This window comes from Nocardia sp. NPDC055321, assembly GCF_053645575.1.
In genome coordinates, this window is record NZ_JBSHMS010000035.1 from 1 (window position 1) to 57118 (window position 57118).

Here is a 57118-nt window from a genome sequence, read left to right on the forward strand (position 1 = left end):
CCCGGGCCGCTACCGCCGCGGTTCCCGCCCCGCCGCTTGATGATTGGCCGAGACGGCGAACGCTCCCGGGGCGTGGGCCGCCGGGAGCGTTCGGGGTCGGTGGGCTACCAGGTGGGGCAGAGGTTGTCCTGGGCCGCGGCTATGTAGAGGCGGGCCTGTTCGTCGGTGATGGTGATACGTCCGCGCGAGTCGCGCGAGACGTTGCTCTGCATCGCGGTGGCGAGTTCTTCGGCGGCGATGCCGTGCCCGAGGGCCGCGCAAACCTTGTAGCCGTCCTGCAGGACGGCGTCGGGCTTGGTCCGCACCCCGTCACTGAACGCGGGCAGTGCGGCGGCCACCGCGTCGAGGTAGGCCGCTTCGTCCGGTGCCGCGGCGGCAACACCGGAAACGGCCGCCGTCGCCAGCGCGGTGAAAACGGCGACGCCCGCCAGTCGGCGAATGATAGTCACGTATGAAATCCCTTCTTCCCCAACAACATACCGATGGCGAAGGCTGGACTGCCAATCGTTTTCAGCCGGGGGAATCGGTCAGGTCGCCTGTGCCAGGTGGGCGCCGAGGGCGCGGAGGTGGGTGGTGGCGCCGGACAGGGTGAACTCGACGCGTTTGGCGGCCAGGAAGTGGCGGTGCAGGGGGTGGTCGAGGTAGATGCCGGTGCTCGCGTGGACGTGGACGGCGGTGTGGGCCACGCGGTGGCCGGCCTCGGCCGCCCAGAAGGCGGCCACCGCGAGTTCGGGGGCGCAGGGGCGGGACTCGGACTCCAGCCAGGCGGCCCGCCAGAGGGGGAGGCGGACCGCGTCCACGTCGATGAGGGCGTCGGCCAGGCGCTGGCGGACCGCTTGGAACGCGCCGATGGGTTTGCCGAACTGGTGGCGGGTGAGGGCGTAGTCGGCGGTCGCGCGGAGGGCGCGGTCGAGGTTTCCCAGCTGGTACGCGCAGGCGGCCAGGGTCGCGTGCCGGTGCGCCCAGGCCACGGCGGTGTCGCCCGAGTGCCGGTCGCCGACGATCGCGTCGCCGGGTACCACGACGTCGTGGAATTCCAGGAGCGCGGCATCGGCGGCATCGACCACGCGCTGGCTCCGGACGACGAGACCCGGGGTGTGCCGGTCGAGCATCGCCAGTAGCGGACCGGCGGCGGTGTTCGCTTGCACCAGAAAGGAATCCGCGTGCGCGCCGGCGGTAACCACACTGCTCGATCCGGTGATGCGCCAGGTGCCCCGGTTCCGGACGGCGGTCAGCGCACCGAACTCGGTGGAGAGTACGGGAGCGATCGGGCCCTCGCCGCGCAGTACCGGGGCGGCCCAGCGCTCGAACTGTTCGGGCGTGCCGAACCGGGCGAGGGCGCCCACCCCGACCGCGATGGCGGCCGCGTACGGGATCGGCGCCACGGCGCGCCCGATCTCGACCAGGACCGCGCACTGTTCGAGGACGCCGAATCCGCTGCCGCCCAGCTCGTTCGGTACGGCGATATCGAGCAGCCCGGCCTTCGCGAACCGGGTCCAGAGCTCACGGTCGAAGCCGGTGCCATCGGCCCGGTCCGGAGCCGCCGCCCGGCCGGTGAGCAGTTCGCGGGTGAGCGCGGTGAGGTCATGCTGAGCCTCGGTAGGTGTGAAATCCATGGTTTCCTCGCGAATTCAGCGGGTGACGGGCAGGCCGAGAGCGGTTCTGGCGACGAGGTCGCGCTGCACCTCGTTGACGCCGCCACCGAAGGTGAGAATCAGCGACGACCGGTGGTAGCGCTCGATCCGGCCGCGCAGCAGCGCGCCGGGAGAATCGGCGCGGACGATCGACTCCGGACCGAGCACCTCCATGAGCAAGCGATACGCCTCGGTCGCGAACTCGGTGCCGAAAACCTTGGTGGCCGAAGCATCTTCGGGCCCGAGCTCGCCCGCCTCGATGGCCGCCGCCGTCCGCCAATTGCGCAACCGCAGATAGTCGGCGTGCGCGTACACCCGGGCCAGATGCGTCCGCACCCATTCGGCGTCGATCACCCGGGACCCGTCCGGTCGCCGCGTCCGCCGCGCCCACTCCAGCACCTGGCGCAACGATTCCGTCAGCGGCGCGGCCGAACTCAGCGCCACCCGTTCGTGATTGAGCTGATTGGTGATCAACCCCCAGCCCCGGTTCTCCCCGCCGACGAGATTCGCCGCGGGGACCCGCACGCCCGAGTAGTACGTGGCGCTGGTGCCCACCCCGGCCATGGTGTGCACCTTGGTCCAGGAGAAGCCCTCGGACTCGGTCGGCACGATGAACACCGACAACCCACCGTGCCTGCCCGCCGCCGGATCGGTCCGCGCGGCCAGCCACACGTGGTCGGCGTACTCGATGAGGCTGGTCCACATCTTCTCGCCGTCGATGACGAACTCGTCGCCCACGCGCACCGCCCGGGTGCGCAGCGCGGCGAGATCGGTTCCGGCCTCCGGCTCGGAATACCCGATGGAGAAGTGCAATTCACCCCGCGCGATACGCGGCAGAAATTCCGCCCGCTGCGCCTCGGTCCCGTACCGCATGATGGTCGGCCCCACCGTATTGATGGTCAGATACGGCACCGGCACCCCCGCCGCGGCCGCCTCGTCGGTGAAGATCATCTGCTCCACCATCGGCCGGCCCTGCCCGCCGAACTCGACGGGCCAGCCCAGCACCAGCCATCCGTCCCGGCCGAGCCGGCGTACCAGCTCCCGGTAGGCGACGCCGTCGCCGTGTTCGCCGCCGGGCCCGGTCAGTCCGGCGCGCAAGTCCGGTGTCATGAGATCGGCGAAATACTCACGCAGCCGCATACGCAGCCGATCCTGTTCCGCGGTGTAGCTGATGTGCATCGGCCGAAGGTAGATCCGCGCGACCCCGCCTCCCCGAATTCGGCAGGAAGCTGCCAACTTCCGCGAGCGCCGGATTTCGGGGACATGATGGGGGAATGCGGCAGCACGATCGGATCCCGCCCGGCATCATCAGTCTGCGCCCGGGCGCGGACGTCGGCAGCGATGTACGGCAGTTGCTCGGACGCGTCCGCACCGAGGCGGTGGTGGCCGTATCCAGTCCGCTGCACCGTCATTCCGGCTTGGGACACAGCGTGATTCGCGACCTGCTGGCCACCGGCAAGCAGGTCCGCCTGCTGTACTCGCCGGACTACCTGGATTCGGGCGACCGGCGCCCGCTGCTCGAGGACTCCTCGCTCGTCCCCGAGATCCGGGTCACGTCGGGCGATTTCCACAACACCTTCATCATCGACCGGCACGCCGCCGTGCTCTGGAGCGGAGTGGGCGCGCGGCAGCCGTACATGGTGCTGGTGCGCGACCCCGCGCTGATCGGCGCCATCCACCGATTCGCCACCATGACATGGGAATCGGCGGAACGAATCGCGCCCCGCCCGGCGGCGGCCCACATCGCGGGCGACGAGCGCGCCATGGCCATTCTCGGCACGCTCGACCGCGGCCTCACCGATGACGCCGCCGCCCGCGAACTGAACATCTCCCTGCGCACCTACCGCCGCGGCGTCGCCGACCTGATCTGCAGGCTGGGCGTGACGACCCGATTCCAGATCGGCGCCCGCGCGGCGCAGTGGGGACTGCTGCGCTCGCGATAGCCGCGCTACTTGTAGCAGGACCAGTTGTCGTCGACCTTGCGGGCCTGGAGGTCGGGGGACTGGTACTGCCAGATGCAGGCTATGCGCATGTCCACCTCGGACTGGCAGACCCAGGTCTTCTTGCCGGTCTCGAGGGTGACCACGGCGGCGCGGACGTTGTCGCTCGAGGGGAAGGTCTCGCGGCAGTAGCCGGGGAGATCCTTGATGCCGGTCATCGAGAGGCCGTCGGGCCGGTAGCAGACGCCGCTGTTCGGGTCGTCGCGAGAGAAGCGCAGTTGCAGGTCGTTTCGCTGGTACTGCCAGTTGCAGGCCAGGTCGAGCTGGATCTCGGACATGCACTGGGCGCCGTTCACGCCGGTGAAGCCGTAGGAGATGCAGTGCTGCGCCAGATCGACGCCGCCGACCCGGGTGGTGGCGGGGGCCTTGGCGGCGTGGGTCTCGTAGCGTTGCCCGCCGGCGAATCCGAGCACCAGGAAGACCACCGCGGCGGTGACCGACCCGATGACGATCCACGCCTTCTTGGGAACCTTCTTCAGCTGCGGGATCACATGGGTGGATATCGGTTCTATGAGGCTGGCGAGAAAGCTGAGCATCGGGCCCCCGGTCGAGTGATAGCCCCAGCCTACCAATGGAAACCGGCCGGTACCAGCGAGTTTCGGCCCCCGGCGCGATCCCCGATTTCCCAGGATTTCGCGGACGCCAGTACCCACACCACCGCGACAACGAAAAACGCATCCCCGCCGCGATCGCGACGGGGATGCGTTCGAATAGCCGAGAGCGTGAACTCAGAGCCAGGTGTCGAGCGTGGTGTTCGTCAGGAAGTGCTCGAGGTCCGCGCGCCACGGCGCGGGCACCGTCTTCTCCGGTTCGATGGCCGTGTACTGGCCCCGGTAGAACAGCAGCGGCCGCCCGGAATCGGTGGACTCGGACAGCGCCTGCACCCGGCCGATGACGATGTAGTGATCGCCGCCGTCCACGACCCGGTCCACGACGCACTCGATGGTGGCGAGCGCGTCGTCCAGCACCGGGAGTTCCAGTTCCGAAGTGCGCCAGCCGACCCCGGCGAACTTGTCGGGTTCGCGGGAGCCGAAACGCGCGCAGACCGGCTGCTGCTCCTCGGCCAGGATGTTCACGCAGAACTTCCCGTTGGCCTCGATCGCCGCCCAGGACTTGGACCCCTTGGTGGGGCAGAACAGGACCAGGGGCGGTTCCAGCGAGAGGGCGGCGAACGATTGGCAGGCGAAGCCGATCGGCGCGCCGTCCTCCCCGAAGGTGGTGATGACGGTGATACCGGTGCAGAACTGGCCCAGCACATTGCGGAACTGCCGCGGATCGATGGCCGGCTGTTCGTCGGTCGTGGTCATTGTCGCCCTCTTCGTTCGCGCTACTTGAATCCGACGGTGAAGTCGTGACCCCACAGGCTGACCGCCGTGGACTCCCGGGCGATCCAGGAATCGTCCTCGACTTCCAAACCCTCGCAGCCGAATTCGATGTCGAATCCGCCCGGGGTCTTCATATAGAACGACAGCATCTTGTCGTTGATATGGCGACCGAGGGTAGCCGACATCTTGACCTTCTTGCGGTTGGCCCGATCCAGGCAGAGGCCGACGTCGTCGGAGTTCTCCACCTCGACCATGAGATGCACGATGCCGGTCGGGTTCGGCAGCGGCAGGAACGCCAGCGCGTGATGGCGCGGGTTGCAGCCGTAGAACCGCAGCCACGCCGGATCACCGTCGGCGTCGCGGCCGACCATCTGCGGCGGCAGCCGCATCGAGTCACGCAGCCGGAAGCCCAGGACGTCCTGGTAGAACGCCTGCGCGGCGGCATCGTCGGTGCAGGTCAGCACCACGTGGCCCAGCCCCTGCTCGGCGGTCACGAACTTGTGGCCGTACGGGCTGACGAAGCGGCGGCCCAGGTACTGCATGCCGTAGAACGCCTCGAGGACGTTGCCCGCCGGGTCCGCGAACCGGATCATGCCCTCGACGCGGCGCTCGGCGAGCTCGTCCTTGGTGCCCTCGGTGAACTCGACGCCGTGCTTGGCGAGGGTCTCCCGAAGTCGTTGCAGCGCGGGCCCGTCGGTGACCTCCCAGCCCGAGACGAGCAGTCGGTCGCTCTCGTGGGGAACGATCACCAGGCGCGCCGGAAAATCGTCCATCCGCAGGTAGAGCGCGTCCGGGTCGGGCCCGGTGCCCTCCATCATGCCGAGCACTTTGAGCCCGTACTCACGCCAGGCCGCCATGTCGGTGGCCCCGATGCGCATGTATCCGAGAGCTCGAATACCCATGGTCACTTCTCCTTGACGCCGAGCAGGAAGTCGGTTGCCAGGCGGTTGAATTCGTCGAACTTCTCCAGCTGCGCCCAGTGCCCGCAGCCGCCGAACACGTGCAGCTGCACGCGCGGCACCATCTTCAGCGCGACCAGCGCGCCGTCGATCGGGTTGACCCTGTCCTCGCGGCCCCAGACCATGAGCACGGGCTGGCGCAGCTTGTACGCGTCACGCCAGATCATGCCCTTCTCGAAGTCCGCGCCCGCGAAGGACTTACCCATCGCGCGGGTGGCCTCGAGGGACTCGGGCAGCGACGCCGAGGCGAAGCGCTCGTCGATCAGCTCCGGGGTGATGAGCTTCTGGTCGAACACCATGATCCGCAGGAACGCCTCGAGGTTCTCGCGGGTCGGTTGGTAGTTGAACTTGCTCAGCAGCTTGACGCCCTCGGTGGGGTCCGGCGCGAACAGGTTGGTGGACAACCCGCCGGGGCCCATGAGCACGAGCTTGCCCGCGCGATCGGGGTAGTCCAGCGCGAACCGGGTGGCCGCGCCGCCGCCGAGCGAATTGCCCAGCAGGTGCACGCGTTCGGTGATCCCGAGCGTGTCCAGCAGGTCCTTCAGCGCGGACGAGCTGTGCACGAAGTACTGCGGGTGATCGACCGGCTTGTCCGACAGCCCGAACCCGGGCTGATCCACCGCGAGCACGTGGAACTCCCGCGCCAGCACCGGAATGTTCTTCGAGAAGTTGGACCACGACGACGCGCCGGGCCCGCCGCCGTGCAGCAGCACGATGGTGGGGCCGTTGCCGACGCCGGCCTCGTGGTAGTGCAGCTTCAGGTCTTCGCGGACCTGGGCGTACTTCGAGGTGGACTCGAAGGTGATCTCTTCGACAGTGGTCATGGACTACACCATCGTGTCGGTGATCGGGAGCCCGAACGCGTGGGTGCCGTACATGACGTAGGCGCGCTCGGCGTCGTTGGCGGCGTGCACGCGGCCGGCGTGCGCGTCGCGCCAGAAGCGCTGCAGCGGAGTGCCGTTGGCGAGCGCGGTGGCGCCCGAGGCCTCGAACAGCTTGTCGATGGAGGCCACGGCGCGGCCGGTGGCGCGCACCTGGTCACGGCGGGCGCGGGCGCGCACGTCGAACGGCACCTCTTCGCCGGCGACCAGCAGCGCGTACTCGTCGGCCACGTTGCCCGAGAGCTGACGCCAGGCGGCGTCGATGTCGCTGGCGGCCTCGGCGATGCGGACCTTGCCGAACGGATCGTCCTTGGCGGCCTCACCGGCGTAGGCGGCGCGCAGGCGCTTGCCCTGGTGCTCCACGTGCGCCTCGTACGCGCCGTAGGCCATACCGACGATCGGCGCGGAGATGGTGGTGGGATGGATGGTGCCCCACGGCATCTTGTACACCGGGTCGGTGTTCTGCTCCAGGCCCGGCGACTTCAGCTCGCCCATGGCGCGGAAGCTCAGGAAGCGGTGCTTGGGCACGAAGACGTTCTCCACCACGATGGTGTTGGAGCCGGTGCCGCGCAGGCCCACCACGTTCCACACGTCGTTGATGACGTATTCGGTGCGGGGGATGAGGAAGCTGCCGAAGTCGACCGGCTTGCCGTTCTTGATGACCGGACCGCCGACGACCACCCAGTCCGCGTGGCCCGAGCCCGACGACCAGGCCCAGGAACCGTTCACGGTGTAGCCGGTGCCGTCCTCGGTCACCAGGCCCGCACCCATGGGCGCGTAGGAGGAGGAGATGCGGACGTCGGTGTTCTCGCCCCACACCTCTTCCTGCGCGCGCTGGTCGAACAGGGCCAGGTGCCAGTTGTGCACGCCGATGATGCCGGCGACCCAGCCGGTGGAACCGCACGCGCTGGCGATCTTGCGAACGGTGTCGTAGAAGACGACGGGGTCCGCGGCGTAGCCGCCCCACTGACGCGGCTGCAGCAGCTTGAAGAAGCCGGCCTGCTGGAGATCCTTGATGGACTCCTCGGGAATCTGCCGCAGGTCCTCGGCTTGCTGGGCCCGCTCGCGGAGAGTGGGCAGCAGTGCCTCGACCCGCTCAACTACTTCTTGCGTCATCGCGCCAGTTGCTCCTGCCTGGGTAATCGGGCGGTTCTCGTTTGTCTCTGAGACTAGAACACGTTCTTATTTATGTCGAGAACAGAGGGCGTCGGCCGGACCGATCCGGGCGCGGCGTGCCTCACAAGGACTTTTGTCCGTTGTTTGGGTGGACAGCTGGCGTGAAGCGCCGCTGTTTTGTAACGTGTTCTAGTACTTCCAGAGGAGGATGACAATGTCGACAACCCCGCCGGGTCCCCGTGGGAAGGTTCGCGAAATCGACGTGGGTGCCATGCCCACCCGGTACGCCCGGGGCTGGCATTGCCTGGGTCTCGCGAAAACCTTCCGTGATGGCAAGCCGCACTCGGTCCAGGCCTTCGGGACCAAGCTGGTCGTATTCATGGACAGCAAGGGTGATCTGAAGATCCTCGACGGCTACTGCCGGCATTTGGGCGGCGATCTGTCCATGGGCGAGGTCAAGGGCGATTCCATCGCGTGCCCGTTCCACGATTGGCGCTGGGGCGGCGACGGCAAGTGCACCGGCATCCCGTACGCGCGGCGCGTTCCGCCGCTGGCGCGGACCCGGTCCTGGCACACGCTCGAGCGTAACGGGCAGCTGTTCGTGTGGCACGACCACGAGGGCAGCAAGCCCACCGACGAGGTCACCATCCCGTACATCGACGGGCCGTTCAAGGACGCCGACGGCAATCAGCTCGAGGAGCTGTCCGGCGAGTGGACGGACTGGACCTGGAACTCGTTGCTGATCGAAGGCGCCAACTGCCGCGAGATCATCGACAACGTCGTCGACATGGCGCACTTCTTCTACATCCACTACGCCTACCCGACGTATTTCAAGAACGTGTTGGAGGGCCATATCGCCACCCAGTACCTCGAGACCAAGGGGCGTCCGGACAAGGGTGCGGCGGCCGAGGCGGGCATCGACACGCTGCTCAAGTCCGAAGCCTCGTACTTCGGTCCGTCGTACATGGTCAACCCGCTGCTGAACATCTACAGCGGGTTCGAGGTCAAGACCGTTCTGATCAACTGCCACTACCCGGTCACGCAGAACTCGTTCGTGCTGCAGTGGGGCGTCGCGCTGCAGAAGCCCAAGGGCCTGCCCGACGATCAGGCCGAGGGCTTCGCGCGGAAGATGACCGACGGCGTCAGCGAGGGCTTCCTGCAGGACGTCGAGATCTGGAAGCACAAGTCCAAGATCGACAACCCGCTGCTCACCGAGGAAGACGGCCCGGTGTACCAGCTGCGCCGGTGGTACGACCAGTTCTACGTCGATATCGCCGACGTGGATCCGAAGTCGACGCAGCGCTTCGAGTTCGAGGTCGATACCACCAAGGCCAATGAAGCCTGGGCCATCGAGGTCGAGGAGAATATGGCCAAGAAGCGCGAAGCCAAGGAGGCCGCCGCGGCCGCCGAAGCCGCGGGCGCTGAGACCTCGCAGGAGGCGAACGTCTGATGACCACCTGGGCGAAGGCACCCGATTTCGCGGACCGTCCCGAGCGGCAAGCGCAGGTGCGCGCCCAGACGGTCATCGACAAAGCGCACTACATGGAGTCCGGGCTGACGCCGATCGCGTGTCAGTCCTGCGGGACCGAGGTCATGGTTCGCAAGCACAGCTCGAACCAGAAGACGGTGCAGTGGACGGTCAATCCGGCCGATCACTGCCCGGTCTTCCGCAAGATGGCCGAGGCCGGGCCGATCTTCGGTAGGCCGGACTCCTGCCCGAACCTCGAGAAGACCATCGACCACGCGGTCGCCGAAGGTCTGCTCGAAATAGACGACTAGTCCAGACGGAAGTCTGCGAAGTCGAATCCCGGGGCGACGACACAGCTCACCAAGGCATAGTCGTCGCCCATCGGGCGGGCGGATTGGGAAACCCCACCGGGAACCACCGCCTGGGGCCGTTGCCCCTGCTCGGCATCGGGTCCGAGGATGATCTCCTCACCCCCGATGTTCAGCAGTAGGGGACCGCCACGATGCCACATCCAGATCTCGTCCGAGCGCACCGTGTGCGGTGCGGACTGCTCTCCGGCCAGGAGCAGGAAGTAGATGGCCGTCGCGCTCGAGCGCGGGCCGGCATAGCCCTCGGGCTCGAATTCCACCGCACTGCGCCAGGTCTCGCGATACCACCCGCCTTCGGGGTGCGGCTGTAGATCCAGCTCGGCGGCGAGTTTCGGCCGATCATCGCTCATGGGGCCACCCTAGCCCGGCCGGCGCCGCGGCCGCGCGAGGTGACCGGGTCACCGGGGTTCGATGCTCCAGGTGATGCCGTGCGGCGCGAGGGAATTCAGGAATTCCTCGGCCTCGAAGGCCTCCGCCGGTGCGAGCGCGCCGGGCGCGATGCCGCCTTCCGCTAGCCGCACCGCCACCTCGACCGCCATGATCGCCGAATCGCGGTAGGAGTCCACGCCGTCGACCAGGCCGCGCACGCCCGCGCCGTCGGCGCCGTAGGCGTCCACGATCAGGTAGTACCGCAGATCCGCGTCCGGCGCCTCGGGCATGGAATCCAGTGCCGCGGCGGTGAATCCGCTCAGATGCGCGTTGATCGACGCCGCCACCGCGCCCGCCACGTAGGCCACGGCCGAATGCCGGGGGATGGTGAGCACCGAGGACTGCGGGAACTTCACCACCGGCGTCGGAGCGGTCTCCCCGGGGAAGGTCATCTCCGGATGCCTGGTCGCCGCGCCGACCCGGAGTGCGCCGTTCTCGTAGTGGTAGCCGCCGCCGATGAACCAATCCCGGTTCGCCAGTACGGTTTTCGCGCTGCCCTTGGAGCCGTTGCCGCCGCTGCGGCTGAGGTGGCTCAGGACCAGCTCGGCCGGTCCCTGCACCCGGCGGGCGACCAGGTGGCCCAGCAGATCGCCGGTCAGGTTGTTGTCGGTGATGCCCGAGAGCAGGGTGACCCCGGCGGCTTCGGCTGCCGCGCCGTGGTTTTCGAAGACCCGCTCCAGGAAGAGCTGTTCGCCCGAGGTGTCGGTGTAGTGCGCGCCCGCCTCGATGGCCGCGGCCACCACGGCCTCGCCGTGCTCGATGAAGGCGGACAGCGCGCTGATCACCACGTCGGCGCCGGCGAACGCGGCGACGAGGGCGGCGTGATCACTCAGCTCGGCGACGCGGACCTCGGCGTCCGGCAGGCCCGCGGCGGTGGCGGCGGTGCGCAGGCGATCGGCGTTGCGGCCGACCAGGATCGGGGTCAGGCCGAGTTCCCGGATCCGGTCGAGGAGGTAGCCGGCGGTGTGGCCGGTGGCGCCGTAGACGGCGATGGCGGCGGGGCGCGGGGCGGTGGAGTCTGCCGGAGCGGTCGAGGTGGTGGCTGCCGGGGCGGTGCTGGTCGATGTCATGTATCGAAGATTATTGAGACTTTATGAGCATATGAATGGCTGTTCGGCTCGATTTCATATCCGATTCGCTCATGGCATGAGTGTGGAAGTCATGTCGCCCGCGCGCTAGGGTGGGCCGGGTGGATATTCTCAGCGAGACCATCGCGGCGATTCGCACCGCGAACCCCACCTCCGGGATGTTCGTCCGGCACGCGCCGTGGGGCCGGAGTTATCCGCTGATGCCGGGCGCGGGATTCCATGTGGTGCTGCAGGGTTCGTGCTGGGTGCTGACCCCGGCGGGGGAGTCCATCGCGCTCGGGGCCGGGGACGTGCTGCTCATGCCGCGCGGCGCGGATCATCTGCTCGCCGACGATCCGGCTACGCCCATCACCGAGATCGCCAGGCCCGGTGAGCCGCGCGAGATCGTCGGGCCGGGTCCGCGCACCGCGCTGCTGTGCGGCGCGTACGAGCTGGGCGGCAAGCGCGGCCATCCCATGCTGGACGAGCTGCCGGAGTTCATTCACCTGCCCGCGCGGCCCGGCAGGCATCCGGCGCTGCGCGCGGCGGTCGATCTGCTCGCGGGTGAACTCGCCGAACCCCGGCCGGGATCGGACGCGGTGGTGCCGTCCCTGCTGGACGCGCTGTTGCTGTTCGCGCTGCGGGCGTGGTTCGACGAGCAGGCGGCGGTGCGGGCTCCGGGGTGGGCGGGCGCGTTCACCGATCCGGCGGTGACGACGGTGCTGCGGGCGATTCACGAGGCGCCCGAAAAGAACTGGACGGTACCCGAATTGAGCGAGCTGGCCGGGGTGTCGCGGGCGACCCTGGCGCGCCGCTTCACCGGCACGGTCGGGGAGCCGCCGCTGGCGTACGTCACGCGCTGGCGCATGCTCACCGCGGCGCGGCTGCTGCGGGAAACGGATACGCCATTGGCCGGAATTGCCCGAAAGGTCGGTTATCAATCGGAATTCGCGTTCGCGAAAGCCTTCAAACGGGAGTATTCTCTCGCGCCCGGGCACTATCGGCGCGCGATCGGCACCCCGGATGTCATTGCGGTGTAAGGCTTCTCGAATCAATGTGGCTGTGCGCCCGGAACGCGCTCTACCCTGGTCAAGATGACGGATTGGCGTAGGCGCACGGGGCCGATCGGGGTCCTCACCGGAGCGGGGATATCCACCGACTCCGGAATTCCGGATTTCCGTGGTCCGCGCGGGGTCTGGAAAGCCGATCCCATCGCCGAACTGCTCTCGACCTACCAGAACTACGTGGCCGATCCGGAACTGCGCGTGCGCTCCTGGCAGGCCCGCCGCGACAATCCCGCCTGGGCCGCCCGGCCCAATCCCGCGCACGAGGCACTGGTGCGGCTGGCCGCGGCGGGGCGCGAGGTCGGCATCATCACCCAGAACATCGATCGACTGCATCAGCGCGCAGGATCCGAATCGGTCGTCGAGATCCACGGCAACATGTTCGACGTGGTCTGCGTCGACTGCGCGTACACGGCCACCATGCGCGCGACCCTGGACCGCGTCGCCGCCGGGGAACCCGATCCGCCGTGCCCGGACTGCGGGGGAATCCTCAAGGCGGACATCATCATGTTCGGCCAGCAACTCGATCCCGAGGCCATTCGCGCCGCGGTCGAGATCGCCGAGGACAGCGCGATCTTCCTGGCCGTCGGCACCTCGCTGCAGGTCGAACCGGCGGCCTCCATGTGCGCCCTCGCCGTGGACAGCGGCGCGGATCTGATCATCGTCAACGCCGAGCCCACGCCCTACGACGTGTACGCCGCCGAAGTGCTGCGCGAACCCATCGGGGTGGCGCTGCCGCGCCTGGTCGAGGAAGTGCTCGCGGCCTGAGCCCGCGGGTCGCGTGTTCCGGAGAGTTCGCAGGGAGGTGACGTGCGGGGTGACGCCGGTCGGGGACCGGCGTAGGTAGATCGTCAGCGCGTGGAATCGAGGTCGTCGTGAATCTGTCGAGGCGTCAGCTCTTGCAAGTCGGTGGGGGAGTGGGATTCGCGGCGATGCTCGCCGCGTGCGAGGACGGGGACACCGGACCGGTCGTGATCTCGGGCCCGCCGCAGCCGGGCGGCACCCTGCGCGTCGGCGCGCTCGGGCGGCCGGGCGCGATCAGCCGGGACCCGCACGGCACGCAGGCCAACGAGAGCGACTACCTGATACTCAGCCTGCGCTACGACACCCTCACCGTGCCCGGCAGCGGCGTGCTGACCAAGCCGCGCCTGGCCACGGCGTGGCAGTCCTCGCCCGATCTGCGCACCTGGCGCTTCACCGTGGCGCCCGGTGCGAAGTTCCACGACGGCAGGCCGGTCACCGCCGAGGACGTGGTGTTCTCCCTACGCCGATTACGCGACCTGCCCGCCGGGCCCTCGCGGCTGCCCGGGGTGCGGTCCGAGAGCATCACCGCGGACGGGCCCGGCACCGTGGTGCTGGTCTCGGACTACCCCAATGCCGAACTGCCGCTGTCGACCCGGCTCGCCACCTTCGTGGTCCCCGCCGGCACCACCGACATCGAGAACGCGCCCGGCACCGGGCCTTTCGCCCTGGAATGGTTCCGGGGCGGCAACGCGCGCCTGGTGCGCAATCGCGAATGGTACGGCGGCGAGGTGTATCTCGACGCCATCGAGGTGAGCGTGTTCGAGAGCACGCAGGCCATGGCGACCGCGCTGCTCGCCGGGCAGATCGACCTGGCCTCCAACGCCGGTGCGGTGGCGGCGCGGACGGCACAGGGGCGCAGGGACATCCAGGTGCTGCGCCGGCCGGACGACACGGCCATGCCGATCGTCATGCGCGCGGCGCCGGGCAGTCCCTACGCCGATGCCCGGGTGCGCGAGGCGCTGCGGCTGGCCGTCGACCGCGAGGCGATGGTGGCGCAGACCCTGTCCGGGTACGGGGTGGTCGGCAACGACGTGCTCGGCACCGGTGATCCCGGGTACGCCCGCGCACTGCCGCAGCGCACCCGCGACCTCGACCGGGCCCGGACGCTGCTGGCCCAAGCCGGTTTCGACACCGGCCGGACGTACCGGCTGCACACCACCGAAGACATTGCCGGACTGGCGGAGTCGGCGACCCTGTTCGCCACCCAGGTGCGCGAGGCCGGCGTGCGGATCGAGGTGGTCAAACAGGAGTCCGGGGCGTTCTGGGACGACACCTGGCTGAAGGGCGACCTGTACACCACCTACTGGGGCACCAACGACTCGGTGCTGTTCCTGGCCGGTCGCATCATGCTGACCGACAGCAGCCGCAACGAGGCCGCCTGGCACGATCCCGAGTTCGACGCCGCCTACCAGCGCGCGGTGGGCGCGCCGGATCCGGCCGCCCGCGCGGCGGCCCTGACCGAAGTGCAACGCCTGCAACACGATCGCTCCGGCTACCTGCTCTGGGGCGTGGCCGACGGCATAGACCTGGCCCACACCCGCGTACAGGCCCTCCCCACGGTCCCCGGCTTCGGCCGCGTCCAACTCGAGCGCACATGGCTGGCCCGCTGACCCCCGGCCACCCCGCCGACTCGGCCCCGGCGGAGACCCGCACGTCCCCCGAACCCACCCCGAACGCCCCGAGCGGCACAGAGGATGTGGATTCGCACCCCGGCGGCCGCCCCCGGAAGTCGCTGCACGGCAGCTACTTCGACCACGGCGCCCGATCCACACCCCGCCGCCGGATCCCGATCGAGTCGCCCGAACCCCTTCGGGCGCCGCGCCCGGTACCCGGCGGCACGGTCTTCAGCGGCCGGTCCGAGCTCTGGCTCCGCGACGGAGCCTCCGTTCGGTTACGTCGCGCCGAGCGCGCGCCCGGCCCGGTCGCCCGCCGGCTGCGATGGCCGACGCGCGTCGGCGTCGCCCCGCCCGCACTCCCGCTCCCCGACCGGAACAGCCCCGCCCTCAGCCTGATTCGGCTGTGGGTCCGGCGCATCGCCCGCGGGCCACTATCCCTGCCTGCGCGCAGGACCCGGTGCGCAGAGCGACCACCAACGGACCGGACCGGGTCCGCCGCTCACTTCGCTACGAAGCGGACCGTGCAGGCCCCGGTGGGCGGCAGGTGGTGGCGGGGAGTTTCGCTGTGGCGCCAGGGTTCACGGGAGCGCGAGCGGGTCGTGTCCGACCCGGCTGCGGTCCGAGCGACCGGGTGGCTGAGAGCTTGGCGGGAGAGCGAAGCTGATCGACTCCAGCGGCAGCGCGGCGACTCGGACGAGCCATCTCGAACCGAGCGGGACACGGTAGCTGCCGACGTCACTGTTCGTGTTCGGGATGAATCGGGTGAGCAGCCGGGAGACATCGGTCCGGCCGAGGCCGCCGGGGTGGGTGGCGGTGCGGCGGATGCGACGCGAATGCCGGGCGATCGAGCTGGGGGACCGGTCGGCGAGGGCTCGGCCGGCGACAGCACTCCACCGGATGTGAGTCCGGAGCTCATGGTGGAACAGCCGGTTGCCGGCGATGGTTCGGTGGTCGCGCTCTCGCGGGCGGGGACAGACGATTCGCCCGACGCGGCGTTGTCGAGTTGCGCGTGGGACGGCAGACCGTCTCGGAGCGAGCTTTGGTCCAGCAGGGCGGAAGACGGGTGCGGCACAACGGGTGGCCGGGCGCGAAACAGCGGCGCCGAGAACGTGTTCGGGAGGCTTTCCGGGGTCTGGCTGCGGGGTGGTCGGGCTGGTGTCCGTGTCTTGTTCGGGCGGGCTCGAGGTGGATGTGGGCGGCCGCGGCGGCGGGGGTGGGCCGGGGTCGTGCGGGTGGTGGCGTACGGGGGATCGTTGGTGGCGCGGCGGGTGGCGTTGTTGCTGGGACTGCTCGCGGTGGTTTTCGTCGCGGTGGACTTGTTGCCGGGGGACGCGGCGCTCGCCACCGGGGAGCGGGGGGCCGGGGCGGGGGAGGTGGCCCGGCGGCGAGTGGAGTTGGGGCTGGATCGGCCTGTGGCGGAGCGGTTCTGGGAGTGGATGACCGGGCTGGGGCGGGGGGATCTGGGGGTCTCGGCTCGGGGAGTACCGGTGGTGGAGCTGGTGGGCGGGGCGTTTCCGAACACCCTGCTGCTCGGTGGGGTGGCGCTGGTGCTGACGGGGGCGGGGGCGATCGTGCTCGGGGGATGGGCGGCGGTGCGGGCCGGGGGCGCGGTGGACCGGATCGTGTCGGGGGCGGCGACGGTGGTGCTGGCGCTGCCGGAGTTCGTGGTGGCGGTGGTGCTGGTGCTGGTGTTCGCGCTGTGGACGGGATGGCTGCCCGCGGTGACGATCGCGGGGGCCGACGGGGCGCCCGCGTCCTGGGACATGCTGGTGCTGCCGGTGCTGGCGCTGACCATTCCGCAGATCGGCTGGAACGTGCGGATCGTGCGCGCGGCGCTCGCCGACGAAGCGCGCGAGCCGCACGTGGAAGCCGCTGTGCTGGACGGGCTCTCACCGCACCGGGTGCTGCTGCGGCACGTGCTTCCGGGCGCCCTGCCCGCCATCGTGACCGGGCTGGCCACCTCCACCGGCGTGCTGCTCGGCGGGGCAGTGGCGGTCGAGGTGGTCTTCAACTACCCGGGCATCGGATCGGTACTGGCCTCGGCCGTCGCCGACCGCGACGCCCCGCTCATCGCGGGCGTGACCGCGCTGGCAGGCGCGGCGATCACCCTGGTGCTGCTTTCTGCGGATCTGGTGCGGGACGCACTCTCGGGAGGCGGGCGATGAACAAACCGGAACGGGCGGGCGAGCCTGTCGTGCGGGCGCGGGGGTGGTCGGCCGCGTGGCGGAACCGAACGAGCCGCGGCGGCCCGCCGCGCGAGGTGGGTGGCGAGGTGGGTGGCGAGGTGGGTGGCGAGGTGGGTGGCGAGGTGGGTGGCGAGGTGGGTGGCGAGGTGGGTGGCGAGGTGGGTGGCGAGGTGGGTGGCGCGCCCGGGCCGGACCGGCCGAATGCGGGTCGGCTCGGGTGGCTGCTCGCCGTCCTCGGTCGAGATCGACTGTCCGGTACCGCTGTTCGGCTGGCCCCTGCCGTGCTGTTGATCATCGCAGCGCTGGTGGGCCCGGTGCTCGCGCCGCACGCCATCGACACCCCGGTGACCGGGCCGTACGCGGAGCCGGGTGGGGCGGCGCCGCTCGGCGGGGACGTGCTCGGGCGCGACGTGCTCAGCCGGTTGCTGGCGGGTGGGCGGGACCTGGTCGTCTCCTCGCTCATCGCGGCCGTCCTGGTGACAGGGGTCGCGGCGGTGCTGGGTGCGGTGGGCGCGCTGCGGCCGGGGGTGGGGCGGCTGGTCGACCGGGCCACGGACATGCTGATCCTGTTGCCGTCGGTGCTCGGGCTGCTGCTCATCGCCATGTCGTGGCGCGACGGCGGGCGGCTGGCGATCATCGCGGCGGCGGTGGTGCTCGGGTCGCCGTACGCGGTGCGGCTGGTCTCGGGCGCGGCCGCGCCCGTGGCGGCCTCGGGGTACGTGGAGGCGGCCGCGGCGGGCGGAGAACGGCTGTGGCACCTGGTACTTCGCGAGGTGCTGCCCAATCTGCGGGCGACTCTGCTCGCCCTGTTCGGGCTGCGCTTCGTCGCCGCGGTCTATCTGGTCGCGACCGCCGCCTTCCTGCAGATCGGCCCGCAACCGCCCGCTGCCGACTGGGCGCTGATGATCCGCGAGAACGGCCCCGGCATCCTGCTCAACCCCTGGGCGGTCGTGGCGCCCAGCGTCCTGATCGCCCTGCTCGCCCTGAGCGTGAACCTCGCCGCGGCCGCCCTCGCGCCGCAGGCCGGACGAAAGGCGGTGAGCCCGCAGTGAATTCCGGACCCGAGGATGCGGATCGTGCCGCGGCGGCGGAACGCGATGCGCGGCCGGTTGAACGTCCGAACCGCGACTCCGTCGCGGAACGCGATGCGCGGTCGGTCGAACGTCCGAACCTCGACGATGACGGCGATCGTGCCGACGTGGTGCGCGGGGACCCACCCGGCAGGGCTTCGGACGACGCGTCCGAGCCGGCCGCCGACCCGCCGGCCGAAATCCCCGACCCGATGGTGACTTCGGACCGCGGAAACGCGGCCGACGTCGCCGAACAGCAGGCCGGAAGCGAATTCCCGGCCCCCGTCGTCGCCGTACAGGGTTTGTCCATCGCGGCCGGCGACCGTTTTCTGGTGCGTGAGGCCGGTTTTCGCGTCGAGCCCGGCCGACTGCTGGCACTCACCGGCCCCTCCGGATCGGGGAAGACCACGCTGCTGCGGGCCCTGCTCGGCCTGCTTCCGCCCGAGACCGCCCGCCGCTCGGGCAGTGTGGCGGTGCTGGGCGCGGACGTCTTCGCGCTGACCCCGGACGACCTGCGCGAATTGCGCCGCACCCGCATCGCTTTCGTCGGCCAGGATCCGGGTTCGAGCCTCAACCCGCGCATGCGCGTGCGGACCCTCGTCCGCGAACTCGCGTCCGACCCCGCCGCGGTCGCCCCCCTCCTGCGCGAGGTCCGCCTCCCCGCCGACGCACGCTTCACCGCCCGCCGCCCCGGCGCTCTCTCCGGCGGCCAGCAGCGCCGGGTGGCCCTGGCTCGCGCCCTCGCCCGCCACCCCGACCTGCTCCTGCTGGACGAGCCCACCGCCGGCCTCCACCCGTCCCTGCGCGACGAGATCGGCGACCTCCTGGTCCACCTGGCCCGCGACCGCGCCCTGGCCGTCGTCTTCGCCTGCCACGACACCGATCTCGTGTCCCGCATAGCCGACGACGTCTACGACCTGACCCCGCCCCACCCATCGGGTGTCGGCGCACGCGCGGCGCATACCGGCCGAGCCCCGGACGCGTACGAGGCCCGCGCGCTCGCGAAGGCCACCGAATCAGCGGCGGCAGAAGCGGATTCGATGCCGATACCGGCCGTTTCCATCGCGACCGCGGACGGGGATTCGGCCACGGTGCCAGATGAGGACGGCGACCGGGTGTTCGCTCCCGCGGTCGACCCGTCCAGCTCCCGCGGCGGTGAGGCGGGGTCGCATACGGCTGCCCCGCCCGCGACCGATCCGCTCGGCTCCCGCAGTGACGCGGCGGGGCCGCATGGGGCGGTTCCGGCGGAGAGCTGCGCGGTCACCCCGGGCGCGGAATCGTCCGACTCGCAGTCGGATTCGCTGCTCGCCGTGCGGGGACTGCGCGTGTGGTCCGGTGGAGCGCAGGTGCTGCGGGACATCGACTTCGCGGTCGCGGCCGGCGCTGCGGCGGGGATCGTGGGGCCCTCGGGGGCCGGGAAGACGAGTCTGGTGCGGGCGATGGTGGGCCTGCAGCCCGCGGGGGGCGGGGTGATCGAACTGGCGGGCAGGCCGTTGCGGGCCGCGTCCGCACGGCGAAAGCGGGAGGAGCGCAGGCGGATTCAGCTGGTGCCGCAGAACCCCCTCGGCGCGCTGAACCCCAGCCGGACGGTCGCCGCGACGGTGGGCCGCCCGGTCCTGCTGCACCGCCGCCGCCCCCGGCGCGAGGTACCCGCCCGGGTGGCGGAACTACTCGATCAGGTCGGCCTCGGCGCGGAGTTCGGCGCCCGCTACCCGCACGAACTCTCCGGCGGCCAGCGCCAGCGCGTCTCGATCGCCCGCGCCCTGGCCGCGGACCCGGACATCCTCATCTGCGACGAGGTCACCTCGGCCCTGGACGCCCGGACCGCGACGGCGATCATGGACCTGCTCTCCACCCTCCGCGCCCGCCACACCCTGACCCTGATCCTGATAGCCCACGACCTCCCCCTGATAGCCGCCCACACCGACACGGTCCTGGTCCTGGACGCGGGCCGCCCGGTCGAGTCCGGCCCCACCCCAACGGTTTTCGCCAACCCGTCCCACGAGGTCACCCGCGCCCTACTCGGTGCGCCGACTCCGATCGCGAACCCCGGCTGAATCCCGGGGCGCCCCGACCACCCACGCGGGCCATCGACGGCAGGCGAACACCAACCGCCGCAACGCCGCCGATCCCTACGGTGAAACGGGTGGACGGCCGGGAAATCCGCTCGGGCAGAACCGGTTCCGATCGACAGCGCCGACGTGCCCGGGCCGTATCGCAGCCCTCAGCTGAACGGGGTGTTCGGGCGGGGCTGGAGGACGTCGTCCACGTAGATGTCCACCTTCTCGTTGTAGAAGCAGGCCAGGCCCGCCACCTTCTGGCTTTCGGGCAGGGGCGTGCGGTACAGCCAGACCAGGTCGCGGAACTCGTCCTCGCCCAGGCGGACGTGGCGGTACTCGGCGGTGCCCTTGTACGGGCACTGCGAGCTGGTCGGGGACGGGCGCAGCAGGTCCTGGCGGACGTCGGTCAGGGGGAGGTAGTAGCGGGGCGGCAGGCCGGTTTCGAACAGGATGCGGGCCGAGCGGGAATCGGCGAGCGTCTCGCCGTTCAGCTCCACGCGGATGTGGCGGGAACTGGCGAGGATGTCGACGCGGCTGTACGGATCGCGGGGGTGGACGTAGATCGGCTCGTCCTCCTCGAACCACTCGTCCATGGCCGGAAAATCCAGGCGCACCAGATCACCGAGTTCGGGGGAGTCCAGGTAGCGCACGGCCGCCGCGGGCGCGGTGCCGCTGTCGCCCGCGACATCGAACTCGGTGCCCGCGCCGAGTGTCGGATGCTCGCGCGTCACCCCGGTGGGTTCGAGCTTCGCCCGCAGGTCGGCGACCGGAATGTAGTAGGTCGGGTAGTAGGGGTGCTCCCACACCAGCCGGGACGCGACGGTGTCGGCGACGGGATGACCGCCCAGGTATGCGCGCACCCGCTTGGCGCACGGCTCGACGCGGATCGGCCCGGAATTCGTCTCTGCCATACCCGCCGACGGTACTCCGGCGCGGAAGGGGCAGCCGGGGAAAGGAATTGGGGAGCGCCGGCCGCCGGCGGGCGTACCCCGGCGCGCCAAGCATCTGGTCACTCGACCAGACCCGGGATTTTTGTCGCCTGACCAGCCCCGATATGGTGAGTCCGCAACATTCGAGCAACTTATGAAGAGGACGGTCAGATGTCGGAACCGACCGGCGCGGAGCACGCGGGCCTGCGCACCGGACTGCGTCGTCGCCACATGACCATGCTGGCCATCGGCGGAGCGGTCGGCGCGGGCCTGTTCGTCGGCAGCGGCTCGGTGATCGGAACCGCGGGCCCGGCCGCCATCCTCTCCTACGGCGCCGCCGGTTTGCTGGTGCTGTGCGTCATGCGGGCCCTGGGCGAGATGGTGGTCGCCCGCCCGGTCGCCGGATCGCTCACCGAGTACGCGCGCATGACCATGGGCCCGTTCGCCGGGTTCACCGTCGGCTGGCTCTACTGGTACCTCTACGTCATCCTGGTCGGCGCGGAGGCCGTGGCCGGCGCGGCCATCCTGGCCACCTGGATCGACCTGCCGCAGTGGAGCCTGTCGGCCGGGCTGCTCGTGCTCATGACCGCCGTGAACCTGGTGTCGGTGAAATCGTTCGGCGAGTTCGAATTCTGGTTCGCCTCCATCAAAGTCGTCGCCATCGTGCTGTTCATCGTCATCGGCGCGGCCTGGGTCTTCGGCCTGTGGCCGGACTCCGACGGCGGCTTCGGCAACCTCACCGCGTTCGGCGGCTTCGCGCCCAACGGCATCGGCGGCATCTTCTCGGCCATCGTGGTGGTGCTGTTCGCCTTCGGCGGCACCGAGATCGTGACGGTCGCCGCGGCCGAATCCCGCGAGCCGGGCCAGGCGGTGGCCCGGGCCACGAACAACGTGCTGTGGCGGGTCGGCCTGTTCTACGTAGCCTCGATCTTCCTGGTGGTGACCATCCTGCCGTGGAACGACGCCGAGATCCTGCAGAGCCCGTTCGTCAGCGCGCTGGACCACATTGGCATCCCGGCCGCGGGCACGATCATGCAGGTCGTCATCCTCACCGCGGTGCTGTCGGTCCTCAACTCCGCCATCTACGTCTCCTCCCGCATGCTCTACGTGCTGACCCGCGACGGCGACGCGCCCGCCGCCCTGGTGAAGGTGAACCGGCGCGGCGTCCCCGCCCGCGCGGTGCTGCTCGGCACGGTCGCGGCCTGGGGCGCGGTGATCGCCTCCTACGTGTCCCCCGACCAGGTGTTCACGTTCCTGCTGAACTCGATCGGCGTCATCCTGGCCTACGTCTACGTGGCCATCATGATCTCCCAGCTGCGCCTGCGGGCCCGCCTGCGCCGCGAGGACCCCTCGGCCCTGACCTATCGCATGTGGGGCTACCCCTACCTGAGCTGGCTGGTGATCATCGCGATCGTCGCGGTCTTCGTCGCCATGGCCCGCGTCCCCGAACAGCGCAATCAGCTGCTGGCCTCGACCGCGTCCCTGCTGTTCGTCGCGGCCCTGTACCCCCTGCGCGCCCGCTTCGGCAGCAAGCCCCCGGCCCGCGAGGTGGAGATCCTGCAGCCCGCCTCCCACTGACCCGGAACAGCCGAAAGGCCGGGGCCGCAGCATATGCCGCGGTCCCGGCCTTTCCGGTTCGAAGGTTCCTACGCCGGGCGCGGGAGCGGGCGAGCCGGGGCGCCGAAGAGCTGGGCGTCACCGTGCGCGCGCTTGAAGAACAGATGGGCGTCGTGCTCCCAGGTGATGGCGATGCCGCCGTGCAGCTGCACGGTTTCCGAGACCACCGAGTTCAGCGTGGCGGTCGCGTGCAGCCTGGCGGCCGCGATGTCGACCGGCTCGGCGGTGCCGTTCGCCAGGCCCGAAATCGCCAGGTACGCAATGGAACGCGTGGATTCCACCAGCACGTACATGTCGGCCATGCGGTGCTTGAGCGCCTGGAAGCTGCCGATGGGCCGCCCGAACTGCACCCGCGACTTGCTGTACTCCACTGTCATGTCCAGGCACTGCTCGGCCGCGCCGAGCTGCTCGGCGGTCACCGCGGCCCAGGCGATGTCGCGCAGGCGAGCCACGTCGACCGCGCCCAGCAGCGTGGCGGGCGCCCCGGCGAATTCCACGGTGGTCAGCCGCCGGGTCGGATCCATGGTCGGCACGATCGTGCGGGTCACGCCCGCCGCGTCGTCGTCGACCTCGAACAGGCCCTCGGGCGTCAGCACGAGCAGTGACTGCGCGTGCGCGCCGTCCAGGACGTAATGCGCGGTACCGGTGAGGGTTTCGCCCTCGACGCGGACGCCGAACGAATCCCAGCCGCCGGCACCGGCCCAGCACAGCGCCAGGGTGCGTACACCCTCGGCCACCTCGGGCAGCAGCCGCTCGTTGGCCTCGGCACTGCCTGCCAGCAGCAGGGCCTGCACGCCGAGCACCGCGGAACCGAGCATGGGCGGGGCGGCCAGCGTGCGGCCGAGTTCCTCGACGACCAGCAGCGATTCCACCAGCCCGACGCCGACGCCGCCGAACTCCTCCGGAACGGCGAGCGCCGCGACGCCCACCTGTTCGCACAGCAGCTTCCAGAGCTGTTCGTCGTACCCGCGCTCGCCGTCGAGCCCGCGCCGCATGGCCGCGCTGTCCCCGTGCTTGGCCAGCACGGCGCGCACGGTCGTGACGAGTTCTTGCTGCTCAGCCGTGATGCTCATGCGTCGGCTCCGATCCTGTCCAGGTAGGTGATGACTGTGCTGCCGTGGCGTGCGGCGGTCGGGCGGTGGCCGCCGCGGCCGAAACCGCCCGCGGCACCGGCACGTTCCCGCCGCGCGAACTCACGCGGCGGCTTCGGGTGCGCCGGCGCGCAGGGCCGCGGCGATGCGGGCGCGGTGCAGATCCGGTGTGCCCCAGGCCGAACGCAGCGCGTTGACCTTGGTCAGCCACAGCGACAGATCGCACTCGGCGGTGTAGCCGATGGCGCCGTGCACCTGCAGCCCGATCCGGGCGGCCTGGTACGCGGCCTCCCCGGCGGCCAGCTTGGCGGCGGAGATGTCGCGGGCGCGAACGCCGGCCTCGGCCCCGTCCTGCAGGGTCAGCGCGGCGCGGTAGAGCAGCGGCTGCGCCATCTCGAGCCCGATCATGACGTTGGCCAGGTGATGCTTGATGGCCTGGTACTGCCCGATCGGCTTACCGAACTGCTGGCGCTGCTTCACGTACTCGACGCTGGTGTCCAGCAGCGCCCGGCCCGCGCCCAGCAGCTGCGCGGCCGCGGCGAGCGCGCCGGTGTCGAAGGCGAGCGCGATGGCCGCGGCCACCCCCTCGCCCTCGGCGAGCACGTCGTCCCCGGTCAGCGGGAACAGGCGGCGGGCCGCGTCCACCGAGCGGACGAGTTCGCCCGCGCTCGCCAGCACGACCCGGTCACCCGAGGCGACCAGGCGCAGATCGGCGACATCGGCGTCCACCGCCACCGCCGCGCCCTGATCGGGCAGCGCGATGGTGCCGAGCTTGGACCCTTCGGCGAAGTCCGGCAGCCATTCCGAGGCCGGTCCACCGTCCGGAAGCGCCTGCAGCAGTGCGGGAATCGCGGCGGCGGTCTCGATCAGCGGCCCAGGCGCCGCGGCCCGGCCGATCTCGGTGAAGGCCACGATCAGTTCCACCGGGCCGGCGCCGAAGCCGCCGTTCTCCTCGGTGACGGTCAGGCCGAGCGCACCGGCCTCGGCCAGCTGCCGGATGAGCGCGAGCCCGGCGGCGTGCTCGCCCTCGCCCCACGCGCGCACCACGGCGGGGGTCTTGGCGGCCTCGCCCATCTTGCGCAGGCTGGCGGCGAAATCGATCTGTTCTGCGGTCAATGCGAAGCGCATGTCGGTTCCTCCGTGGTTCTAGCGCGGCAGGCCGAGCAGGCGTTCGGCGATGATGTTTCGCTGGATCTCGTTGGTGCCCGCGTAGATCGGGCCCGCCAGCGAGAAGAGGTAGCCGTCCGTCCACTCCGATTCCTGCTCGGCGGCGGCGCCCAGGATGTCCAGCGCGGTTTCGTGCATGGCGATGTCCAGATCGGACCAGAACACCTTGTTCACCGAGGACTCCGCGCCCAGCTGGCCGCCGTCGGCGAGCCGGGTGACGGTGGCCCAGGTGTTCAGCCGGTACGCCTCGGCGCCGACCCACGCGTCCACGACGCTGTTGCGCACCGCGGTGTCGGACTCGTCGGTGGTGGCGCGCCACAGCTCGATGAGCTTGGCGGCGGTGGCGTTGAACCGGCCCGGTGCGCGCAGCGAGAGGCCGCGCTCGTTGCTCGAGGTCGCCATGGCGACCTTCCAGCCGTTGTTGGCCTCGCCGATCACGTCGGCGTCCGGCACGAAGACGTTGTCCAGGAAGATCTCCGCGAACCCGGGCTCGCCGTCCAGCTGCGGGATCGGGCGCACGGTGACGCCCTCGGCCGTCAGCGGGAACATGAGGTAGGTCAAACCCTTGTGGCGCTGCGCCTCCGGGTCGCTGCGGAACAGTCCGAAGCCCCAATCCGCGTACGAGGCACGCGAACTCCAGGTCTTCTGGCCGTTGAGGATCCAGCCGCCCTCGGTGCGCTTGGCGCTCGAGCGGATACCGGCGAGATCGCTACCGGCTTCCGGCTCGGACCACGCCTGCGCCCAGATGTCGTCCGCGCGCGCCATTCTCGGCAGAATGCGGGCGAGCTGCTCGGGTGAACCGTGCTCGAACAGCGTCGGGGCCAGCAGGAAGATGCCGTTCTGCGACACGCGGCCGGGCGCTCCGGAGGCGTAGTACTCCTCCTCGAAGATCACCCATTCGGTCAGCGAGGCGTCCCGGCCGCCGTATTCGGCGGGCCAGGCCACACAGGAGAGCCGGGCATCGGCCAGCGTGGCCTCCCACTCGCGATGCGCCTCGAACCCCGCGGCGGTGTCCATGGACGGCAGGGGAGCGGCGGGCACGTTGGCGGCCAGGAACTCCCGGACCTCCTGCCGGAAAGCCGCTGTCCTGTCGTCGAATTCGAGATCCACTTACTTCGCCCCGTTCCTCTCCGCGTCGGCCGTGGCCGTGGCGGTGTTCTTCATAGACTTGGCATTCATGCCGCCGAGCGAATCCGCTCCGACCTCGGCGTTGTGGGCGTGCGCGAAATGGTGCAGGCCGAAGACCGAATCCATGCCCGCGCGCATCCCCATGAGGTCCTCGCACTGATTGACGGCCTTCTTGGTCAGCGCCAACCCGAATTGCGGCATGGCCGAGATCTTCTCGGCCAGCGCGAACGTCTCGGTCTCCAGGTTCTCGCGCTCGACGACGCGATTCACCATGCCCCACTCGTACGCCTGCGCGGCGGAGAAGCGGTCACCGGTGAACAGGATCTCCTTGGCCCGGCGCGGGCCGAGCATCCACGGGTGCGCGAAGTACTCCACGCCCGGAATACCCATGCGCACCACGGGATCGGAGAAGAAGGCGTCCTCCGAGGCGACGATCATGTCGCAGGACCAGGCCAGCATGAGCGCGCCCGCGATGCACGCGCCCTGCACCATGGCGATGGTCGGCTTGGGAATCTCGCGCCAGCGCCGGCACATGCCCAGGTAGACCTCGGTCTCGCGGGCGAAGCGCTGATCGCCGCCGGGCCGGTCGGTGTGGTCCCACCACAGCGCGGCCTGGTTCTCGTACCGGACGTGGTGATCGCGGCCCGGCGTGCCGATGTCGTGCCCGGCGCTGAAATGCTTTCCGGCCCCGGCCAGGACGATCACCTTGACCTCGGCGTCCTCGACCGCGCGCACGAAGGCGGCGTCCAGGGCGTAGGTCATCACGGAGTTCTGGGCGTTGCGGTAGTCCGGGCGATTCAGCGTGACGACCGCGATCGGCCCGCGCTTCTCGTAGAGGACGACCTCGCCCTCGTCGGGGATGGGCCCCGGCGCGGAATCGGTGGCGCTCACGCGTTCTCCTCACGTAGTTGCCGCTTGAGGACCTTGCCGGCGGCGCTGTAGGGCAGCTGGTCGCGGAACTCCACGAACCGCGGCACCTTGAAATTGGCGAGCAGCGTCTTGGCATGCGCCAGAACGTCGTCGGCGGACAGCTCCGCACCCGGCTTGCGGACCACGTAGACCTTGCCGACCTCGCCCATGCGCTCGTCCGGCACCCCGATGACCGCGGTTTCGGCGACCCCGGCCAGCCGCGCCATGGCCTGCTCGACCTCGGCGGGGTAGACGTTGAAGCCGCCGGAGATGTACATGTCCTTGAGCCGGTCGGTGACCTTCATGTACCCGCGCTCGTCGATCACCGCGACGTCGCCGGTGTGCAGCCAGCCGTCGTTGTCGATGGTGTCGGCGGTGGCCTGCTCGTCCTCGAGGTAGCCGAGCATGATCTGCGAACTGCGCAGCAGCAGTTCGCCGTTGTCGGCCAGTTTGATCTCGAAGCCGTCGATGGCGCGGCCGCAGGTGTTGGCGATGGTCTCGGCGGAATCCTCGGGGCGGCACATGGTTCCGAAGCCACCGGACTCGGTCTGCCCGTACGCGGTCAGCACCACGTCGAAGTCCAGCTCGTCGCGCATGCGCTCGATGAGCACGACCGGCACGGTGGCCGCGCCGGTGACCGCCACGCGCAGCGACGACAGATCGGCGGTGGCCCGGGCGGGGTGTTCGAGGATGGTCTGGAAGATGGTCGGCGGGCCGGTCAGCACGGTGATGGCCTCGGCGGCGATCAGGCGCATGGTCTCGGGCACGTCGAAGGTGATCTGCGGGACGATGCTCGCGCCGGTGACCAGCGAGGCGAGAATGCCCGCCTTGTAACCGAAGCTGTGGAAGAACGGCGGCACGACCAGGTAGCGATCCTGCTGGTTCAGCGTCGCGCAGTCGGCCCAGGCGCGGGCGCTGGTGAGCGCGCGGGTGTGCGGAATGAGCACGCCCTTGCTGCGGCCGGTGGTGCCGGAGGTGAACAGGATGTCCGAGACGTCGTCCGGCTGTACCGATTCCGCGCGCGCGATGGCGTCGGCGAGGGTGACGGCCTCGGCCAGCTTCGGCAATTCCGCCCAGGCGATGGCGTTCTCGACAGCGGCGTCCCGGTCACCGGGAATGACGATGACGGTGTCTATGGCGAGTTCGGGTGCGTCGGCGCGCAATTCGGCCAGGCGGTCGCGGCCCAGGAATTCCCCGACGATGAACAGCGCCTTGGCCCGGACCCGGCCCAGCACGTCGGCGGCCTCGTCGGCCACGTACCGGGTGTTGAGCGGCACGATCACCGCGCCCACGTAATGGGTGGCCAGGACCGCGGTGATCCAGTGGTGGGTGTTGGGAGCCCAGATGCCGACGCGGTCGCCGCGTTCGACGCCCTGCGCGATCAGCACGCGCGCGGTCTCACGGACCGAGTCGAGCAGTTGTGCCCAGCTCAGCCGCACCGCGCCGTCGGTGACGGCGGGTGCGGAACCGTACGCCTCGGCTGCGGCGTGCAGCGCCAGGGGTGTGGTCTGCGGCAGCGAAGACGCGGTCTGCGGTGGGGATGTCACGGGGGCTCCGAACGTCCGGGAATGGGTCTAACAAAGCAAGTGCTTGGTAGGTTACTCTACGGGGGTGAGCATGATCCAGACCCCCGAACCGGCCAGCGGGATCACGGTTGGCCGTGAATCGCGCGAGGACGCCGAATTCCGCACCGAGGTGCGGGAATGGCTGGCCGAGAACCTGAACGGACAGTTCCGTGAACTGCGCGGTCTGGGTGGTCCCGGGCGCGAGCACGAGGCCTTCGAGGAGCGTCTCGAATGGGACCGCGCCCTGGCCGCCGCCGGACTCACCTGCCTCGGCTGGCCCAAGGAGTGGGGCGGCCGCGACGCCACCCTCGCCCAGCAGGTCATCTTCCACGAGGAATACGCCAAGGCCGACGCGCCCAGCCGCGTGTCGCACCTGGGTGAGGAACTGCTCGGCCCGACCGTGCTGGCCTTCGGCACCGAAGAGCAGAAGAAGCGCTTCCTGCCCGGCATCCGCAACGTCACCGAGCTGTGGTGCCAGGGCTATTCCGAACCCGGCGCGGGCTCCGACCTGGCCGCGGTCAGCACCTCCGCGTACCTGGACGGCGACGAGTGGTCGATCACCGGGCAGAAGGTGTGGACCTCGCTCGCGCACCTGTCCGACTGGTGCTTCGTCGTCGCGCGCACGGAGAAGGGATCGAGCAGGCACAAGGGCCTGTCCTATCTCCTGGTGCCGATGAATCAGCCCGGCGTCGAGGTCCGGCCGATCATCCAGCTCACCGGGACCGCGGAATTCAACGAGGTCTACTTCGACAACGCCCGCACCGCCGCCGATCTCGTGGTCGGTAAGCCCGGCGACGGCTGGGCCGTCGCGATGGGCACGCTCACCTTCGAGCGCGGCATCTCCACCGTCGGCCAGCAGATCCGCTACGCCCGCGAACTCGCCGACCTCGAGGCCGTCGCCGCGAAGACCGGCGCGCTCGGCGACGCGGTGATCGCCGACCGGTTCGACCGGGCGTGGGTGGGCCTGCGCGTGCTGCGCGCCCACGTGCTGCGCACCCTCGAATCCGGGCACGACGGCGCCACCGTGGACGCCCGCACCGCCGCCGGTTCGGCGTCGGTCACCAAGCTGCTGTGGGCCAACTGGCATCGCGATCTGGGCGAGCTGGCCATGGACGTGCTCGGCGCGCCCGGCCTGATCGCCGACGCCGTCGACCACGACGGCAAGTCCGATCTCAATGCCTGGCAACGGCTTTTCCTCTTCACTCGCGCGGACACCATCTACGGCGGTTCGAACGAGGTTCAGCGCAACATCATCTCCGAGCGGGTGCTCGGACTTCCCCGAGAGGCTCGTCCGTGACTGATCTGTCCACCGCTCCCGAGATCACCCCGGGCCACAATCTGCTCGCCGGCAAGGTCGCGGTCGTGACCGCCGCCGCGGGCACCGGCATCGGCTCGGCCACCGCGCGCCGGCTGCTGTCCGAGGGCGCCGACGTCGTCGTCTCCGACTGGCACGAGCGCCGGCTGAAGGAGACCGCCGAGGCCCTCGCCGCCGAATTCCCGGACCGCCGAATCGCTTCCGTGCCCTGCGACGTGAGCTCGACCGAACAGGTCGATCAGCTGATCGAGGGTGCGGTCGCGGCCCTGGGCCGGATCGACATCATGGTCAACAACGCCGGGCTCGGCGGTGAGACCCCCGTCGTCGACATGACCGACGAGCAGTGGGACAAGGTCATCGACATCACGCTGAACGGCACCTTCCGGGCCACCCGCGCGGTGCTGAAGTACTTCCGCGAGGCGGGACACGGCGGCGTGATCGTCAACAACGCGAGCGTGCTGGGCTGGCGCGCGCAGCACGGGCAGGCGCACTACGCCGCCGCGAAGGCCGGCGTCATGGCGCTGACCCGCTGCTCGGCCGTGGAGGCCGCCGAATACGGCGTGCGGATCAACGCGGTCGCCCCGTCCATCGCCCGGCACGCGTTCCTGGACAAGGTCACCTCCGGGGATCTGCTCGATCGCCTGGCCGCCGGTGAGGCGTTCGGCCGCGCGGCCGAGCCGTGGGAGGTCGCCGCGACCATCGCCATGCTCGCCAGCGACTACACCACCTACCTGACCGGTGAGGTCGTCTCCATCTCGAGCCAGCGCGCCTGAGCAATTCCCGCGCGCGGGTCGGCTGACGAACCATCCGCGGAAAAAATATTGTGGCGCTACCCCCTTACGGCTGTGTAATCCTGGTTTAGGCCGGTTCCGCATAGTCGAAGGGCACGACCCATGGGTCCGGAACGCCAACCAGAAGCACTGACCGAACGTGTACGCGAATTGGAACTCGAGCTCGTTCTCGAGGTTGTACTCGCGCGCCGAAGACTCGACAACATCGTCATGGCCGCGCTCGCACTGGGCGCGGAATTGCTCGAGCACGAATCCGCCGGCGCGACCGCGACGCGCGCCGCGCAGATTCTCCGGCAACATGCCGTGGACGAAGGGGAAATCTCCCGCGATCCGCGGGCCGCGTTGCGCCGGGACGTGATTCGCGATCGGGAACGCGCCCGGCGTATCGAATCGACCAGGGAAACGCTGAACGGCATCTCCGAGGACGAACTGCGCCGCCGCAGGCGGACCGCGCTGCTGTGCGAGGTCCGGTCCGATCTGCTCGCGGTGGTGCGCGAGTGCCGGCGGCTGCGTTTCGATCACACGGCCTTCACCGACGGCATCGCGCGGGGCCTGTGCGCCGCCACGGACAAACTTGTCGCCGGCGCGGATATGGAGACCTATCGGGCCTGGCAGCGCGGAATGGTGCTCAAACTCAGCGAGGAGGAGGGCGACGACGCGCACCCGCCGCGGGTGCTGGCCACGGTCGACGCCGGGCCGGGCCGCGAGCCGATCGTCGTCGAGTGGGACAGTCCCGAACGCCGCTTGGCCCTGGTCGCGCGTCTGGCCCGGGCCGGGGTTTCACCGGTGGTGATCTGCGATCGATTGCTGGCCGATCTATCCGTTTCCTCGCCGCTGCGGTATTCGGTGCGCTGACCCCCCTCGACCAAGCAAATGCTTGGTTGTATATTGGGCTCGTGACCCCACCATCGGAGCCCTCGAAGTCTGCTCGCCGCAGCGAGCTGCTCAGCCTGGCCGCCAACCTCTTCGCCGAGCGAGGACTGCGCGCCACCACGGTTCGCGATATCGCCGATGCCGCGGGGATTCTATCCGGCAGTCTCTACCACCACTTCGATTCCAAGGAAGCCATGGTGGACGAGATCCTGCGCGGCTTCCTCGACGACCTGTTCGGGCGCTACCGCGAGATCGTGGCGTCCGGGCTGGGCGCGCGGGACACCCTCGAGGCCCTGGTGCTCGCGTCGTACGAGTCCTTCGATCAATGGCACGCCGCGGTCGCCATCTACCAGGCCGAAGCCAAACGCCTCAGTGGCGCAGCGCCATTCGGCTATATCGACGAGTACAACAAGGAATTCCGCGAACTCTGGCACCAGGTGCTCGCCAATGGCGTGGCCGACGGCAGTTTCCGCGCGGAAATGGATATCGAACTCGCATACCGCTTCCTGCGCGACACCGTGTGGGTTTCGGTGCGGTGGTATCAGCCGGGCGGGCGCATCACCGTCGACGCCCTGGCCAAGCAGTACCTCACCATCGTGCTCGACGGACTCACCAATCCAGAAGCCCGATAACAGCTTTCGATCCCATCGGATCTGCATCGGGCTCGCGCCCGACCGGTGAAAAATTACAGCCCGCAGTTAGCAGTAGGAGTTCACGATGTCTGCACCGTCCCGTCGCCAGTATTCGCCGATGCGGGAGGCGTATGTGATCGACGCCGTCCGCACGCCCGTCGGCAAGCGTGGCGGGTCGCTCGCCGCCGTGCACCCCGCGGACCTGGGCGCCGCCGCGCTGCGCGGGCTGATGGGCCGCAACAGCATCGACCCGGTGCACGTCGACGACGTGGTGTTCGGCTGCTGCGACACCATCGGGCCGCAGGCGGGCAACATCGCGCGCACCGCCTGGCTCGCCGCGGGCTACCCGGAATCGGTGCCCGGGGTGACCGTCGACCGGCAGTGCGGCTCCTCGCAGCAGGCCATCACCTTCGCGGCGCAGGCCATCATGTCCGGCACGTCGGAGGTCATCGTGGCCGGCGGCATCCAGAACATGAGCGCCATCCCGATCTCCTCGGCCATGCTCGCGGGCCAGCAGTACGGCTTCGAATCGCCCTTCGTCGGGGCGCAGGGCTGGGACCACCGCTACGGCACCGGTGAAGTGTCGCAGTTCAATTCGGCCCACATGATCGCCGAGAAGTGGGACATCTCCCGGGTGGACATGGAGGAGTGGGCGCTGCGCAGCAACGAGCGCGCCCGCAAGGCCATCGTCGACGGCCGCTTCGATCGCGAGATCGTCGGGGTCGGCGACTTCTTCATCGACGAATGCCCGCGTGAGACCACCATGGAGAAGATGGCCGGGCTCAAGCCGCTCGCCGAGGGCAGCCGGGTCACCGCCGCGCTCGCCAGCCAGATCTCCGACGGCTCGGCGGCCACGCTGCTGGCCTCGGACTGGGCGGTCCAGGAGTACGGGCTCACCCCGCGCGCCCGCATCCACCACGTGAGCGCGCGCGGCGCCGACCCGATCTACATGCTCACCGCGCCGATCCCGGCCACCAAGTGGGCGCTGGAGAAGACCGGGCTGACCATCGACGACATGGACGTCATCGAGATCAACGAGGCGTTCGCCTCGGTCGTGCTGGCCTGGATCAAGGAGACCGGCGCGGACCCGAACAAGGTCAACGTCAACGGCGGGGCCATCGCGCTGGGCCACCCGCTCGGCGCGACCGGGGCCAAGCTGTTCGCCTCGCTGCTCAACGAGCTCGAGCGGGTGAACGGGCGCTACGGCTTGCTCACCATCTGCGAGGGCGGCGGTACCGCCAACGTCACGATCATCGAGCGCCTGGGCTGACCCGAGCGGCTCGTGCGAGCCGAGTTCGCTTGGGGCGCAGCGTTTACGCCGCGCCCCACGAGGCCGCATCCCGCCCGCCGGGATGCGGCCTCGCGCATTTCCGGGCACGATCCGGCGTTCGAGCGGAGAATCGGGGGTAGTCGAAGAAACGGACGCACCCGGCACCCGCCGGCCCGGCGAATCTGTGTGAGCTATGAGCGCTGACCTGCCACGACGCGGGTTCCTCCTGGGGACCCTCGGTATTCTCGGAGCCGGTTTCACGGCCGGGGCGGGCGCGGATCCGGTACCGCTGCCCCCGGCGCCGCTACCGCTGCCGCCGTTGCCCGCGCTGCCGGTGACGCCGTTCAACTACCATTCGCCGGCGCTCGAACCGTTCGCGGACGAGCTGCCGATCCCCGAAACGCGGCCCGCCGCCGGGCAACTGAGCGCGAGCGCCGGGTCGCACAGCTACCACCGGGATCTACCGGCGGCGCGCAGCTGGGGATTCGATCGGCCGGTGCTGGGGCCGACGCTGGAAGCCCGGCGAGATCGCGAGTCGCGCATCGGTTTCCACAACAACCTCGGGGAGCACGTGCTCGCGCAGCACGTCGACCTCACCATGCACGGCACGACCGAACTGGACCGCACCGACCCGCGGTTCACCATCCACCTGCACGGCGGGCCCAATACCCCTGCGGCGGACGGGCATCCGCTCATCGGCTGGCGGAACGGCGGTGCGCCCACCTTCGTGTACGGCAATCGGCAGGAGGCTGCGGGGCTCTGGTATCACGACCACGTCATGGGCATCACGCGGTTGAACATCCAGGCCGGGCTGGCCGGGATGTATTACGTGCGAGACGAATTCGACACCGGTGCGGTGGACAACCCGCTGGGGCTGCCCAGCGGCGAGTTCGAGGTACCGCTCATCGTGCAGGATCGCACGTTCAACGCCGACGGCACCGTGCAGCCGATGGTCGGGATCTATATTCCGCAGGGCTACAACCAATCCGGTCAGCTCGGGGACACCGCGTGCGTCAACGGGAAGGTCTGGCCGCGACTGACGGTGCGCCGCACGCTCTACCGGTTCCGGGTGCTGAACGGCTCGAACTCGCGGCCGTACATCCTCGGGTTCGAGGGCGGGCTGCCGTTCTGGGTGATCGGCGGCGATCTGGGACTGCTGGACGCGCCGGTGCCCACCGTGGCTGTCCGGGTCAGCCCGGGGGAGCGGGTGGATCTGCTCGTCGATTTCGGGGCGCTGCCGGACGGGACGGTCGCGGATCTGATCAACACGGCCCTCAACGACTTCGGCAATACCGTGTTCATGGTGCCCGAGGTGCGCCGGATCATGCGGTTCACTGTTTCCGGGCCCGGGCCGCCCGCGCGGGTGCCGGCCCGGCTGCGCGGCGGGGACGGGCTGCCCGAGCCGCTCCCGCCGCTCGAACCGGCCGAACGGGTTCGCACCATGACGTTGATCGGGCTCAACGACGACGCGCGGTCCGCGGCGGTGTTCCCGACCATGATGGCGCTGAACAACCTGCCGTTCCTGACCGCCGATGTCGACGTGGCGCGCGCGGGCACGGTCGAGCAGTGGGACATCGTGAACGCCACGCCCTTCGATCACCCCGTGCACCTGCATCTGGCGCGCATCCGGGTGCTGTCGCGGCAGCCGATTCTCACCCAGGCGTACTGGCTGCGTAATCCGCCGCCGGCCTTCGGCACCCGGTGGCAGCCCACGGCCGACCCGTACGCGTTCGGGCCGCCGCAGGCGCCGCCGCCGTGGGAGACGGGGTGGAAGGACACCGTGGAGTGCCCGACCGACACGATCACCCGGATCGCGGTGCACTGGCCCTCGATCGCCGAACTGGGCTTCGATCCCGATGCGGTGGTGCCGATTCCCGCTGGGGCGGAAGCGATGTCGCCGCACGGTGCGCACGGGGCGGGACACGGCGGGCACGGGGAGATTCGAGGGTACGTCTGGCACTGCCACAACCTCGATCACGCGGATCACGACATGATGCAGCAGATTCGGGTTACCAGCTGAGGGTGAGTCGACGCCGCCGCCAGGCCCGCGCCGACGGCAAGATGCCGGGCGGGGTGAGGCTGGACCGGCGGCAAGGACCTGTCGTGGGATCCGCTTCGCGCGTGGGTGCCGACCGGAGCCGCTGGGCGTGCGGCGGATCGAAGTCTCCGCGTTTCCACAGAGCCGCCGGTCTGCGGGGAATCGATTTCCGGGGTCGGGTCTGTCGCCCGTGGTGAAGGTCGATTTCGCGATCGGAGGGGGGTCGTTGTGCGGGATCTGCTGCGAGTTCGCGAGAACCGCGCTCACCGCCGGACGCGGCTCGCGGCACCGGGTGGGGCGCCGCGCGCGGGCCGTTGCCCAGGCCGACACGGCGCGCGCGGCAACGGTCGGAGCGCCGCGTCGCCGGCCCGGGCGGGTGCATCCGTTTTGCCGGATGTTCGGTGTGCGCGGCGGGGGAGTGGCTATCGAACAGCTAGTTAGCCGTGCTCGTGGCTGCGGGGCGGCGATCCGCGGAGCCGGATTCCCGGCGGCGTAGCCACTCGCGCGCCAACCGTGGTAGCCAGGGCGCAAGCGCGCCGAGACCGAGCACGGTGAGCCAGGGCAGGCGCCACCACCACGGCAGCCCCTCGGCCCGGGCCGGCTGCGCCTCGGCGGTGATGGTCCGGGCCGTGGCGGACCAGACCACGAAGGCGTCGCCGATGGGGACCAGGCCGAACGCGTAGCGCTTGCTGCTCGGCAGGGTCAGCGGCAGCCCGAGCAGTTCGCCCGCCGAACCCAGTGCGGTGGCCAGTGATTCGTCGCCGTTGACCCGGGCCGCGCCCTGCGCGACCACCGTCGCGGACAGGCTCACCCCGGCGACCAAGGGGCCGGAGTCGACGTCGCCGCTGCCGGAGACCCCGTGCGGATACTCGCGCAGCGCCGGGCCGAACCCGCCCGGGAAGGCGAGGAAGGCGTCGCGGTAGCGCGGGTACTGCTCGGCCGCGGTGGCGGCGTCGATCTCGGGCAGGAAGCGCTGGATCACCGCCTGCGACGTGGCACGCGCGCCCTGCAGCGGCGTGCCGTCGGCCGCGGACACCCGGTGCGGCAGCAGTCCGGTTGCGGGGTCGAGCCGGTCGCGCGCGGCGCTCAGCCAGCGTGCCACCTCGGTGCCGAACCGGGGCGTGAACAGGGTGTCGTGCAGGCGCAGCGCCGCGATCGCGACCGTGGAGTCGACGGGCCACGCCTGCCCCGGATAGGCCTGCAGGAACGGCGTGTCCGAGGCCGCGAACGCCGCCGCGATCTCCGCGGTCCCCGTCGCGAACCGCTCGACCTCCGCCGCGTCCCCCGTACCGCCGAGCGCGAGGATGCCCCCGCGCAGCCAGTTGGTCCATCCCGCCCAGAAGATCCCGTACGCGGGCCGCAGTCCCGGACTGAAAACCTCGCGCCCCCGCTCGGATTCGACCCTCCCGAGCGCCCACCGAGCCTCCCGCAGCGCCTCGTCCCGAACCCTCGGGTCGGCCAGCCCCACCTGCACCCAGGCCAGCCCGTACAACGCGTTGGCGAAGTAGTACCCCTCCGGAAACTGCCCCTGCGCCGCGAGGTCCGCCCCCTCCTCGATGGCCCCCCGCACGAAAGCCAGCTGCCGCCAAGCACCCCCCGGCTGCTCCTCGACCCCCGCCTGCGGCCACAGAAATCGCCCCGCCCCCACCAGAAATAGCACGCTGACAACAATCCCCACCCCGCGCAATCCCCACCGCCGGATCCCCACCCGTTCCCCCATCTCCACCCTCCCGTGTCCCGCCCATAATGCCCGACCCGCGCCACTGTCCGCCGCGATGACGCCTGCCCGAGCACCGGTGCCACGCGTAGTCCAGCATCCGATGCGCGGGGAAGAGCCCGCGCTACTTGCCGTTTCGCACCCGTGCTGATGCCGGGGAACGAAGAGGTTTGGGGGATTCGGGCGGGTTGGGGTGCGAGGTTGGCGAGTGTGGGGGCAGGGCGGGGTGAGTGGGGGAGGCTTGGAAGGGAGAAGGGTTGGGGGCGAGAGGGGGTCGGGTGGGAGGTCTGGGGCGGTTCGAGGAGATCGGGCGGAAGGCGCGGCGGGTGCAGGACGCATTGGAGGAGGTGCGGGGGCGGGCCGTGGTGGCGGGGGTGCGGATCGAGGTGGGGGTCGACGGGCGGATCTTGCGGTTGGAGATGGGGGATTCGGGGGTGGCGGAGGCTGTTTCGGGCGCGCACTCGCGGGCGCATACGCGAGCGCGGGAATTGGCGGCGGGTGTACGGGCGGAGTTGGCGGACGACCCCGGGGTGGTGGCTGCGATCCGGCAGTTGTTCGAGGGCGGCGGTAGGAGGGGAGAGGGGCATCTGTTCGGAGGGGAGACGGACGGTGGAAGAGGAGCGGGGCAGTTGTTCGGGAGGGCGGCCGACGGAAGAGCGGGGGCTGGACGGCGGGTCCGGGGGGAGGGCGACGGCGGCAAAGGGGCGGGGGCGGAGACGTATTCGGGGGTGGGGCGGGATCGGGGTGTGGAGTGGGACTGTGCGGAGGATGTGAACCCGCATGCGTTGCCGCGACAGTTGCTGCGGAGGTACGGACTCGACTGACGGGGGAGGGTCGTGGTTCGGGGGACCGGGTGCGGGTCGGCACCGGGTGCACGTGGTGCACCCGGGCGGGCGGGGCGGGGGTGTGTGGATGGCGGGAACCGGGCGTTTGCCCGCCGTACGATTGGCCGGAATTCGGTTGCCGGTCTGGTGAGAAAGCGGGCGGTCTATGAATCTTGGTGTCCGCTGGACGGTGCACGGGGACGGGCGGACGCCCGCGCGCGGGGCGGTGGTCCGGCCCGACGAGAGGTTGTCCTGGCCACGCACTTTCGGGCTCGGGGCACAGCACGTGGTGGCCATGTTCGGCGCGAGCTTCGTCGCGCCGGTGCTGATGGGGCTGGACCCCAACCTCGCCATCATGATGTCGGGCGTCGCGACCGCCATCTTCCTGCTGGCCACCAAGGGACAGGTGCCGAGCTACCTGGGGTGCTCGCTCTCCTTCGTCGGTGTGGCCGCGGTGATCCGGGCGCAGGGCGGCAGCAGCGCGACCGTCACCGGCGCCTGCCTGGTGGTCGGTGCGGCACTGCTGCTGGTGGGTCTGGCGGTGCGCAGGTTCGGCGCGCGCATCATTCACATCGCCATGCCGCCGGTGGTCACCGGCGCGGTGGTCATGCTCATCGGCTTCAACCTCGCGCCGGTCACGGCCTCGGTGTACTGGCCGCAGGATCAGTGGACGGCGCTGCTGGTCATGCTGTTCACCGGGCTCGCGGTGGTGGCGCTGCGCGGATTCTTCTCGCGCATAGCCATTTTCCTGGGCCTGATCTTCGGCTACGGCCTGTCCTGGCTGCTGGATCGTGTCTTCGGCCGCATCCATTCCGCCGACGCCAGCGGCAAGGTCGTCGACCACTGGCGCCTGGATCTGTCCGCGGTGGCGCACACGGACTGGATCGGGCTGCCCGACTTCCACGCGCCCGCCTTCGAATGGTCGGCGATCCTGGTCGCCCTGCCCGTGGTGATCGCGCTGGTGGCCGAGAACGCGGGCCACGTCAAGGCCGTCGGCGAGATGACCGGCGACTCGCTCGACGGCAAACTCGGCACCGCCATCGCCGCCGACGGCGCGGCCTCCATGCTGTCCACGGCCGTGGGCGGCCCGCCCAACACCACGTACTCCGAGAACATCGGCGTCATGGCCGCGACCCGGGTGTACTCCACCGCCGCCTACTGGGCCGCCGCCGGTTTCGCGCTGCTGTTCGGCCTGTGCCCGAAATTCGGCGCGGTGGTCGCGGCCATTCCCGGCGGTGTGCTGGGCGGTATCACCGTGATCCTGTACGGCATGATCGGCCTGCTCGGCGCGCAGATCTGGACCAATGCCCGTGTGGACCTGCGCAATCCGCTCAATCTGGTGCCCGCCGCCGCCGGCCTGATCATCGGCATCGGCAACGTGAGCATCGAGTTCACCGACAATTTCACCCTCGGCGGCATCGCCCTGGGCACCCTCGTCGTGATCACCGGCTACCACGTCCTGCGCTGGCTGGCGCCCGCGCATCTCACCGCCGCGGAACCGCTACTCGACGATGAGGGCACCTCGTCCTACGACGACGGGGACGACGACTCGGCCGGACCCGATCGCACCGAGCCCCGGCGCGACTAGCCGATGTGCGCGGGGCCGTGCGCCTGCTCGCAGTGCGAGGCGGCGGCGCGGCCCAGCCCGATCACCCCGGGCTGCGCGTGGTCGACCTGCAGGGTGGCGTGATCGATGTGGTACTCGTGCGCCAGGAAGTGCGCCAGATCCTCGCGGGCGGCGTGGCAGTCCTGCCCGGGTTCGACCAGCACGTGGGCCGACAGCGCCGGGGAGCCCGAGGTGATCTCCCAGATGTGCAGATCGTGCACTTCCACCACGTGCTCGCGCGCGGCCATGGCCGCGCCGATGGCCGCGGGGTCCAGATTCTCCGGGGCCGCCTCGAGGAAGATGCGGCTCGACGCGCGGACCAGGCCGACGCCGGCCTTCACCATGAGCACCACCACGATCATGGTGGCGATGACGTCGGCCTGCACGAACCCGGTGAGCATGATGATCGCGCCCGCGACCGCCGTGGCGATGAAGCCGTACAGATCGTTGAGAATGTGCTGGAAGGCGCCCTCGACGTTCAGGCTGGTGCGGTTGGCCCGGCTGATCATGAGCGTCGCGATCAGATTCACCACGACGCCGATGAGCGCGGTCACCAGCACCAGACCGCCGGTGACCTCCGGCGGATTCAGCAGCCGCTCGACGGCCTCGAGGGTGAGCCAGGCCGCCAGCACCAGCAGCGTCGCGCCGTTGGCCATGGCGGACAGGATCTCCACGCGTTTCCAGCCGAAGGTCATGCGGCCCGCCGCCGGACGCGCGGCCAGGCGAATCGCCCACAGCGCCAGGGCGATAGCGGCCGCGTCGGTGAGCATGTGCGCGGCGTCGGACAGCAGCGCCAGCGAACCGGAGATGATGCCGACCGCGACCTCGCCGGTCATGAAGACGACGATGAGCGCCAGTGCTCCCGCCAGCAGACGTTTGTCGCTGTCGGCCGTGGCCCCGTGCGAATGCCCGTGATCGTGGCCGTGCGCGTGCCCTGCACCCATGTCGATCTCCTCTCCTGCGACCGCAGGCGATCATATGCACGCATAACTATGTGTGCAAGATCCTCGATCGTCGCCGCAGCGTGCGACCGGGTTTCCGGGTTCGGCGCGCGGTTCGTGGCGGGGGTACCCGGCGGGTGCGCCGCCTATCCGGCGGCGGGCTCGGCGAGTTCGGTGGTGGTGTGCGGGAGCGGCAGCACGAACCAGGACTGCTCGATCGCGTAGGACGGGTGGGCGGCGGAGTCCGGGTCCGAGGCCAGGCCCTCGACCCGGGTCCGGTCGTCACCGCCGCACGCGATGAGTTCGGTGTAGCGGAAGTGCAGGTGCCCGTGGAAGAGCAGGCCCGGGCGCAGGGTGTCGACGACCTCCTGGATGCGGTCCTGATTGGGGAAGCACTCGGGCTTGTCCTTGCGATTGAACTTGGGGTTCGTGGCGCGCGGCTTGTCATGGGTGAGCACGATGTCCACCGGCGAGGCGTCGGCCGAGAGCAGTTCGGCCAGTTCGTCGTCGGTCATCTCCTCCTCCGGGAACCACAGCGTGCCCGCGGACGGCCGCACCCGCGTGGAGCCGTACCGGCGATGGCGCAGATCCTGCTCCCGCTTGCGCGCCTCCCGCGCCAGCCGCCATCCCTTGTCGGTGGACCGCGCACCCCCGAAGGCCGCGAAAGTCGTGCCCTCCCACACCCACCGGTGCCCCCGCGGCGCGTACCGCACGTTCTTGCGGCACAGCAGGAATCCCTCGTCGTCGCGACGGTCGTCGTACATCTCGTGCAGCAGCGAGCTCTTGTCGTGATTGCCGTCCAGGAAGTACACGACGACTCCGGCCTTACGCGCCGCCTTGTTGACGACGTCGAAATACCGCTTCCCCGAAGGCATGTGCTCCCAGGCCCCGAAGTCCCCCACCACGAACACCTTCGAGCACTCGTTACGCACCGCGGCCTGCACGACGTGCAGCGCGTGCCCGGTGTTCCCGTGCAGGTCCCCGACAATCAAGACGTTCCCCATGGCCCACATGGTGGCAGCCCCGCCCGACATCGGCATCACCAATTTAGGGCCGGTTCGGCGGCTGACGCCCGACAGTCAGGGGGTATTCGATCGCGAAGGCGACAACTGATTTCGCTCCGCCCGGGGTAACTCACCGGGTACGGGCTGGCCGGGCCACCTCGTGACCGTCGGCCGCCGAGCCGACTTTCTCGGCGCTCGAGTCCGGCCGGAGTTCGCGGAGAGGCGGCCCGAGCCGCCCCGGGCGAGAGGTTCCGGGGCGGCCGGGCGCGAACGGCGGCGAGGCCGTGCGCCGAAAGGATCCGAGGTCGGTCGGATCCTTGGGGGCGCGGCCGATTGTGTCGGGCCGCGCTGATCGGGGACCGCCGTGGACGAATCCACGGCGGTGGGGGAGGATGTTCTAGGCGGTCGCCTCGTCGGTCACGCGGTAGGTGGCGAGGCTGTCGATGCGGGCGATCGCGTCGGCGACGATGCGATCGACCAGTTCCTGCACGGTCGGCAGATCCTCGATGATTCCGGCGACCTGGCCCGACGCCAGGACGCCGGCCTGGGTATTGCCTTCCACCAGGCCGGCCTTCAGGAGCATCGGGGTGTTGGCGGCCATGATCACCTGGGACCAGGTGAGGTCCTTGTGCTTGCGCATGGCCAGACCGTCCTTGACGATGGTCGACCACTTCATGCCGGTCATGCCCTTGAACTTCAGCGCATTCGACGCCGCGGCGGCGAATCCGCGCGCGCTGCCCGAGTTTTCGAGCTTCTGCACCAGTTCGGTGTTGAGCACGCGATGCGGCATGCCGTCGACCTTCTTGGAGACGACGGTGTCCTGCAGGCCGCGGGCCAGGTACTCGCGCTTGACGGCCTCGGGCACACTGCTCTCCTGGGTGAGCAGGAAGCGGGTGCCCATGGCGACGCCGGCCGCCCCGTACGAGAGCGCGGCGGCCAGGCCGCGACCGTCGAAGAAGCCGCCACCCGCGACGACCGGGATGTCCACCGCGTCCAGGACCGAGGGCAGCAGCAGCGTGGTCGCGACGGAACCGGTGTGCCCGCCGCCCTCGCCACCCTGCACGATGACCGCGTCGGCGCCCCAGGAGGCGACCTTCACCGCGTGCTTGGCCGCTCCGATCGACGGAACCACCACCACGCCGTTGTCCTTGAGCCGGGCGATGAGTTCCTTCTTGGGGGCCAGCGCGAAGGAGGCGACCTTCACGCCCTCCCGGATCATCAGCTCGCAGCGCTCGGTGGCGTCGAAGCCATCGGCGCGAATGTTCACGCCGAAGGGCTTGTCCGTCTGCGACTTGGTCTTGGCGATGGCCACTTCGAGTTCTTCGAAGGTCATGGTCGCCGAGGCCAGGATGCCGAGACCGCCCGCGTTCGCGGTGGCCGAGACCAGGGCCGGACCCGCGACCCAGCCCATGCCGGTCTGGACGATCGGATGCTCGATGCCGACCAGTTCGGTCAGTGGCGTCCGCAGCCGCCCGGTCATGCCGTCACTTCCTTCTCACGGAAACCCTTGGGGTCGAGCACGGTCCGGATGATCCGCAGCTCTTCCTCGGTGGGCAGCCGGGTCTCGCCCGCCTCGGCCAGGCCGGCGACCTCGAACGAGGTGTTCTCGGCGACCTCGTCCGCGCTCACGCCCGGGTGCAGCGACAGCGCGCGCAGGGTGTGGTCCGGGCCGTTGAAGTCGAAGACGCCCAGGTTCGAGACCACCCGGTGCAGGTGGTGGAACCGGTAGGCCGGGTTCTCGGGATCGATCTTGTCGTAACCGATTCCGGAGACGATGTCGACCTGATCCACGAACACCCGCCTGTTGTGCTTGGGCACGAAGTAGCTGGTCGCGTGGTTGATGGTGTTGCCGGGCGCGCCGCGCACACCGAACATCTGCCGGGTCGGCTGCTGCAGCGGGCCGAACGCCGAGAGGTTCTGATTGCCGAAGCGGTCGATCTGGTTGGCGCCCATCACCACGTGGCGGCGACCGGACTGCACCACGTCGAAGACCTTGGAGAACGGGAACCAGCCCTCCAGCGGAGCCTGGCCGCCGATCGGCGGGACCTCGGCGAACAGCCGCGCCTCGCCGTCGGAGAGCACCAGGTCGGGCTCGAAGGTGAGCCGCGCCAGCCGCGCGCCGATGGTGGTGACGGTGGACATCGGGGAGGCCACGATCTCGCCCGCGCCGCGGAAGATCTCCGCCGACGCGACGACACAAACCTCGGCCCGAGTGATGGTGGTGGTGTCGGTCATTACTTCTGCTCCTCGGCGAAAGCCTTGACGGCATCCTGGTATTCGGCCTCGGACACGTCCAGGAAGCAGGCCTTGAACTCGGCCCACGACTCGGGGGTCTTGGCGGCCTCGACATAGTGGCGCTGGAACTTCTCGTCGCGCCCGTAGCTGCCGGAGAAGGTGAAGTGCGCGCCGCCGGGGGCCTCGACCACACCGTCGACCATCAGCCGGTTGAGGATGAGCGACTGCAGCGGAACGGCTTTCACCAGTTCGTCGGTCTCGACCAGCCGATCCACCGACAGGTAGCGCTTCTCGGCGGCCAGCGCGTACAGGTCGTCCATGTACGGGTCGATGCCGGTGTAGGCGGCATTGCCGTGCTTGTCACCCAGGTCCAGGTGTAGGAACGCGGCATCGAGATTCAGCGCGGGCATGGCGATGAGGGTCTCGGTCTTGCCGTCGGTCTGATAGGGCGACTGAACGGTTTTCAGCTCGCCCTCCCAGAAATCGACCACGGACGAACCCAGTCCCGCCCGGATCGGCAGGAACGGCAGGCGGGCGCCGGCGGCCTGCAGGCCGCACTTGACCATGCCCTCGTCCATCTCGCGGACGGTGATCTCACCGGCGGTGCGCGCCTTGGCGAACCACGGGTCGTAGAACGGCGCGGAGTCCAGGGACACGAAGCCGTAGTACGCCTTCTTGACCTTGCCCGCCGAGCACAGCAGACCCAGATCCGGGCCGCCGTAGGTGACGACGGTCAGATCCTTGATGTCCGACTTGAGAATTGCCCGCACCAGCGCCATCGGCTTGCGGCGCGAACCCCAGCCGCCGAGTCCGATGGTCATTCCGCTGCGCAGTTCGCCGACGATCTCGTCGAGCGTCATCCGCTTGTCGCGCATGGCTTCTACTTCCCCTTCTTCTGGGCCGCGATGTCGTCGTCGAACCGGGCGCGGATCTCGTCCGCCACGCCGGCGAGGTTGAGTTCCATGGTGAAGCCCTGCTCGAATCGGTAGGAGCGGTGCACGTCCTGCACGTCGATGCCGTTGAGCGCCTTCTTCGCGGCGCGGATGACGCGGCCGTCCTTGTTGGCGATGTTCTTGGCCACCTCCATGGCGGCGGCGTCGAGCTCGGCGCGCGGCACGACCTTGAAGACCGAGCCGTAGTGGTGCAACTGCTGCGCGGTGAGGGTGCCCGCGGTGTAGAACATGGTCCGCATGAGGTGCTGGGGGACCAGTCGCGAAAGGTGGGTGGCCGCACCGAGCGCGCCGCGGTCGACCTCGGGGAGGCCGAAGGTCGCGTCGTCGGAGGCGACGATGACATCGGAGTTGCCGACCAGGCCGATGCCGCCGCCGAGGCAGAAGCCGTTCACGGCGGTGACGACCGGGACCTCGCAGTCGTAGATGGCGGCGAAGGCGGCGAAGCAGCCGTGGTTCGCGCGGATCAGGGCGGTGTGCCCGGTGTCCGCGTTCATCTCCTTGATATCGACGCCCGCGTTGAACCCGCGGCCCTCGGCGCGCAGCACGACGACCCGGGTCTCGGGGTTGCGCCCGGCCTCGCGGACGGCGTCGGCGAGCGCGAACCAGCCGTCGGAGGGCAGGGCGTTGACCGGCGCGTAGTCAACGGTGACTACTTCCACGCCCTCGGTTTCGGTGTGACGGATGATCCCCATCGCGCTCCCTTTGGAAAGTGCCAGCCCATCGTTGGCAAAACAAGCAAGTGCTTGGTAGGTTAGCACGGTGGGCCTGTACTTTCCCCGCTCCGGTTGGGTCGTTTGGGCCCCGGTGGGCGGGGGGGGGGGGGGGGCGGTTATCCGCGGGTTATCCCTGGCCGCCGCCGCGCCCGTGGGGGCCGGCGCGCCCCGCCCCGCCGACGTGCCCGTGGAAAGCAACGGGCGGGCGATCGAGTTCCTGCCGTGCGATGTGCGTGACCCGGATTCGGTGCGCGCGCTGATCGACGCCATCGTCGATCGGCACGGGCGGCTCGACACCGTGGTCAACAACGCCGGCGGTGCGCCGTTCGCCCTGGCCGCCGACGCCAGCCCGAACTTCCACTCCAAGATCATTCAGCTGAATCTGCTCGCGCCGCTGCTGGTTTCGCAGGTCGCGAACGACGTCATGCAGCGCCAGGACACCGGCGGATCCATCGTGATGATCTCCAGCGTGAGCGGGCATCGCCCGTCGCCCGGCACCGCGGCCTACGGCGCCGCCAAAGCCGGTGTGGACAGTCTGGTTTCCTCGCTCGCCGTGGAATGGGCGCCCAGGGTTCGGATGAACTCGGTGGTGTGCGGGCTGGTCAATACCGAGTCCTCGCACCTGCACTACGGCGACGAGGACGGCATCGCCGCTGTCAGCGGGACCGTGCCCATGCAGCGCATGGCGAGCCCCGAGGACATCGGCCGCACCGCCGCCTTCCTGGCCTCCCCCCTGGCCGGATACGTCACCGGCTCGTCGCTGCTCGTGCACGGCGGCGGCGAGAAGCCCGCGTTCCTCGGCGCCTCCACCGCGGACGTTCCCGCGGTGACGGGCAACTAGACCGGCACAATTCCCACTCCACTCATCAGCGAGGTATTTCGAATGACCGAGAAGATCTGCGACGGCCGCGTCGTCATCGTCACCGGTGCGGGCCAGGGCATCGGCCGGGCGCACGCGCTGGCTTTCGCCGCCGAGGGCGCGAAGGTCGTTGTGAACGATCTGGGCGCCGAGCTCGACGGCACCCCGAAGCCGGACTCCGGTGCCGCCAAGGTCGTCGAGGAGATCCGCGCCGCCGGCGGCGAAGCCGTCGTGAACGGCGACGACGTCTCGGATTGGGAGGGCGCGCGCCGCCTCGTCGCCACCGCCGTCGAGACCTTCGGCCGGCTGGACGTGCTGGTCAACAACGCGGGCATCGTGCGCGACCGGATGCTGGTCAACCTCGGCGAGGACGAGTGGGACGCGGTCATCAAGGTGCACCTCAAGGGCCACTTCGCGCCGATGCGGCACGCCGCCGACTACTGGCGCAACGAGTCCAAGGCCGGGCGGCAGCCCGAGGCCCGGATCATCAACACCAGCTCCGGCGCGGGCCTGCTCGGCTCGATCGGCCAGGGCAACTACTCCGCCGCCAAGGCGGGCATCGCGGGCCTGACCATCACCGCCGCAGCCGAATTCGCGCGCTACGGCATCACCGTGAACGCCATCGCCCCGGCCGCGCGCACCCGCATGACCGAGACCGTGTTCGCCGAGACCATGGCGGCCCCGGAGGACGGCAGCTTCGACGCCATGGCCCCGGAAAACGTGTCCCCCCTGGTGGTCTGGCTCGGCAGCGCCGATTCGGCGGGCGTCACCGGCCGCATGTTCGAGGTCGAGGCCGGCAAGGTCACCGTCATGGACGGGCACCGCCACAGCGAGTCCGTCGACCGCGGCGCCCGCTGGAACCCGGCCGAGCTCGGCCCCGCCGTGCGCGACCTGCTCGCCAAGGCCCCGACCCCCGAGCCCGTATACGGCGCCTAGGGCCCCGGTTCCCTCGCCTCCCCGGATATTTTGGGTTGTCGGCGGGCGGCGGGAAGCTTGTTGTCGCAACTTGATCGCCGGTACTCGTATGAGTGCCGGCGATTTCTCGTTTCGCGGGGGTAGCGGGGGGCTTGGGCGGTGTCGGAAGAGTGTTACCCGTCACGTTCGTGTGCCTAGTTGGGCATTCGACCATGTTGGGGAGTGTGGCTCGGATCACCTAATCGGAGGAGTGGTCGGGGGCCGGGTGTTTGCTGTCGTGTAAGTCGCGAATGTCCGTGTTGGGGGCGGATTTCGAGGGGAATCGCGGGGCCGGTGGGGCGGGAGGGGAGCGGGGTGTCTGGCGGGAAAGGCCAATTGCGCTGGGCCGCTTGGCCATATTCGGTACGGCGGGGGACGTTCGGGCGTACGGTTTGGGGGGCTCCCTAATGCGATGAAGACTTGTGCGGGGTGGCGTGGTCGCCGTTAGGATGGCCGCGTTCCGCAAAGGTTCGGCAATCGGGGCTGCCGGACGTCTTGTGAATCGCTCCACGAAGCTGGAGCAAGCCGACTGCGCAGTACCAGATGAGGGGATGGCTGTCGCATGATCTTTGGTCGTGCAATGCGCTTGGTGGCAGTGACCACAGCTGTCGCCGGGTCCGCGCTGCTCGGGCCGGTGACCGCCGCGGGCCAGCCGGGCATCGACCTCGAGCCCGCGCCCGGCGAGGGCGCCGGGGCCGGCGCGGCCCAGCCGCGAGACGGCGCGACCGCCGATTCGGTGAACTCCGTGCCCGTGAATCCCGTTGCCGGGCCGCAGGATCTGCTCGCCGTCATCCTGGGCATCGGCCCCGGGTCGGCCGCCGTGGGTTCGGCGGGCGCCGGTTCCGCTGGAGTCGGCTCGGCAGGTGTCGGTTCGGCCGGGATCGGCAGCGTACTGGGCACCGGTTCCGCCGCCGTGGGTTCGGCCGGCGCGGTGACCGGCTCGGCGGCCCTCGGCGCGGGCGCCACGGTACTGGGCACCGGCTCGGCCGCACTCGGAACAGGTTCGGCCGCAGTCGGTTCCGCGGGCGCGGGCACCGGCTCGGCCGTGGGTTCGGCGGGCGTCGGCTCCGCCCTGGCGCTCGGCACCGGCTCGGCGGCCGTGGGTTCGGCCGGTCTCGGCACCGGATCCGCGCTGCTGGGGGTGCTGCTCGGTGTCGGCTCGGCCGGAACCGGCTCTGCCGCACTGGGTTCGGCGGCGGTCGGCTCGGCGGGCCTCGGCGCGCTGTGCACCGGGTCCGCCGCGGTGGGCTCGGCGGCCGTGGGTTCGGCCGGGCTCGGTTCGGTCGTCGGCGGCAGCGCCGCCGCGGGTTCGGCCGGGGTCGGCTCCGCCGCCACCGGCTCGGTCGGCGTGGGTTCCGCGGGTGTCGGTTCCGCGGCGGCCGGTTCGGCCGGCGCGGGTTCGGCGGGTGCGGGCAGCGCCGGGGCCGGTTCTGCCGCAGCGGGTTCCGCCGCGGCGGGTTCGGCGGGCGTCGGCTCGGCGGGCGTCGGTTCCGCCGCGATCTGCGCCTCACCGCTGCTCCTGCTGCTGATACCGCTGCCGAGTCCGGAGGCGGTCGACCCGCCGGTTCCCCTGGAGATCCCCGCCCCGCCGGTCGTGCGACCACCCGCAGTCGCTCCCGTCGTGGCGCCCGCGCCCCCGGCGCCGGAACCCGCGCCCGCCCCGCCGCCACCGCCGCCCGCCCCGGCACCGGTTCTGGCGCAACCGAATCCGGACTTCGTTCCCACCTCGAGCAACAGCCCGTTGCCGCCGGTCAAAGTGCTGTCGGTGATCGGCGGCCTGATCGCCATGGCACTGCTCGGCACCGGCTCGGGCGCGGTGAGTTTCCAGAGCGCCGCCGCGGCGCAGGGGCGCATCGACGCCGCCCGGGCCGCGTTCTTCGGACCGAGGGTGTGAGGCGAGCACGATGACAGAGAGCAAGGCCCATAGCATCGGGTCCTACCGCCGGGTGGCCGCGGCCGTGGACGCGGTGTGCGCCGTGGCCGCCGACTTCGACGCCACCACCCTGGACGAGGTGGTGCTCGCCATCTCCGCCGAGCGTCGCCGTCCCATCGAGATCGCCAGTGCCCAGCTGGGTCCGGGCGTCTGCGGCCAGCGCCGCAGCTATCCGGAGAAGGACGTGATCGTGCTGGCCTCGGCGCTGCCGAGCCGTGATCACACCCTCGCCCACGAGCTGGGGCACATCGTGTTCGACCATCCGGGCGAGGCCGCGTCCGAGGTGGTGCTCGAGGCCAGCGATGACCTCATCGCGTACATGCTCAGCCAGCGCGCGCATCAGCAGGCGGTCGACCTCGGCGAGGACGAGCAGTGCGAATGGGAGGCCGAGACCTTCGCGAGCATGCTCATGACCCGACTGCGCGTATTCAACAGCCGAGGCGCAGGCGTCTCGGTCCTTCGATTCGACGAGGCACTCGGATGACCAGGTCGCCCGCGGGCGCGAACCCCCGTAACCACGAAGGCCCCCTTGGTCGTTCGCGGGAAGAGGGCACGGCATGACTTTTTGGCTGCTTGCCATGCTGGTCTGGATGGCCGCGGGCGGCCGGGTGGGCCGGGTGCTGGTGAAACCGGCGACCACCGCCCGGGTGGCGATCGTGATCGCGGTCGCGGCGGTCGCCGCGGCGGCCACGGTCGCGGTGCCGGAAATCGGTGTGGCGGTGGATCATCTGCTGCCGGACGGGGTGCGCGGGGTCTGGCTGTCCGATCGGCTGGTCACCGCCTCCTGGAGTCTGTTCGCCAACGCCACCTCGGGGGTCGCCGCGGCCGCGTGGCCGGTGGTCTCGCGCCGGAATCTGCGCCAGATCGCCTGGGTCATCTACGCCGGCGGCGTACTCGCTATGACGCTGACCCTGCTGTGGTCGGTGACCTTCGGCTGGGTGATCGTCGCGCTGGAATGCCTGTTCATCGTGATCACCGGTGTGCGGAACCTGGATTGGACCGCCCTGGGCCGGGGTATCGCGCTGTACACCTCGGGCACCGCGGTGGTCGGCGTGCTCGCCCTGCTCTCGGTCCGCCGCGAGATTCAGGGGCAGCCGCCGGCGGCGGCGGGGCAGGGCGACTGGTACTGGCCGATGTGGCAGGTCGCGAGTCTGCTCATCGCGGTGGGCGCGGTCTGGATCGTCATCGAACTCTGGGCGCGAGCGCGCTTGCTGCTGAAGCAGATTCGCACGCTGCACCGGGTGCTCGTCGCGCGTTTCCCGGAGGTGGTCGCCAAGGAACAGACGGGTTCGGCGACCCAGTTGAAGGCCTCGGATCAGATCGCCCAGATCATGGACGCGCTCTACCTGCAGTCCGGCGGCGGAATCGAGTTCGCGGCCGCGGGCACGCCGCCGGACGCGGTGGCCGAACGCGCGGCGAAGGTCGCGGAGTGGGCGCGCAATCCCTTCGGCGATGTCCTGGTCGACGGCCGCTGGATCGCGCCGCCGCCGGGTGTGGGCCCGCGCGGCTGGGTGCAGGCCATCGCCCGCGCGTACGACGCGAGCGCGGACGCGACTGCCGGTGCTACCGCACGTCGCTGAGAGCCGGGATCGGTCACCCATGGGGTGACCGATTACCTCACCGATTCGATCGCTTCCAATTGAAACTCCACCGAACGGAAGATCATCTCGCGGGGCGGCGCGCGCAGATCACCGTACGATCTCGGCGGGCAGGGATGCTCAACGGTATCCATGCCGTCCGGTCGGTATATAAATCCGGGTGATTTCAAACGAATCGGCACCGGTAGTTGAACACCGGTGCCGATAAGAAGCGCCCAATTGGTAGTACCGCGGTAACGCAGCACTGAGGCGCGATTGTCGCAGTTCGTGCAATGCGGACGAAACGCTCATGGCACGCACAACGACATAGTGCACAAAGCAGTCGGATCAATCATCCCGAGTGACTCGGGACGGGTAATGCCAGGTTTGTGCATAATGCACGGGCGCAGAGGTCTACGCCACACGGCCTCAGCACCCTGAGGCCGGTGCAACACCCTTCGGCCGAACCACATGACTCCGCGGGAGCACGGCGCCGCCCTGCAAGCAACGCCGTGCGCCCACACCTGTCTGGTCGAGCATGGTGCAGTCCTGTGACAACCCAACGCGGTGCGGCCTCCGAGCCAGCCCCACCGTGTTGCCTTGAAGCAGGGCCTATTCCGTGCCGTCCGGAGGAATTTCGGGCAAACCTTCACTTGCCCGCAACTTCTCCGCCATGGAGGTGAGGAGGTTCTGAGATTCTTCGGAGAGGTCGAACGCCCTACTCGACAGTCGACGGAGTCCGTAGCCCTGCAGCTGGGACAGCAGCTCGAGATCATGATCGATCTTGGCCGCGTAGATGTCGTTGAAGAAGTAGTCCGGTTTTACCTTGAAGAACTTCGCCAGCGCCGCGACCGTCTCGTCTGACGGGTTTGTGCGCTGTCCCGACCGCAACTGCGAGAGATACGGTTTCGAGATCGGATGGCCGGAGGCCGTGAGTGCAGCCGCCACCTCTGCGTTGGTGTGCGGCTTGCGCCCCGGGGGATGCACGGTTTCGAACAGCTTGTTCAGCCGCGCCGCGAAATCAGCCATTGTGAGCCGCCCAATTCCCTTCGCTGTACTAACAGTCGTTATCTCGGATACGTATCATTGATATTAGCGGCTCAGTAACTGAAAACCTACGCCTGATCCATGATTTCCTTGAAGCTTCTAGACGGTGATCCGGTGAAGCCGTCGTGGCTTGGGTGTTTGCGGGCCAGCGCCACCGTTCTTGCGGAGGGCTTAAGAGTCCCGGTTCTGGCCCGTCGCGGAGGTCTTCCCCGACGGGCCGTCGGTAACCCTAAGATAGCTGACGTCTCATCTTCTTGTCTGTATCGCAGATTGTGTGGCGTACGCCACGTTTCACGACAAGTGGGATGAACGTTCAACCTAGGCCGAAAATGATTGAAGCGACTACAACCTCTCGATGATGGTGCCGGTCGCGAGCGCGCCGCCGCAGCACATGAGGATCATGGCGAACTGCTTGTCGCTGCGCTCGAGCTCGTGCAAAGCCGTTGTGATGAGCCGGGATCCGGTGCTGCCCACCGGATGCCCGAGCGCGATGGCGCCACCGTTGACGTTGACGCGGTCGAAGTCGGGCTTGTGCACCGACGCCCACGAGAGCGCCACGGCCGCGAAAGCCTCGTTGATCTCGAACAAGTCGATGTCCGACATGCTCATGCCCGAACGCTCGAGCAGGCGCTCACACGCCTGGACCGGTCCGTCCAAATGGAATTCGGGCTCGCTGCCGACCAGGCACTGCGACACGATGCGGGCGCGGGCGCGCAAACCCGCACGCTCAGCGGCCTTTTCGTCCATCATCAGCACCGCGGCGGCGCCGTCGGAGATCTGCGAGGAGGTGCCGGCGGTGTGGATTCCGCCCTCCAGCACCGGCTTCAGCTTCGTCAGGCTCTCCAGGCTGGTCTCGCGCAGGCCCTGATCGCGCGTGACATCGAGGAATTCGCCGGTGAGGTTGCCCTCCTTGTCGATCTGCGGCGCGTTCGCGATGGTCAGCACCTCGCGATCGAAGCGGCCCTCGGCCCACGCCTGCGCGGCCAGCTTCTGCGAGCGCACGCCGAGCGCGTCGATGTCGTCGCGAGTGATGCCGCGCCGCTTGGCAATCCGCTCCGCGGCCTCGAACTGGTTGGGCATGTCGATGTCCCAGGTGGCCGGGCGGCGCGGGCCCGCGTGCGTTCCGACGTTGGCGCCCAACGGAACATGGCTCATGGACTCGATGCCGCACGCCAGGCCGACCTCGATGGCGCCGGTGGAGATGAGGCCGGAGACCAGGCCCGCGGCCTGCTGCGCGGAGCCGCACTGGTTGTCGATGGTCACCGCGCCGGTCTGCCACGGCAATCCGGCGTGCAGCCACGCGGTGCGGGTGACATTGTTGGACTGTTCGCCGACCTGCATGACGCAGCCGCCGACGACCTGCTCGACCGCGAGCGGATCCAGCTGGGCCCGCTCGAGGACGCCCTTCTGGGCCGCGCCCAGGATCTCCGCGGCGTGCAGGCCGCCGAGCCAGCCGTTGCGCTTGCCGATCGGCGTACGCGCGGCCTCGACGATGACAGGTGTACCCACGGTGTCTTCCTTCCGGTCAGAACTGAAACAAGTTCTTTATGTGTAACGTAAGCCGGTTCGAGGCTCCTTCCCTAGTCTTACCGCTTGTGCTTCAATAACGGTAGAACGTGTTTCAGTTAGTCAAAGGAGACAACTGGTGGTGGATACACAGAGCCGTCCGAACGTGCCGGAGGGTTTCGACGTCACGGACCCGGATCTCTGGGCCCATCGAGTCCCCGTGGAGGAACTGGCCGAACTTCGCGCATCCGCGCCCATCTGGTGGAACCCGAAGTCGCCGAAGACCGGCGGCTTCCAGGACGACGGCTTCTGGGTCGTCTCCAAGCATGCCGACGTCAAGACTGTCTCGCGTCGTGACGACGTCTTCTCGACCTTCGAGAACACCGCGATCCCTCGTTTCAACGACGACATCACTCGCGAGCAGATCGAACTGCAGCGCTTCGTGCTCCTGAACAAGGATGCGCCCGAGCACACCAAGCTGCGCAAGACCATCGCCAAGGGCTTCACCCCGCGCGTGATCAACGGCCTGCGCGCCGAACTGACCGCCCGCGCGGAGTCGATCGTGCAGGCCGCTGCCGCCGGGTGCACCGGCGACTTCGTCGAGCAGGTCGCGGCCGAACTGCCGCTGCAGGCCATCGCCGAGCTGATCGGCGTGCCGCAGGACGACCGCATGAAGCTGTTCAAGTGGTCGAACGACATGACCAGCTACGACGATCCGGACAGCGACGCCGATCCACTGGTGGCCTCCACCGAACTGCTCGGCTACGCGTACCAGATGGCCGAGGCGCGCCGTAACGAGCCCGCCGACGACATCGTGACCCAGCTGATCCAGCCCGACGCGGACGGCAACGTGCTGCTCCCCGAGGAATTCGGCTTCTTCGTCATGGTGCTGGCCGTGGCGGGCAACGAGACCACGCGCAACGCGACCACGCACGGCATGATCGCCTTCCTGGAGAACCCGGACCAGTGGGAGCTCTTCAAGAAGGAGCGCCCGAAGACCGCGGCGGACGAGATCATCCGCTGGGCCACCCCGGTCAGCAGCTTCCAGCGCACCGCGCTCGAGGATGTCGAGATCGAGGGCGTGCAGATCAAGAAGGGCCAGCGCGTGGTGCTCTCGTACCGCTCGGCCAACTTCGACGACGAGGTGTTCGAGGATCCGCACACCTTCAACATCATGCGTAATCCCAACCCGCACCTGTCCTTCGGCGGCACCGGCGCGCACTACTGCGTCGGCGCGAATCTGGCCCGGCTCGAGGTCGAGATCATTTTCAACGCCATCGCCGATTACATGCCCGATATCACCGCGCTCGGCGATCCCAAGCGCCTGCGCTCGGGCTGGCTGAACGGCGTCAAGGAATTCCAGGTGGATTACAAGCCCGCCGCCGGTGGCGGCTGCCCGGTCGCGCACTGACGATGGGCGATGAGCGCTCGGTGAAAATGCCGAGCGCCCATACCAACTGAATCTCGGACTGCCCTGCCTCTCACAACTCAGGGCATACGAAAAAGGAGCGGGGCGACCGGAATTCCGGTCGCCCCGCTCCTTTTCGTCTGGCTACTGCGCTTGCTTCAGCGTCTTCATCGCGCGGTCGGTCTCCCAGAAGGCGCGCAGGGCAGCGATTTTGCCGTCCTGATCCACCCGGTAGGTGAACACGCCCTCGGCGTCGACGGTCGTCCCGCCGCCCATGGTGGTGCGGATGCGGCCGGTGAAGGCCACCTCGCTGCCACAGGCGAAGGAGTCCTCGAACAGGAACTCGATGTCGTCGGTGGGCGCGATCGCCTTGTCCCAGAACGCCGCGATGGCCTCCGGGCCGCGATGCCCCTTACCGTCCGGGTCGAAGAAGGACGGCCCAATGGGGTCCTCCACGATGCCGTCGGCGGCGAACAGCGCCACCCACGCGGCCTTGTCCCGGGCGCGCACCGCGGCCTGGGACGTCAGGCCCGCCACGCGCGCCGGATGGTCGGCGCTCACGGCTGCTCGCTTCCGACGACCCACATCGAGAAGTACTGCGAGCCACCGCCGTACGCGTGACCGAAGGCCTTCTTGGCGTTCTCCACCTGGTAGTCGCCGGCGCGGCCCATGACTTGCTTGGCGGCTTCGGCGAAGCGGATCATGCCCGAGGCGCCGATGGGGTTGGAGGAGAGCACGCCGCCCGACGGATTGACGGGAAGCTTTCCGCCGATGGCGGTTTCGCCCGCCTCGGTGAGCTTCCAGCCCTCGCCCTCGGGCATGAAGCCGAGGTTCTCCAGCCACATGGGCTCGAACCAGGAGAAGGGGACGTAGATTTCGGCCGCGTCGATCTCTTCCAGCGGGTTGGTGATCCCGGCCTGCTTCCACAGTGCGGCGGCAGCGACCTGGCCGGCCTGGGGGTTCACCTGGTCGCGACCGGTGTACGCGAGCGGCTCGGTGCGCATGGCGGTGCCGTGAATCCACGCCACCTTCTTGCCGGTGGCCTCCACCGCCTTGGCCGCGGCCTCGTCGCCGATCACGATGGCGCACGCGCCGTCCGAGGACGGGCAGGTCTCATCGAAACGAATGGGATCCCACAGCATTTGGGACGCCATGACCGAATCCATGGTGATGTCGGACTGTTGCAGGTGCGCGAAGGGATTACGCGCGCCGTTCTTGCGATCCTTCACCGCGACCATCGCGCCGACGTGCAGCGGCGCACCGGAGCGGTGGATGTAGGCGCGCACGTGCGGGGCGAAGTAGCCGCCCGCGCCCGCGCCGACCGGCTTGGTGAATGGCACCGGATTCGACAGCGCCCACATGGCATTGGACTCGGACTGCTTCTCCCAGGAGAGCGCGAGCACCTTGCCGTGCACACCGGCCTGCACATGCGAGGCGGCCACGACGGCGGTGGAGCCGCCGACCGAACCCGCGGTGTGCACGCGCAGCATGGGCTTACCGGTCGCGCCGATGGCGTCGGCCAGGAAGAGCTCCGGCATCATCGAGCCCTCGAAGAAGTCGGGGGCCTTGCCGATGATCACGGCGTCGATATCGGCCATGGTCAGACCGGAATCCACGAGCGCGCGATCGATGGCCTCGCGGAGCATGCCCGCCATGGACACATCCGAGCGCTTGGCCACGTGATGGGTCTGGCCGGTGCCGAGAACGGCAGCAGGGTTAGTCATTAGCGTGCCTCCAACGTGGCGACCAGGTTCTGCTGCAACGCCGGACCGCTACTGGCATGTGCCAGTGCGCGATTCGCGGTGCCATTGAAGATTTCGGTGGCGGCGAAGCCGATGCGCTCCAGGCCGGCCGAGAACATGGGGTTGCCGGACAGCGGGCCGCCCGACACATTGATCTTGGTCGAGCCGTTCAGCCCCAGCGCCTGCGCGAGGATCAGTTCTTCGTGGCTGTACTGGGTGTGCAGCTCGGCGATATCGAAATCGCTCGCGCCGCCGTTGATCGCGGCCTTGGCCGCCCGGGTCGTGGACTGCGAGACGGTGAGATCGCGCGCGCCGAGGACCGGGGTGTCGATGTAGTGCGCGATACCGCCGATCCACGCCGGTCGCTCGGCCAGCTCGCGGGCCTTGTCGCCCACGGCCAGCACGATCGCCGCCGCGCCGTCGGTGATGGGCGCGATGTCGTGCGAGCGGAAAGGATTGGCCACATAGTCGGCGGCCAAGAGCTTTTCGACATCGGATTCGGTGCGCGCGGTCGCGCTGCCACCCTTGGCGGCGGCATGGGCCGCGGCCCGGGCGGCGACCTCGGCCATATCGCGCTCGGTCCAGCGACCGGCGTCGATACCGGCGCGGGCCTGCAAACCGGCCATGGACACCGCGTCCGGGCCCAGCGGCGCGACCAGGTACGGATCGGTCTGCAGGGTCAGGACCTGGCGCAGCGTACCGGCCGAAGCCTTGCCGAAGCCGTACA

The 57118-nt window shown here is 69.7% G+C and carries 51 protein-coding genes (1 of these 51 cut by a window edge); 23 read left to right on the forward strand and 28 right to left on the reverse strand.

The window, feature by feature from the left end; all coding sequences use genetic code 11:
• Window positions 1-104: 104 nt before the first annotated feature.
• The 3 genes from ACWIGI_RS36455 to ACWIGI_RS36465 all read right to left on the reverse strand — a co-directional run bounded on the left by ACWIGI_RS36455 (window position 105) and on the right by ACWIGI_RS36465 (window position 2813).
• Window positions 105-449: a DUF732 domain-containing protein gene (locus ACWIGI_RS36455; protein WP_454208121.1), complete on the reverse strand. Its 345-nt coding sequence runs from the start codon at window positions 447-449 to the stop codon at window positions 105-107.
• Between the two features lie 78 nt (window positions 450-527).
• Window positions 528-1616, reverse strand: a complete 1089-nt coding sequence (locus ACWIGI_RS36460; protein WP_454208122.1) for an acyl-CoA dehydrogenase family protein — start codon at window positions 1614-1616, stop codon at window positions 528-530.
• Between the two features lie 15 nt (window positions 1617-1631).
• The gene (locus tag ACWIGI_RS36465; protein ID WP_454208123.1) at window positions 1632-2813 is read right to left on the reverse strand and encodes an acyl-CoA dehydrogenase family protein; all 1182 of its coding nucleotides are present in this window, start codon (window positions 2811-2813) and stop codon (window positions 1632-1634) included.
• 95 nt (window positions 2814-2908) lie between these two features.
• Here ACWIGI_RS36465 and ACWIGI_RS36470 point away from each other — a divergent pair, with 95 nt between their 5' ends.
• Window positions 2909-3577 carry a hypothetical protein gene (locus ACWIGI_RS36470; RefSeq protein ID WP_454208124.1) on the forward strand — a complete coding sequence of 223 codons (669 nt, stop codon included), beginning with the start codon at window positions 2909-2911 and terminating at the stop codon, window positions 3575-3577.
• 5 nt (window positions 3578-3582) lie between these two features.
• Here the strand turns inward: ACWIGI_RS36470 and ACWIGI_RS36475 are convergent, their stop codons facing one another.
• The 5 genes from ACWIGI_RS36475 to hsaA form a co-directional block, all read right to left on the reverse strand.
• The gene (locus ACWIGI_RS36475) at window positions 3583-4170 is read right to left on the reverse strand and encodes a hypothetical protein (protein WP_454208125.1); all 588 of its coding nucleotides are present in this window, start codon (window positions 4168-4170) and stop codon (window positions 3583-3585) included.
• A gap of 192 nt (window positions 4171-4362) precedes the next feature.
• Window positions 4363-4941, reverse strand: coding sequence for a 3-hydroxy-9,10-secoandrosta-1,3,5(10)-triene-9,17-dione monooxygenase reductase subunit (gene hsaB / locus ACWIGI_RS36480; RefSeq protein WP_454208127.1), 579 nt, complete (start codon window positions 4939-4941; stop codon window positions 4363-4365).
• Between the two features lie 20 nt (window positions 4942-4961).
• On the reverse strand, window positions 4962-5861 hold the full coding sequence (gene hsaC / locus ACWIGI_RS36485; RefSeq protein WP_454208128.1) for an iron-dependent extradiol dioxygenase HsaC: 900 nt from the start codon (window positions 5859-5861) through the stop codon (window positions 4962-4964).
• 2 nt (window positions 5862-5863) lie between these two features.
• Window positions 5864-6742 (reverse strand): 4,5:9,10-diseco-3-hydroxy-5,9,17-trioxoandrosta-1(10),2-diene-4-oate hydrolase, encoded by an 879-nt coding sequence (gene hsaD, locus ACWIGI_RS36490; RefSeq protein WP_454208129.1) that lies wholly within the window; start codon window positions 6740-6742, stop codon window positions 5864-5866.
• Window positions 6743-6745: 3 nt separating this feature from the next.
• Window positions 6746-7915 carry a 3-hydroxy-9,10-secoandrosta-1,3,5(10)-triene-9,17-dione monooxygenase oxygenase subunit gene (gene hsaA / locus ACWIGI_RS36495; RefSeq protein WP_454208130.1) on the reverse strand — a complete coding sequence of 390 codons (1170 nt, stop codon included), beginning with the start codon at window positions 7913-7915 and terminating at the stop codon, window positions 6746-6748.
• A 214-nt stretch (window positions 7916-8129) separates the two neighbouring features.
• Between hsaA and ACWIGI_RS36500 the strand changes: the two genes are divergently transcribed.
• Complete coding sequence (locus ACWIGI_RS36500; RefSeq protein ID WP_454208131.1) at window positions 8130-9365, forward strand: Rieske 2Fe-2S domain-containing protein; 1236 nt, start codon at window positions 8130-8132, stop codon at window positions 9363-9365.
• Window positions 9365-9694 (forward strand): hypothetical protein, encoded by a 330-nt coding sequence (locus tag ACWIGI_RS36505; protein ID WP_454208132.1) that lies wholly within the window; start codon window positions 9365-9367, stop codon window positions 9692-9694. Before ACWIGI_RS36500 ends, ACWIGI_RS36505 begins: the two co-directional genes overlap by 1 nt.
• On the opposite strand, the gene ACWIGI_RS36510 is transcribed toward ACWIGI_RS36505, so the two are convergent.
• Window positions 9691-10101, reverse strand: coding sequence for a cupin domain-containing protein (locus ACWIGI_RS36510; protein WP_454208133.1), 411 nt, complete (start codon window positions 10099-10101; stop codon window positions 9691-9693). The genes ACWIGI_RS36505 and ACWIGI_RS36510 overlap by 4 nt on opposite strands.
• A gap of 48 nt (window positions 10102-10149) precedes the next feature.
• The gene (locus ACWIGI_RS36515; RefSeq protein WP_454208134.1) at window positions 10150-11250 is read right to left on the reverse strand and encodes a saccharopine dehydrogenase NADP-binding domain-containing protein; all 1101 of its coding nucleotides are present in this window, start codon (window positions 11248-11250) and stop codon (window positions 10150-10152) included.
• A gap of 119 nt (window positions 11251-11369) precedes the next feature.
• Here ACWIGI_RS36515 and ACWIGI_RS36520 point away from each other — a divergent pair, with 119 nt between their 5' ends.
• From ACWIGI_RS36520 to ACWIGI_RS36545, 6 genes are all read left to right on the forward strand, one after another.
• Complete coding sequence (locus ACWIGI_RS36520; protein ID WP_454208135.1) at window positions 11370-12287, forward strand: AraC family transcriptional regulator; 918 nt, start codon at window positions 11370-11372, stop codon at window positions 12285-12287.
• Window positions 12288-12341: 54 nt separating this feature from the next.
• Window positions 12342-13079 carry an SIR2 family NAD-dependent protein deacylase gene (locus ACWIGI_RS36525; RefSeq protein WP_454208136.1) on the forward strand — a complete coding sequence of 246 codons (738 nt, stop codon included), beginning with the start codon at window positions 12342-12344 and terminating at the stop codon, window positions 13077-13079.
• A 149-nt stretch (window positions 13080-13228) separates the two neighbouring features.
• Window positions 13229-14725: an ABC transporter substrate-binding protein gene (locus ACWIGI_RS36530; RefSeq protein ID WP_454208137.1), complete on the forward strand. Its 1497-nt coding sequence runs from the start codon at window positions 13229-13231 to the stop codon at window positions 14723-14725.
• Between the two features lie 1262 nt (window positions 14726-15987).
• Window positions 15988-16896, forward strand: a complete 909-nt coding sequence (locus ACWIGI_RS36535; RefSeq protein ID WP_454208138.1) for an ABC transporter permease — start codon at window positions 15988-15990, stop codon at window positions 16894-16896.
• Window positions 16893-17969, forward strand: coding sequence for an ABC transporter permease (locus ACWIGI_RS36540; protein WP_454208139.1), 1077 nt, complete (start codon window positions 16893-16895; stop codon window positions 17967-17969). Before ACWIGI_RS36535 ends, ACWIGI_RS36540 begins: the two co-directional genes overlap by 4 nt.
• A 146-nt stretch (window positions 17970-18115) precedes the next feature.
• Window positions 18116-20044, forward strand: coding sequence for an ABC transporter ATP-binding protein (locus ACWIGI_RS36545; protein WP_454208140.1), 1929 nt, complete (start codon window positions 18116-18118; stop codon window positions 20042-20044).
• A gap of 167 nt (window positions 20045-20211) precedes the next feature.
• Here ACWIGI_RS36545 and ACWIGI_RS36550 read toward each other — a convergent pair whose 3' ends face one another.
• A complete protein-coding gene (locus tag ACWIGI_RS36550; RefSeq protein ID WP_454208141.1) occupies window positions 20212-20958 on the reverse strand; it encodes a DUF427 domain-containing protein in 747 nt (248 codons plus the stop codon).
• A 189-nt stretch (window positions 20959-21147) separates the two neighbouring features.
• Between ACWIGI_RS36550 and ACWIGI_RS36555 the strand changes: the two genes are divergently transcribed.
• Entirely contained in the window at window positions 21148-22554 is a 1407-nt protein-coding gene (locus ACWIGI_RS36555; protein ID WP_454208142.1) for an amino acid permease, read from the forward strand.
• 68 nt (window positions 22555-22622) lie between these two features.
• Here ACWIGI_RS36555 and ACWIGI_RS36560 read toward each other — a convergent pair whose 3' ends face one another.
• The 5 genes from ACWIGI_RS36560 to ACWIGI_RS36580 all read right to left on the reverse strand — a co-directional run bounded on the left by ACWIGI_RS36560 (window position 22623) and on the right by ACWIGI_RS36580 (window position 28435).
• A complete protein-coding gene (locus ACWIGI_RS36560) occupies window positions 22623-23666 on the reverse strand; it encodes an acyl-CoA dehydrogenase family protein (protein WP_454208143.1) in 1044 nt (347 codons plus the stop codon).
• A 120-nt stretch (window positions 23667-23786) separates the two neighbouring features.
• On the reverse strand, window positions 23787-24812 hold the full coding sequence (locus ACWIGI_RS36565) for an acyl-CoA dehydrogenase family protein (protein WP_454208145.1): 1026 nt from the start codon (window positions 24810-24812) through the stop codon (window positions 23787-23789).
• Between the two features lie 18 nt (window positions 24813-24830).
• Window positions 24831-25961, reverse strand: coding sequence for an acyl-CoA dehydrogenase family protein (locus tag ACWIGI_RS36570; RefSeq protein ID WP_454208147.1), 1131 nt, complete (start codon window positions 25959-25961; stop codon window positions 24831-24833).
• Window positions 25962-26870 carry an enoyl-CoA hydratase gene (locus ACWIGI_RS36575; protein ID WP_454208148.1) on the reverse strand — a complete coding sequence of 303 codons (909 nt, stop codon included), beginning with the start codon at window positions 26868-26870 and terminating at the stop codon, window positions 25962-25964.
• On the reverse strand, window positions 26867-28435 hold the full coding sequence (locus tag ACWIGI_RS36580; protein ID WP_454208149.1) for a FadD3 family acyl-CoA ligase: 1569 nt from the start codon (window positions 28433-28435) through the stop codon (window positions 26867-26869). Before ACWIGI_RS36580 ends, ACWIGI_RS36575 begins: the two co-directional genes overlap by 4 nt.
• A gap of 70 nt (window positions 28436-28505) precedes the next feature.
• Between ACWIGI_RS36580 and ACWIGI_RS36585 the strand changes: the two genes are divergently transcribed.
• From ACWIGI_RS36585 to ACWIGI_RS36610, 6 genes are all read left to right on the forward strand, one after another.
• Entirely contained in the window at window positions 28506-29750 is a 1245-nt protein-coding gene (locus ACWIGI_RS36585) for an acyl-CoA dehydrogenase family protein (RefSeq protein ID WP_454208195.1), read from the forward strand.
• Entirely contained in the window at window positions 29747-30541 is a 795-nt protein-coding gene (locus ACWIGI_RS36590; RefSeq protein WP_454208150.1) for an SDR family oxidoreductase, read from the forward strand. Before ACWIGI_RS36585 ends, ACWIGI_RS36590 begins: the two co-directional genes overlap by 4 nt.
• 120 nt (window positions 30542-30661) lie before the next feature.
• Window positions 30662-31414, forward strand: coding sequence for a hypothetical protein (locus tag ACWIGI_RS36595; RefSeq protein ID WP_454208152.1), 753 nt, complete (start codon window positions 30662-30664; stop codon window positions 31412-31414).
• Window positions 31415-31455: 41 nt separating this feature from the next.
• Window positions 31456-32064 carry a TetR/AcrR family transcriptional regulator gene (locus tag ACWIGI_RS36600; protein ID WP_454208153.1) on the forward strand — a complete coding sequence of 203 codons (609 nt, stop codon included), beginning with the start codon at window positions 31456-31458 and terminating at the stop codon, window positions 32062-32064.
• Window positions 32065-32182: 118 nt separating this feature from the next.
• Window positions 32183-33334, forward strand: a complete 1152-nt coding sequence (locus tag ACWIGI_RS36605) for an acetyl-CoA C-acetyltransferase (protein ID WP_454208196.1) — start codon at window positions 32183-32185, stop codon at window positions 33332-33334.
• 193 nt (window positions 33335-33527) lie between these two features.
• A complete protein-coding gene (locus ACWIGI_RS36610) occupies window positions 33528-35354 on the forward strand; it encodes a multicopper oxidase family protein (RefSeq protein ID WP_454208154.1) in 1827 nt (608 codons plus the stop codon).
• A 451-nt stretch (window positions 35355-35805) separates the two neighbouring features.
• Here the strand turns inward: ACWIGI_RS36610 and ACWIGI_RS36615 are convergent, their stop codons facing one another.
• Window positions 35806-37032 carry a hypothetical protein gene (locus ACWIGI_RS36615; protein ID WP_454208155.1) on the reverse strand — a complete coding sequence of 409 codons (1227 nt, stop codon included), beginning with the start codon at window positions 37030-37032 and terminating at the stop codon, window positions 35806-35808.
• Between the two features lie 1047 nt (window positions 37033-38079).
• Here ACWIGI_RS36615 and ACWIGI_RS36620 point away from each other — a divergent pair.
• The gene (locus tag ACWIGI_RS36620) at window positions 38080-39501 is read left to right on the forward strand and encodes a uracil-xanthine permease family protein (protein WP_454208156.1); all 1422 of its coding nucleotides are present in this window, start codon (window positions 38080-38082) and stop codon (window positions 39499-39501) included.
• Here ACWIGI_RS36620 and ACWIGI_RS36625 read toward each other — a convergent pair.
• The 6 genes from ACWIGI_RS36625 to ACWIGI_RS36650 all read right to left on the reverse strand — a co-directional run bounded on the left by ACWIGI_RS36625 (window position 39498) and on the right by ACWIGI_RS36650 (window position 45344).
• The gene (locus ACWIGI_RS36625) at window positions 39498-40463 is read right to left on the reverse strand and encodes a cation diffusion facilitator family transporter (protein WP_454208157.1); all 966 of its coding nucleotides are present in this window, start codon (window positions 40461-40463) and stop codon (window positions 39498-39500) included. The genes ACWIGI_RS36620 and ACWIGI_RS36625 overlap by 4 nt on opposite strands.
• A gap of 143 nt (window positions 40464-40606) precedes the next feature.
• Window positions 40607-41464 (reverse strand): metallophosphoesterase family protein, encoded by an 858-nt coding sequence (locus tag ACWIGI_RS36630; protein WP_454208158.1) that lies wholly within the window; start codon window positions 41462-41464, stop codon window positions 40607-40609.
• A gap of 397 nt (window positions 41465-41861) precedes the next feature.
• A complete protein-coding gene (locus tag ACWIGI_RS36635; RefSeq protein ID WP_454208159.1) occupies window positions 41862-42944 on the reverse strand; it encodes an NAD(P)H-dependent flavin oxidoreductase in 1083 nt (360 codons plus the stop codon).
• Window positions 42941-43699, reverse strand: coding sequence for a CoA-transferase subunit beta (locus ACWIGI_RS36640; protein ID WP_354989504.1), 759 nt, complete (start codon window positions 43697-43699; stop codon window positions 42941-42943). The genes ACWIGI_RS36635 and ACWIGI_RS36640 overlap by 4 nt, the downstream gene beginning before the upstream one ends.
• Window positions 43699-44574: a CoA transferase subunit A gene (locus ACWIGI_RS36645; RefSeq protein WP_454208160.1), complete on the reverse strand. Its 876-nt coding sequence runs from the start codon at window positions 44572-44574 to the stop codon at window positions 43699-43701. Before ACWIGI_RS36645 ends, ACWIGI_RS36640 begins: the two co-directional genes overlap by 1 nt.
• Before the next feature lie 5 nt (window positions 44575-44579).
• Entirely contained in the window at window positions 44580-45344 is a 765-nt protein-coding gene (locus ACWIGI_RS36650; protein ID WP_354989506.1) for an enoyl-CoA hydratase family protein, read from the reverse strand.
• A 67-nt stretch (window positions 45345-45411) separates the two neighbouring features.
• Here ACWIGI_RS36650 and ACWIGI_RS36655 point away from each other — a divergent pair, with 67 nt between their 5' ends.
• The 5 genes from ACWIGI_RS36655 (at window position 45412) to ACWIGI_RS36675 (ending at window position 50691) form a co-directional block, all read left to right on the forward strand.
• Window positions 45412-46206: an SDR family oxidoreductase gene (locus ACWIGI_RS36655; RefSeq protein ID WP_454208161.1), complete on the forward strand. Its 795-nt coding sequence runs from the start codon at window positions 45412-45414 to the stop codon at window positions 46204-46206.
• 42 nt (window positions 46207-46248) lie between these two features.
• Window positions 46249-47160 (forward strand): SDR family oxidoreductase, encoded by a 912-nt coding sequence (locus ACWIGI_RS36660; protein WP_454208162.1) that lies wholly within the window; start codon window positions 46249-46251, stop codon window positions 47158-47160.
• A 607-nt stretch (window positions 47161-47767) separates the two neighbouring features.
• Window positions 47768-49072 (forward strand): hypothetical protein, encoded by a 1305-nt coding sequence (locus tag ACWIGI_RS36665; RefSeq protein WP_454208163.1) that lies wholly within the window; start codon window positions 47768-47770, stop codon window positions 49070-49072.
• Window positions 49073-49082: 10 nt separating this feature from the next.
• Entirely contained in the window at window positions 49083-49595 is a 513-nt protein-coding gene (locus tag ACWIGI_RS36670; RefSeq protein ID WP_454208164.1) for an ImmA/IrrE family metallo-endopeptidase, read from the forward strand.
• A 73-nt stretch (window positions 49596-49668) separates the two neighbouring features.
• Window positions 49669-50691: a hypothetical protein gene (locus ACWIGI_RS36675; RefSeq protein WP_454208165.1), complete on the forward strand. Its 1023-nt coding sequence runs from the start codon at window positions 49669-49671 to the stop codon at window positions 50689-50691.
• Window positions 50692-51300: 609 nt separating this feature from the next.
• On the opposite strand, the gene ACWIGI_RS36680 is transcribed toward ACWIGI_RS36675, so the two are convergent.
• Window positions 51301-51717 (reverse strand): helix-turn-helix domain-containing protein, encoded by a 417-nt coding sequence (locus ACWIGI_RS36680; RefSeq protein WP_011207048.1) that lies wholly within the window; start codon window positions 51715-51717, stop codon window positions 51301-51303.
• Between the two features lie 360 nt (window positions 51718-52077).
• A complete protein-coding gene (locus ACWIGI_RS36685; protein WP_454208166.1) occupies window positions 52078-53244 on the reverse strand; it encodes a steroid 3-ketoacyl-CoA thiolase in 1167 nt (388 codons plus the stop codon).
• Window positions 53245-53380: 136 nt separating this feature from the next.
• On the opposite strand from ACWIGI_RS36685, the gene ACWIGI_RS36690 reads away from it, so the two are divergent.
• Entirely contained in the window at window positions 53381-54652 is a 1272-nt protein-coding gene (locus ACWIGI_RS36690) for a cytochrome P450 (protein ID WP_454208167.1), read from the forward strand.
• Window positions 54653-54793: 141 nt separating this feature from the next.
• On the opposite strand, the gene ACWIGI_RS36695 is transcribed toward ACWIGI_RS36690, so the two are convergent.
• The 3 genes in view from ACWIGI_RS36695 to ACWIGI_RS36705 are tightly spaced (each overlapping or abutting the next) and all read right to left on the reverse strand, a layout consistent with a single transcriptional unit that may run on beyond the window.
• A complete protein-coding gene (locus tag ACWIGI_RS36695; protein ID WP_454208168.1) occupies window positions 54794-55210 on the reverse strand; it encodes a nuclear transport factor 2 family protein in 417 nt (138 codons plus the stop codon).
• Window positions 55207-56373, reverse strand: a complete 1167-nt coding sequence (locus tag ACWIGI_RS36700; protein ID WP_454208169.1) for a thiolase domain-containing protein — start codon at window positions 56371-56373, stop codon at window positions 55207-55209. Before ACWIGI_RS36700 ends, ACWIGI_RS36695 begins: the two co-directional genes overlap by 4 nt.
• Window positions 56373-57118, reverse strand: the 3' portion of a protein-coding gene (locus ACWIGI_RS36705; RefSeq protein WP_454208170.1) for a thiolase domain-containing protein. 325 nt of this gene lie beyond the right edge of the window; 746 of the gene's 1071 nt are visible here — the last part of the coding sequence; the start codon falls outside the window, past its right edge; its stop codon occupies window positions 56373-56375. Before ACWIGI_RS36705 ends, ACWIGI_RS36700 begins: the two co-directional genes overlap by 1 nt.

Coding starts and splice junctions, on each gene's coding strand:
- ACWIGI_RS36660 (WP_454208162.1), top strand. CDS start 46,249: ATGACCGAGAAGATCTGCGACGGCCGCGTCGTCATCGTCACCGGTGCG.
- ACWIGI_RS36540 (WP_454208139.1), top strand. CDS start 16,893: ATGAACAAACCGGAACGGGCGGGCGAGCCTGTCGTGCGGGCGCGGGGG.
- ACWIGI_RS36505 (WP_454208132.1), top strand. CDS start 9,365: ATGACCACCTGGGCGAAGGCACCCGATTTCGCGGACCGTCCCGAGCGG.
- hsaB (WP_454208127.1), bottom strand. CDS start 4,941: ATGACCACGACCGACGAACAGCCGGCCATCGATCCGCGGCAGTTCCGC.
- ACWIGI_RS36670 (WP_454208164.1), top strand. CDS start 49,083: ATGACAGAGAGCAAGGCCCATAGCATCGGGTCCTACCGCCGGGTGGCC.
- ACWIGI_RS36640 (WP_354989504.1), bottom strand. CDS start 43,699: ATGACCGACACCACCACCATCACTCGGGCCGAGGTTTGTGTCGTCGCG.
- ACWIGI_RS36460 (WP_454208122.1), bottom strand. CDS start 1,616: ATGGATTTCACACCTACCGAGGCTCAGCATGACCTCACCGCGCTCACC.
- ACWIGI_RS36555 (WP_454208142.1), top strand. CDS start 21,148: ATGTCGGAACCGACCGGCGCGGAGCACGCGGGCCTGCGCACCGGACTG.
- ACWIGI_RS36630 (WP_454208158.1), bottom strand. CDS start 41,464: ATGGGGAACGTCTTGATTGTCGGGGACCTGCACGGGAACACCGGGCAC.
- hsaA (WP_454208130.1), bottom strand. CDS start 7,915: ATGACGCAAGAAGTAGTTGAGCGGGTCGAGGCACTGCTGCCCACTCTC.
- ACWIGI_RS36510 (WP_454208133.1), bottom strand. CDS start 10,101: ATGAGCGATGATCGGCCGAAACTCGCCGCCGAGCTGGATCTACAGCCG.
- ACWIGI_RS36635 (WP_454208159.1), bottom strand. CDS start 42,944: ATGACCGGGCGGCTGCGGACGCCACTGACCGAACTGGTCGGCATCGAG.
- ACWIGI_RS36675 (WP_454208165.1), top strand. CDS start 49,669: ATGACTTTTTGGCTGCTTGCCATGCTGGTCTGGATGGCCGCGGGCGGC.
- ACWIGI_RS36625 (WP_454208157.1), bottom strand. CDS start 40,463: ATGGGTGCAGGGCACGCGCACGGCCACGATCACGGGCATTCGCACGGG.
- ACWIGI_RS36550 (WP_454208141.1), bottom strand. CDS start 20,958: ATGGCAGAGACGAATTCCGGGCCGATCCGCGTCGAGCCGTGCGCCAAG.
- ACWIGI_RS36610 (WP_454208154.1), top strand. CDS start 33,528: ATGAGCGCTGACCTGCCACGACGCGGGTTCCTCCTGGGGACCCTCGGT.
- hsaD (WP_454208129.1), bottom strand. CDS start 6,742: ATGACCACTGTCGAAGAGATCACCTTCGAGTCCACCTCGAAGTACGCC.
- ACWIGI_RS36620 (WP_454208156.1), top strand. CDS start 38,080: ATGAATCTTGGTGTCCGCTGGACGGTGCACGGGGACGGGCGGACGCCC.
- ACWIGI_RS36645 (WP_454208160.1), bottom strand. CDS start 44,574: ATGCGCGACAAGCGGATGACGCTCGACGAGATCGTCGGCGAACTGCGC.
- ACWIGI_RS36650 (WP_354989506.1), bottom strand. CDS start 45,344: ATGGGGATCATCCGTCACACCGAAACCGAGGGCGTGGAAGTAGTCACC.
- ACWIGI_RS36465 (WP_454208123.1), bottom strand. CDS start 2,813: ATGCACATCAGCTACACCGCGGAACAGGATCGGCTGCGTATGCGGCTG.
- ACWIGI_RS36680 (WP_011207048.1), bottom strand. CDS start 51,717: ATGGCTGATTTCGCGGCGCGGCTGAACAAGCTGTTCGAAACCGTGCAT.
- ACWIGI_RS36605 (WP_454208196.1), top strand. CDS start 32,183: ATGCGGGAGGCGTATGTGATCGACGCCGTCCGCACGCCCGTCGGCAAG.
- ACWIGI_RS36525 (WP_454208136.1), top strand. CDS start 12,342: ATGACGGATTGGCGTAGGCGCACGGGGCCGATCGGGGTCCTCACCGGA.
- ACWIGI_RS36515 (WP_454208134.1), bottom strand. CDS start 11,250: ATGACATCGACCAGCACCGCCCCGGCAGCCACCACCTCGACCGCTCCG.
- ACWIGI_RS36560 (WP_454208143.1), bottom strand. CDS start 23,666: ATGAGCATCACGGCTGAGCAGCAAGAACTCGTCACGACCGTGCGCGCC.
- hsaC (WP_454208128.1), bottom strand. CDS start 5,861: ATGGGTATTCGAGCTCTCGGATACATGCGCATCGGGGCCACCGACATG.
- ACWIGI_RS36500 (WP_454208131.1), top strand. CDS start 8,130: ATGTCGACAACCCCGCCGGGTCCCCGTGGGAAGGTTCGCGAAATCGAC.
- ACWIGI_RS36475 (WP_454208125.1), bottom strand. CDS start 4,170: ATGCTCAGCTTTCTCGCCAGCCTCATAGAACCGATATCCACCCATGTG.
- ACWIGI_RS36470 (WP_454208124.1), top strand. CDS start 2,909: ATGCGGCAGCACGATCGGATCCCGCCCGGCATCATCAGTCTGCGCCCG.
- ACWIGI_RS36700 (WP_454208169.1), bottom strand. CDS start 56,373: ATGACTAACCCTGCTGCCGTTCTCGGCACCGGCCAGACCCATCACGTG.
- ACWIGI_RS36565 (WP_454208145.1), bottom strand. CDS start 24,812: ATGCGCTTCGCATTGACCGCAGAACAGATCGATTTCGCCGCCAGCCTG.
- ACWIGI_RS36585 (WP_454208195.1), top strand. CDS start 28,506: ATGATCCAGACCCCCGAACCGGCCAGCGGGATCACGGTTGGCCGTGAA.
- ACWIGI_RS36595 (WP_454208152.1), top strand. CDS start 30,662: ATGGGTCCGGAACGCCAACCAGAAGCACTGACCGAACGTGTACGCGAA.